The following is a 44,005-nucleotide window of genomic DNA, read 5'->3' on the forward strand; positions in this document are numbered from 1 at the left end:
CGCGTTGCGCCAGTGGCGGTCCAGATTAAACTCCTGCAGCGTGGCGCGGGTGCCAGCCAGCTCAAACAGTTTGTTACCGGCAAGCAGAGCGATCTCCGTCGTCAGCACTTTGGCCTCGGCGGTGGCCACGGTCGCGCGTGCCACGCTGGTCTCATCGGGCTGCGTCAGCGCGGCGTCAATCGCTGCACCGGCCTGCCACAGCAGCGCTTCGGCAGCGTGCAGGCGGATTTTCAAATCACCGACTGCCGCCAGCGTGAAGTGGTCATCGGCAGCGCGTGCCTGCCCACTGTCAATCCACGGCCGCGAGCGTTCGCGAACAAATTGCAGGGTGTCTTCAATGGTGCCGCGCGCAATACCGACATCCACCGCCGCCTGAATGATCTGTGAAATCGGCCCGGCAGCGGTTGGCCGCTCAAACGCCTGCCAGGTTGGAATAACGCGCGACAGCGGGGCGCGGACATTCTCCAGCAGTACGGTACCGGAGGCCGTCGTGCGCTGACCAAAGGCCGACCAGTTATTAATGACGCTGATGCCTGGCGTGTCGCGATCGAGCACAATCAGATGCGCCCGGTCCTGCTCGTCCAGCGCCACGGCATGGATTCGATGCGCCAGCAGCGCGCCAGTGGCATAAAATTTTTCCCCGTTAATCACGACCTCATCACCGTCACGCCGAAAGCGCGTCTGAAAATCGGCGACCGTGCGGCCATGCTTCTCCGAGAAGGCGTTACCCCAGCGCAGCCCGGCCAGTACCTCGCTCAGCAGTACCTGTTTTTGTGCTTCGCTACCGTCTTCCAGCAGATGGGCCACACCGGCCAGATGGTTTTGCGGCAGCTGACCGAGCGCCGGATCGGCAGCTGAAATGATGGCGATCACCCTGGCCACGGTGGTCCACGACACGCCCGCTCCGCCCCAGGCTTTGGGGATGGCCATTGCCCACAGGCCGCTTTGCGAGAACGCATCCAGCTCTTTGAGGGGCAGAATGCCCTCACGATCGCGCAGTGCCGCCTCGCGCGCGAAGCTGGCCGCCAACTGATGGGCTACGGCGATAGCTTCCGCATCGTCGCGAATGATATGCGCGGCGCCAGCCGGTAATGGCACCGGTGCTTCCGCCTGTTGCGTATTGACTTTACGCGGCAGCGCCGCGGAGTCGGCTAAGGTCAGCGACATAATGACTTCTCCGGTAGAAGAGGATAGAGGAGGGCATCATCGCATGCGCACGCGGAGGGCTTATATCTCAATAGCGGTTAAGCAAAGCGCAAAAAAGCCTTAGTGCTCGCACACTAAGGCCGGATTTACAGTCGGGGAGAGAACCGCTGGCTACGCCACTTTCACCACGGTTTTGCCGAAGTTTTTGCCTTTCAGCATGTCAATAAACGCCTGCGGCGCATGCTCCAGCCCTTCTACCATGTGTTCGCGGTACAACACTTTTTGTTGCTCGACCAGCGGCGTCATCGCCTGCAGGAATTCCGGATAGCGATCGCCATAATCCTGGAAGATGATGAAGCCCTGCATACGGATGCGGCGTTTCAGAATCCCGCCCATGATCAGCGGCGTGCGATCGGGGCCGGGTGGCAGTTCGCGACTGCTGTAGCCCGACACCAGGCCACACACCGGCACGCGCGCGGCGGTGTTGAGCAGCGGGAAGACGGCATCGAATACTTTGCCGCCGACGTTTTCAAAATAGATGTCGATACCGTCCGGGCAGGCGGCCGCCAGCTGTTCTGCGAAATCGTCACGATGATGATCGATACAGGCGGAAAAACCGAGGGTGTCAATCGCGTAGCGGCACTTCTCCTCACCGCCGGCCACGCCGACGACGCGGCAGCCATTCAGCTCACCGAGCTGACCGACCGTGGCACCCACCGGTCCGGTGGCGGCGGCGACAACCAGCGTTTCACCGGCTTTGGGCTGACCGATATCCATCAGGCCCATGTAGGCGGTAAAGCCCGGCATACCCAGAATACCCAGCGCCCAGGACGGATGGGGCAGATGACCGATTTTAGTCACGCCAGTGCCATCGGACAGGGCATAGCTCTGCCAGCCGCTGGCCGCCAGGACCCAGTCGCCGGCGCTGAAGTCCGGATGCTGCGATTCCGCCACCTGGCATACGGTGCCGCCGACCATCGGCTGGTCGAGTTGCGCCGGCGGCGCGTAGGATTTGCTGTCATCCATGCGGCCACGCATATATGGGTCGAGCGACAGATAGTGGGTGCGCAGCAGCATCTGTCCCGCCTGCACCTGCGGCAGCGGTTGTTCGACAAAGCGGAAGTTCTCTTTCACCGGCTCGCCGTCCGGGCGTGACGCCAGCAGCCAGGCGTGATTGAGTGAAGCGTGTTGAGTCATAGCATTTCCTTGTTTCTGCGCGGGTAAAACAGCAAGTGTAGCCAATGATTGGTAAGGAAATGGATGATTGATGCGGCTTGCGTCTACATAAGAATGATACCAAACCGCTTCAGCAACAGCGCCCAGAGGGCGAACAACACCACGGTAATTACGCAGGAGAGCAGTAGCGTGAGCCAGAAGCCGACGCGCTGGTAAAAAAACGGAAACAGGATAAACATCGGCAGTGTCGGCACCACATACCAGAACGTATACCATGCGTGAGCGGCAATCTTTTCCTGCGTTTGTCCTTCTATTTTCATCCAGATAAGCACCAGCAAGGTGACCAGCGGTAAAGCGGCGAGCAGGCCGCCCAGACGATCGCTGCGTTTCGCTGCTTCTGAGATCAGTACCACCATAAAGGCGGTTAACGCGTATTTTGAGATTAGCCAGAGCATCGTTATTCCCGATAATTATCATTAAGCCGGCTGCGTGCCTGAGGTTCTATTTCAGGTAAGAACGAATGACCGCCACGATCTCTTCCAGATCCTCACTTCGCGCCTGCGGCGTAGCCTCTGCGTTCATCAAATGTTCGCGTATATGGCCTTCAAGCAATTCGCTCATCAGGCCATTAATAGCGCCGCGCACTGCCGCGACCTGCTGCAGTACCTTGAGGCACTCTTCACCCGATTCGACGGCGGTTTCCAGCGACGCCGCCTGACCTTTTATACGTCGAATGCGGGTGAGTAAGCTTTTCTGATTTCTCAGGGTATGGGCCATTACTGTCTCCGGTTGATCATGTTCTATACTGGGGTATAGTATATAACCCACTTTACGGCGCTTTCGGGCCGCCTGCAACTGATTACCCCGACATCGACATCCAAATCCCAGGAGGCTGGATATGGCCGCAAAATCGCCGTGCATCGATCTCTGTGTGTTTGATACGAAAACCGGCTGGTGCGAAGGATGCGTACGCACCCGTGGGGAAACCCAAAGCTGGCGTAAGGTTTCGCCTTACCATCGCAAAGCGACAGAGCGGGCGCTTCCGGCGCGCCTGAAAGCGCTTAAAACCCGAGAGGCGTAGTCTTGTTTGTCAGGACGAGGCGACACATATTGAAGGTGACGCTACTACCAAAGATTGAAACCTGACGGTGTAGCAGGACATTTGTGATTAACATCTTACTTACATCATTAACATCCCCTTTTTGCTGGCTATCGGTTATGCGGTGAATCTATAGTCAATTTACTATGTAAAACTGTGTTTTATCTGGTGCAACTCATTGCTTCACCGATGAGGCACGCCAGCAGCGTTTCAGACCTGATTTAAATCAGGCAGTTAAGAGGGGATACTATGGAGATCGTTAACGCACCGCATCTGCCTGTCAGAGAGCACTGGCTGGCACTGCATCATGAACCCGCTTTGATGCCCGACCTGCCGATGGTCGATGCGCATCATCACTTATGGGACCGCCAGTCAGGGCGTTATCTGGCGCCTGAATTCAGCCACGATATCGAAACGTCCGGCCACCGGATACTCTCCACCGTCTACATTCAATGCCGTTCAATGCTGCGCCGTAACGGACCGGAGGCCTTCAAACCCGTCGGTGAGGTGGAGTTTGCCAGCGGCGTTGCGGCAATGTTTGACAGCGGCCATTACGGCGCGGCGGCAGGCTGTGAAGCGATTGTCGGCGGTGCCAGCCTGCTGGCTGGCGATGACCTGCTGCCGGTGATTGAAAGCATGACGGAACGTTCAGGGGGACGATTATGCGGGGTGCGTAATCCGCTGGCCTGGCACGATGACCCACGCGTGGTATCCAGTCCCGTGACGCCGCCCGCCGGTCTGGCGGCCAGTGCCGCATTCCGGCGCGGTGCGGCATGTCTGGCCCGCAAAGGACTGTCGCTGGATGTCTGGGTTTATCACACCCAACTCGATGAAATCGCTGAGCTGGCACGGGCGCTACCCGAACTGCACATTATTGTGGACCATTGCGGCGGGCCGATCGGTAGCGGGCCGTATGCCGACAAACGGGATGCCACCTTTCAGGAATGGAAAAAGGCCATCATTGCGCTGGCGGCGTTGCCAAACGTGAGCATCAAAATCAGCGGTTTCGGCATGACCGTCATGGGCTACTCCTTCGCCCAGCATGCCATGCCACCCGACTCTCTGACGCTTTCGCAGGCCTGGCGGCCGCAGTTTGAAACCCTGGTTGACGCGTTTGGCGTCGGGCGCTGTATGTTTGCCAGCAACTTCCCGGTCGACAAAGGGATGTTCAGCTACGGCGTATTCTGGAATGCCTGTAAAAGGCTGGCTGAGCACGCTTCGCCGACCGAAAGAGAACAGCTGTTCTGGCGCACCGCGGCTGCACGCTATCACTTATCCTCCCTGGAGAATATGGATGAATATCAAATCAACACTGCATGAAGCGCCTCCCCTGGCGCAGGATGAGTCCGCTGCAGCGATCTCGTATACATCGGCAGAAAAAAGGACGCTGGCGCTGGGCGGGTTAGGGTGGACGTTTGAAAGCTATGACTCGTTTTTGCTCTCGCTGTTACTACCGGTACTGGGCGTGGTATTTGATGTCAGCAAAACAGAACTTGGCGTGTTTATCAGCACCACGGCAGGCGGGCAGATTATTGGTGGCATTCTGTTTGGGCTGGTTGCCGATAAGATCGGACGCGTCAGAACCGCCTTCATCTGTATCGCCATCTATTCACTTTTCTCCGGACTGCTGGCGTTCTCCCACAATCCTCAGGCGTTTGCTGCGCTGCGATTCTGCGGTGCGCTGGGTATGGGCGGCATGTGGACGTCAGGAGCGGCACTGATCGCCGAAACATGGCGTCCGGAACGTCGTGCACGCGGTGGCGCGCTGATGCAAATGGGGTTACCGGTGGGGGCGATCCTGGCGATTGGCCTGACGGCGCTGGTGACGGCCCTGACCGGCGGGCTGGAAAACGGCGGCTGGCGCTACCTTTTCATGATTGGCGCACTGCCGGTGTTTATCATGATGGTCATTGCTTATATCACGCCTGAATCACCTGTCTGGCTGGCGCGCCAGCAGGAACGCGCTCACCGCCAGAACAAAACGGCAGGTACCGGCAAAATCAACCTCAAAGGATTGCTGCTGGCATTTACCTTTATCTTTTTCATTCAGTACCTGTTCTGGGGCGTATTCACCTGGACGCCAACCTATCTTCGTGAAGTTAAGCATCTCGATTTTCTTCACAGCCTGAAATTTGTGCTGGCACTGCAAACCGGTGCCATTGCTGGCTTCCTGGTGTTCTCACTGCTGGCCGATAAGTGGGGGCGCAGGCCGATGTTTCTGCTCTACCTGTTTATCGGTGCGGTGGCGGTCGGCATGTATCTGGCGACCACTCAGCCGCTGATTCTGATGGTCGCCATCTTTATGGCAGGTTTTGGCGTAAACGGTATTTTTGCCGGCTCCGGTCCTTTCCTCGCCGAGATCATTGGCGACACGCAGTCACGCGGCTTTTTGATGGGGCTGGCGTATAACGGCGGGCGCCTGGGCGGCTTTATCGCGCCGCTGCTGATTGGCTTTGTGGCCAGCGTTGGAGGATTCACCGCCGGGCTGGCCACCACGGTGATCGCCTTTCTTGCCGCGATGGTGGTGGTCTGGTTAGCGCCAGAAACCAAAGGCGTGAAGTTGCAGTAAGCTGTGCACCTGTCGCGCAATCGGCAGGTTAAAACCTGTGACACGGTTGAACACCTGACGCGCTGTCAGGTGTTCAGCCAGTTGTGTGGTATACCCACCGTAGCCAGAATCATCACCGCAAAATCCTGCACCACATCGCGGCCACGCCAGGTGAGCCCGCGCACAAACCTGGACAAAACATCAGGTTCGCCGGCGCGCTAATTGCCTGATTAGCCTGGCTTGCTGGAGAAGTGCCCAGGTGACGTCGGGCAATCTCACATAACAGGCGCGTGCTTTACTGCGTATAACCGGGTCTGATTACCCTCATCAAGGAGAACACCATGATAAACAGCCTGCGCACCGTTACGCTGCTGGCGGCAATGACGGTGAGCGCGCCACTGCTGGCGCAGACCTTTGTGTACGTATCCGCCGCCGACGACGGCACCATCGCGCGCTATACGCTGGACGCGCGCAGCGGCGCTTTGCAGCTGCTTGGCCACACTGAGGCCGGGGGTAAAGTGATGCCGATGGCGCTCAGTGCGGATCACAAAACGCTGTACGCGGCGATTCGCAGTAAACCGCTGCAACTGGCGAGCTGGCAGATTGACTCGCAGAGCGGCGAGCTGAACAACCGGCACACCGTGCCGGCTGCGGCCAGTTACCCCTACATCAGCACTGACCGTCAGGGACGCTTTCTGCTGGGGGCCTCATATGACGGCGACGTGGTGCAGGTTTACCGCCTGACAGCCAGCGGCACCATCGCTACGCCGCCGGTCGGCAGCTATAAAACCGGTCATGCGGCGCATTCGGTGATTGTCGATGCCAGCGGTCGTCACGCTTATGTGGGTAATCTTGGCACCGATCGCGTGCTGCAGCTCAGGCTGGGCGCAGACGGTACGTTGAGCGCCCTCGGCAAGGGGGAGGTAGCAACCGCCGCCGATAACGGTCCGCGCCATTCTGTGTTGTCGCCGGATAATCGCTATCTGTACAACATTGGTGAAATGGGCGGCATCATTACCCAGTTCCGGCGCGAAGCCAGCGGCGATCTGGTGAAAGTGGCGGAAACGCCCAACGCGGTGGCGGCGCAGTATCATCTGCAACATGGCCGTGAACGGCCGCCGGGTTACAGCGACAGCACGCCGCGCATCTGGTCAGCGGATATCCAACTGACGCCGGACGGGCGTTTTCTGTATGTCAGCGAGCGCACCAGCAGTACCGTGAGCGGTTATCGTGTTAATCAGCAGGATGGCAAACTGACGCTGATCGGCAGCTGGCCGGTGGAGAAACAGCCGCGCGGCATGGCGATCAGCCCCGATAGCCGCTGGCTGGTGGTGAGCGGTGAGAAGAGTGCGGTTATTGGCAGCTACGCGATTGAGGCGCGCAGCGGAGTGTTGCAGCGGGTCGGCGAGGCGCCAGCCGGCCGGGATGCGAACTGGGTGACCATCGTCAGCTATTAAAATGATCGGGCGCAGGAAACTGCGCCTTATTGCGCGAAATTATTTTATGGATAGCATCGTCTGGCAGTAAAGTGTGATCTGCGACACATTTCTGCCGCTGAAGGCAGATTGCTGCTTTCTGCGGCAGTGACAGCGCAGATATCCCGCCGGCGACCCGCCAGTCGCTGCGTTCGATTAGTTTCCTTAAAGCATTCTGTGCCTGATGTCAGGCGTGTATGAACACCGTTTTCGATTACGAAACAATTTGTCGTAGTTATCGGGATGAGTGCCCGCCAGATTCTGGCAGGATACGCCGCACTTAGCGCCTTCTGGTCTCCGTGACATGCAGTGGTTTTCGAAAAACGCCGTTTTTTTTGCCGTAAAAACCTGTCTGGCCGCCTTTCTGGCATTGTATCTGGCTCTTGAACTGAATGTTGATCGTCCCGCCTGGGCGCTGACCACGGTGTTTGTTGCATCGCAGCTTTATTCGGCCTCCACCATCTCCAAATCGCTGTTCCGCCTGCTCGGCACGCTGCTCGGTGGCGTCTTCATCTTTTTTATCTTTCCGCTCACCGTAGCGCATCCGCTGCTGTTCAGCCTGTGTATCTCACTGTGGGTGAGCCTGTGTCTCTATCTGTCGCTGCACGACCGCACGCCGAAAAGCTATGTTTTTATGCTGGCGGGCTACAGCGCCGCGATTATGGGTTTCCCGGAAGTGACGACGCCGCTCGGTATCACCAGCACCGTGCTGTCACGCATTGAGGAAATTACTTTAGGCATTGTCTGCAGCAGCCTGGTGCACGCGCTGTTGTTTCCGGTCTCGATGCGCAGTCTGCTGGAGCAGAGCGTCAGCCAGTGGTATCTCAACGGGCGCAAGCTGTGCCGCGATTTACTCTCTGGCATTTCCGCTGACCGATCGCCAGAACGCGACGAAATCCTGACCCGTATGGCCACTAATCCGCAGCAGGTCGAGATCCTGATTACCCATTGCGTGTACGAGGGCGACGCGGCCCGGCGGCTGATTCGCCTGGTCAGCACGCAGTATCAGCATCTTTCATACTTAATCCCCACGCTGACGGCGATTGAGATGCGGCTGCAGCGGCTGGCGGCGCGCCAGATTGCCTTTCCTGCCTGGGTTGAGCAGACCCTGCAGCAGTTCCTGCTGTGGCTGAATGACGGCGAAGCGGTGGGCGATGTCATTGGCATTCAGCTGGAACTGAGCCTTTGTCAGGATCGGCTGAATGCGGCGTGGCGCAACGGCGAATTGTCTACCGAACACTGTCTGCTGTTTACCGGCCTGCTGGAGCGGCTGGTGGATTTTGTGCGTATCGCCGGGGCTTACCAGAGCGTGGGCGGGCTGGTAAGCGATCTGTCAGGCGACACCACGCTGGCGCGCGGTAAACGCACGCATCGCTTTTTCGACAAAGGACTGATTCGGCTCTCGGCGCTGACGGCATTTTGCGCCACCTTTGGCTCCTGTCTGTTGTGGATGGCGACCGGCTGGCGCGACGGAGCATCAGCGCCAGTAATGGCCGCGATTCTCAGCTCCTTCTTCGCCAGCCTCGATACGCCGCTGACCTCAATGAAGCTGTTTATTCGTGGGGTGATCGTGGCGATCTTTATCAGCGTGATTTATGTCGCGCTGCTGCTGCCGCAGGCAACCTCGTTCGAGGCGCTGATCCTCTGTCTGGCTCCGGGTTTGCTGCTACTCGGGCTGATGATTGCGCGACCGGCCAGCAACATGATCGGTCTGAGCGTGGCGATTCAGATCCCCGGCTTTATCGGGCTCGGACATCATCTGAAACCCGATCTGGTGCTGCTGGTGAATAACGCGATTGCTTCGATGGCCGGCGTGCTGTTTGCGGTGATCCTGACCGCGCTGATGCGCAATAAGCGGCCATCGTGGACTGCGCGCCGCGCCGTGCGTCACGGCCTACGTGAACTGCTGCGCTTTATTAAGGAGATTGAGCGCAACGGCTCATCGCTGCTGGGACGCCAGCGTTTTATTGGCCTGATGCTGGATAAGGTCAACGTGGTGCTGCCACGCCTGCACCTTGATCCGCAGTCCGATATGGCGCCGGCGGGAATGCTGCTGACCGAGGTGTGGCTGGGGGTTAATAGCTTTGACTACTACGCGCGCCATCAGGCGCTGCTGAGCCGTTATCAGCTGGACAGCGGGCAGATGTTTCACGAGCTGGGACTGTTTCTTAAGCGCAGGCTGAAGTCGCTGCAGACGCCACCGCATGAGGATTTGCAGGAGGAGCTCGATGTGCTGCTGATGCAGCTGGAACAGCTGGCGCAACGTGACGAGGCGCTGCTGCTGCCGCTGTTTCATCTGTTCAGCATCCGGTTATACCTGTTTCCGCAACTTAGCTGGCCGGTGGCCACGCCGCGTCAGGCCGAACGCCTGCAGCAGCATCGTTACCGCCTGCAGGCTTAGCCATACCAGCTGTAACCTTTCGGCACGCGGGAAAAGCCGATGGCTTTCAGGGCCGGTAGCAGCGATGACTGGCTGGCCGGCTGATCGTCCACCCGTTCGAGAATGAAGCTGTGGGTCTTCTCCCGGCGTAAGGCCTGGCCCAGCGCCACGATCGCGGCCTGGCGTTGCTCCTCACTAATGTCGCCAAAAGTTAACAGCTCTTTACCACCTGGCGGCAGCCACAGCATAACGCGCCCATTGCCAATCACCACCAGTGCGCCGCTGCGGCGGGTAGGCCGCACGCCACCGACGCTGAGCGGCCACGCCAGCTGCACGCCAAAGGGATTGGCGGGATCCAGCACCGTCAGCGCCACCGGCGGATGCGTGGCCTGCGCGCTGCCGAGCTGGCGCAGCCGGTCGATGGCCGGATTTTCAGCAAACTGCGCGCCGCCCATGCCGGCAACAAAGCGGCCGCGCAGCAGCCGTCCGGCATCCTCCATGCCGCGCAAGAGCGGCTGCAGCGCCGGAAAGCCGCCGGGAATCTGCTCTGCCACGGCGGCACCGCGCGTGATCACGCCAAAGCGGTCGAGCATATTTTCAGTCAGCGCCAGGGCGCGTTCGGTATCGGCCAGCGGCTGCCGCACAATCAGCGACCAGCGTCCGGCCATGCTGTTGAGCGAGGGCTGCGCAGCAGCACTGCGGCTGGCCGCGAAACTGGCCCGACTGTGGCGACTGCGCGCAGGACGGGCCGGGCGTGGACGTGTCGTGTGGCTGGTGGTGCTGAGCTGGCGCAGCGCGGCCCAGGTATCCATAGTCAGATAGCCGCGCCATACCAGCTCCCACATCGCGGCAAAGACTTCGCTGGGGTCGACAGCATGTTCAGGCTGCGCCATCACGCGCGGCAGCAGCTCGCGGGCGAACCAGCCGCCGCCATCCTGTAACTGCGCCACAATCGCCTGCTGTAAAGGTGACAATGTCACATTATTACCTTCATCAGGCACCGGTAACGTTTCACTGGCAAACTCACTCAGGTGCAGGGAGACCAGTCCGTCCTGCGCGCCAGGTGCCCGCTGGCCACTCCAGATGACTTCACCGGAAGAGAGCAGCTCATCCAGCATCGCAGGCTGATAGTCACGCACCCGCGCCGGCAAAATCTGGCTTTCCCACAGCGAAACCGGCAGCGCCACGCCAGCCAGCTGTTCGATCACCCGCACCACGCCGTTGATACCGGCAAAGGCGCCCTGTGCCGTAGATGCCGCGACGTCGCTCAGCAATCCCTGACGCTCAAGCAGAAAAGCCACGTACGCCGGCGCTTCGACCGGTTGGGTGGCCTCACGCGCCGCCTGCAGCGATCGCACGCGCAAACGACGAAATACGCTTTCCGCTACCCACTGCGTTGACGCATCGACCGCAGGCGAGAGGAAATCGCCTTTCAGTACGCGTTGCTGCTGACGCAGCTCCTCCAGCGTGTCGTCGACCACGGCGCGGCCCAGACCAAAGCGGGCGGCGATTTGCAGACTGGTGGCGACAGCGTGGGTGCGCAGATAGCGATTAAGTAAGTCATGCAGCGGACGGGCCACCGGCGCGAGCAGCCCGGCGGGCAGATCAGCTGGCAGCGCCGTGCCCAGTGCGTCGCGCAGCCGCACGCCATCTTCGGCGACAGCCCAGCGCGTATCTGCCGCAATCGTAACCTGAATGATGCGTTGCCCCTGTTGCAGCGCGGTTAGCAGCGGCATCAGCGCCGCCTCGCCGTTGTAGCGCGCTGTGATTTCCGGCACAGTGAGCGGCCCCAGCTCGCGCAGCAGATCAACCACAGCTTCCTGAGTGCTGGCCTGATAATCGGGGACGGTGCGCTGAAGCTCCTGCTCAACGCGGGCCACCACCTCGGGTGCCAGCAGCTCGTGCATCTCAACCTGGCCCAGCAAATCGCTCAGCAGCGTGCTGTCGAGCGCCAGCATTGAGGCGCGCCGTTCCGCCTGCGGCGCATCGCTGGCATACATGAATTCGGCGACATAGCCAAACAGCAGCGGCGCAGCAAACGGCGAGGGCGTATCGGTGGTAACTTCAGTCAGCTTAACCTCGCCCTGTTGTATCCGTGCCATCAGCTGATGCAGTGCCGGCAGGTCATACACGTCTTGCAGACATTCACGCGCGGTTTCGATCAAAATTGGGAAATCGTCGAACTGCCGCGCCACTTCCAGCAGCTGCCCGGCACGCAGCCGCTGCTGCCACAGCGGAGAACGTTTACCGGGATTGCGGCGCGGCAGCAGCAGGGCGCGCGCGGCGCATTCGCGGAAGCGGGCGGCAAACAGCGCAGACTGTCCCACCGCAGCCGTCACCTGTCGCTGGAGTTCGTCCGGCGCAAACAAAAACAGTTCAGCGCCTGGCACCCGGCCTTCGCTGTCAGGGAAGCGCGCGACAATCCCATCATCGCTGGCGACCACGGCCGGATCGAGCCCCATCTGGCGGCCAATCCGCTCAGCGATGGCCAGCGCCCACGGCGCATGCACGCGCTGACCATAAGGGGAATGCAAAATCACGCGCCAGTCGCCGGTTTCATCGCGACAGCGCTCAATCAGCAAATTGCGATCGTCAGGCACCAGGCCTGTGGCGGCAAACTGTTCGTCGATGAGCGCACGAATGTTGTGTCGGGCATTGGCGTCAAGGTTGTCGCTGCCGGGCAACACTCCGCTGGCGGCATGTCGCAAATAGCGGCCAATGGCTTCGCCGAGTGTCGCCGAACGCCCGAGACTGTCGCCGTGCCAGAAGGGCAGGCGCGCCGAGCGACCGGGTGCCGGCACCACTACCACCTGATCGTGCGTAATTTGCTGGATGCGCCACGAGGTGGCGCCAAGCGTGATGATGTCGTTAATTCGCGACTCATACACCATCTCCTCATCCAGTTCGCCGACCCGGCGCGCACCGGACTGTTCTTCGCCCTCCGGCAGCATCACACTGAACATCCCGCGGTCCGGAATGGTGCCACCGCTGGTGACGGCCAGATGCTGCGCGCCCGGGCGACCGCTTAAGGTTTGCTGTTGTCGATCCCAGATGATGCGCGGACGCAGGTTAGCAAACTCGTCCGAAGGGTAGCGGCCAGACAGCATATCCAGCACCGCATCGAAGGCGTTACGTGGTAACGTTTTAAACGGATCGGCACGGCGTACCTGTTGATACCACGCCTCGACGGACAGGGTGTCCATGGCCGCCGCCGCCACCGTATGCTGGGCGAGAATATCGAGCGGATTGTGTGGCAAAGCGATAGCATCCAGTTCACCTGCCAGCATTGCGTCCACCGTCACGGCCGCATCAACCAGATCGCGGCGCGTGCGCGGCCAGATAATGCCTTTCGGCGTACCGCCGACCTGGTGACCGGCCCGGCCAATACGCTGCAGCGCGCTGGCCACCGAAGGCGGTGCCCCGACCTGAATCACCAGATCGATATCGCCCATGTCGATTCCCAGTTCAAGACTGGATGTCGCCACCACGCAGCGCAGTTCGCCGGCTTTCAGGGCGTTCTCAATCTCCAGCCGCTGCTCTTTCGACACCGAGCCATGATGCGAACGGGCAATATACGCTTCAGCAGGCGTGGCGCGTTTTTCGGTTCCACCGCTAAAAGAGCCATAGGCGAGGGCTGGCTCTGCTACGCCCTGTTCCGGCGCGGCGCGTCGCGCATACAGTTCATTGAGCCGTGCGGTGAGTTTTTCCGCCAGCCCACGCGAATTTGTAAACACCAGAGTCGCGCGATGGCGCAATACCTCATCCAGAATGCCGGCTTCAATATGTGGCCAGATGGAACCGGCGGCGAGGCTGCTCTCCTGCGCGGCGCGCGCATCGGGACGCTGTTGGATGTCCGTCATGTCCTCTACCGGCACAGTAATTGTCAGCTGCAGCGGCCGCTGCGCCGGCGGGTTGACGATGCGCGCAATACCCGCGCCACCGAGGAAAGCCGCCACCGCTTCTGGCGGTCGCACGGTGGCCGACAGGCCAATGCGCTGAGCAGGCTGCGCCAGCAATACATCGAGCCGTTCCAGGCTGAGCGCCAGATGGGCGCCGCGTTTACTTCCCGCCACCGCATGAACTTCGTCAATAATCACGGTCGAGATGCCACGCAGCGTTTCGCGGGCTTTTGACGTCAGCAGCAGGAAAAGCGATTCCGGGGTAGTAATCAGGATGTCCGGCGGCCGGCGCTGCAGCTTTGCCCGTTCGGCGCTGAGCGTGTCGCCGGAGCGCATGCCGACCTCCAGCGTGATTTCCGCCTCACCCAATTCCGCGCGCTCAGCGGCAACGCCCGCCAGCGGTAGCGCCAGGTTACGCTGCACGTCAGCCGCAAGCGCTTTAACCGGTGAAATATACAGAATGCGCGTCTTGTGACTGCGCGCTACGGGTTCGTCACGGCTGCGCTCGCGATACAGCGCGTCGATCGCATGCAGAAATGCCGCCAGCGTTTTGCCGGAGCCGGTTGGGGCAATCACCAGGCAGTGTTGTCCGCTGGCGATGGCGCGCCAGGCTTCCTGTTGTACGGGAGTCGCCGCCGGGAAAGTGCGGCGAAACCACTGTTGCGTGGCCGGGGTGAACAGTGAAAGCGCTGAGGCTGGCATCCATGACTCCTGCATTCTCGAAAGGGCGATCAGCAGTGTAGCGTGCCGCAGCGTTTACGGCATTATCAGGATATTGCCGATGAGGGCGGCGCGAAAACACGCGCCGCAGCACTAATATGTGACAACGTCACTGAGGATAAACAGAGTCGGCCAGTTTCCCGCGTCGATCAAAGCGACGTGCGGCCAGCCACAGCAATGCGGTAACAAACCAGCCGATGATCCATGACACATCGTTGCCGGCAAAAATCCACGTCAGGGAACCATGATGCAGCGGGTTATCAATGAACGGCAGCTGTACCAGCACTCCGAGGAAGTAAATAATAATGCCGGCCCAGTTCCAGCGACCATAGCGGCCATCCGGTTGCGACAGCGCGGGCACATCGACTTTCCCTTGGGTAATCAGATAAAAATCCGTCAGGCTGATGGCGCTCCACGGCACAAAAAAGGCCAGCAGGAACAGCAGGAAGTGGGTAAATGATTTGAGAAACGCCGGTTCGCTGAGCAGCGCAATGATGCAGGAGATCGTGACCATCAGCACCACAAACAGGATACGTCCGCCACGGCTGATCGCGGTTTGCTGGCGAAAACCGGAGACAATGGTGGTCAGCGACATAAAGCTGCCGTAGGCATTGAGCGTGGTGAAGGTGATTTTGCCAAAACAGATGGCGAAGTAGATAACCATCGCCATGGTGGCGCTGCTGCCCAGCCCGACGATGTAGCCCACTTCATTACCGGAGAACGCTTTACCCGCAATTGCAGCCACAATGACGCCGAGCGTCATGGATGCCTGCGTGCCCAGCACGGTGCCAAAAAACACCGAACTGAACAGCTTTTTCGCGGAGACATCCACCGGCAGATAGCGCGAGTAGTCCGACACATAAGGGCAAAACGCAATCTGCCATGACGAGGAGAGCGATACCGCCAGCAGAAAACTGGCAACGCTGAAGTGCTGATTTTGCCAGACGGCCGCTAAATCGTGGCTGGAGAGTAGGGTGATGAACAGGTAAACAAACGCCAGCACGCCGATGACGCTGGCCACTTTGCCGAGTTTATGAATCACCCGATAGCCGAGCACCGCAATCACGATGATGATGGCGCTGAAGATGATCATGCCGGCTGCATTGCTGACGTTGACCAGCTTCGCCAGCGCCTGGCCGGCCAGTACCGTGCCGCTGGCCGAGAAGCCCACATACATAATGCACACCAGCACCAGCGGGATCACCGCGCCAAACACGCCAAACTGCATACGGCTGGTGATCATCTGCGGCAGGCCAAGTCGCGGGCCCTGAATCGCGTGCAGCGACATGATGGCCGCGCCGACGATCTGTCCCACCAGTAGACCGACAATCGACCACACAACATCGCCACCCAGCACCACCGCCAGCGCACCGGTAACAATGGCGGTAATCTGCAAATTGCCACCAAACCACAACGTGAACTGGCTGAACGGATGCCCGTGACGCTCGCTGAGCGGGATGTAATCAATGGAACGTGTTTCTGACAGGCGCTGTTTCTCTGCACCTGAATAATCTGCGGCAGGTATCTGAGCGGACATAGTTTCCTCGCTGGAACGGCTAAAGGTGGTTAGTCATTGATTTTTCTTGTTAGTCAGTAGTAAATGTCACGAAACATACATGTATATACATGTAGCGATATTGTCACGAGGTTGATAAGGTTACAAGCTGGCCGGTCATTGGAAATTGTGATGACGCTGGCAATGTTGTCCGTTAATGTCAGGAGCCTGGCCGGTAACGGACGCGCACAAAGGCGATGATGCGCTAACTACAGACCCACTAACTGTGGCGATCAGGACAACCCGGGGAGGGAATCATGCAGGCAGTGATTGAAACAGAACGCTTACGACTGGAACCTTTTGCGCTAAGCCACCTCGCCGGCTTGCGCGCGATGGATGATGACCCGGAAATCATGCGTTATATCAATGAGGGACAGGTGAAGAGCGAGGACGAGACGCTGGCGACCATTGAGCGCGTGCAGCAACGCTGGCAGCGCTATGGTTTTTCCTGGTGGGCACTGCGCGAGAAGAGCAGCGATGACATCGTCGGGGCGGCTTGTCTGCAGCATCTGGCCCATCAGGAACAGGCGCCGCTGGAAATTGGCTGGCGACTGTTGCGCAGCAGTCAGGGGAAAGGGTATGCCACCGAAGCCGCTACGGCGATTGTGCAGTTTGCTACCGGGCAGATTGGCGTGGATTATCTGGTGGCGGTGGCACATCCGGAAAACCTTGCATCCCATCGGGTGATGCAGCGGCTGGGTATGCGCTATCGCGGTATCGAGCAGCATTACGACCAGCCCTGTGTGGTTTATGAACTGGATATGAAGAGTGCCCCAGCGCATTCGTGAGGCAGGGCGCGCACCTCTGGTAGCGGCGCGATTTATCACGCAATAAATTGCGCCGCTATCAAACATGCACCCGGTAAGGGTGCGCTCAATACCCTGGTACGTGCGCGGCTTTCATGATCAGATTTGCCACCGCCTGCGGCTGGGAAATCAGCGACACATGGCTGGCCTTGAGTTCGATGGTCTGCGCATGCATGCGTTTCGCCATAAAGCGCTGCAGATCCGGATTGATAGTGTGATCCTCCATCGACACCGCATACCAGCTCGGTTTGCTATGCCAGGCCGCCATGCTGGTTTTCGCCTGGGTAATGGCTTTACCCATCGGTTGCTGAACGGCGTAATAAGCCCGCGCTTCGCTTTCCGGCAGATCGCCGGCAAAGTCGTGGATAAACGCCTGTTCACTGAGCGCCCCGAAACCGTCGTCACGCCACTTCAGGCCAGCGGCAACCGGTGCTGCAGGGAACTTTTTGGTGAGCGCCGGATAATCTTCACCGGCCTCCGGCGCGCGCGCTGCGATGTACACCAGCCCCTTCACTTCAGGTTCATCGCCCGCCTGGCTGATAACCATGCCGCCATAAGAGTGCGCAACCAGAATCACCGGTCCGTTCTGCTGTGCCAGCGCGCGTTTCACCGCCGCCACGTCATCATTCAGCGACGTCGTTGGGTTTTGCACCGCGGTGACGTGCAGACCTTTCGCCTGCAACAGTGGGATGACTTTTCCCCAGCTGGATCCATCAGCGTACAGGCCATGGACCAGCACAATATTTTTTACTTCCTGCGGCGCGGCAGCGCTGTCGGCGTGCGCCAGTCCGGCACTCAGGGCAGAGATTACCAGCGCCGTCAGCGCCGTGATTTTGCGTAATGTCATGATCGGTCCTCATAATTAATCGGGTTCATGCACCACTGTAAGCGCCGGGGACCAACAATCCGCTGACGTGGAAATGACAAAAAAATGACAGCGACACGATGTGGCAGCGGAGGATTTAAAAGTAATAAAAGCAGAGGATTAGCCGTGACTCGGAGCATAGCCGCTATGCTTGATAAGGATGAGACCCGACCAACCCGAGAATCTCTCAAAGGAGTGCTGAATAGATTATGCTGTTGCGCAAGAAGAAAATCCGCTCTCACAGCGAAGACCGCCTGCTGGCGTTAACGCTGGCCACCACGGCCGGTATCCTCAACGCCATGGCGTTTGGCGCATTTGGTTTTTTTCCTTCCCATATGACCGGCAATACCTCGCAAATTTCGGCAGAGGTGAATGGTTCTGACCTACACGATCTGCTGTTTCTGGCCGTGCTGATTTTTGCTTTTGTCTGCGGTGCCATGCTGGCGCGTTTGACGGTAGCTTACGGCCTGAAGCGGAATCTACGCACCGTTTACTGTCTGGTGCTGCTGGCCGAGGGTATTTTCCTGCTGCTGACCTCCCTGGTAGAAATCCTGTGGTATTCCGAACGAAACAACGGCGAAATTCTGGTTACGCTGAGTTTGCTGATGGGCATCCACAACTCAACCTCGACCCAGCTTTCTTCCGGTCGTGTTCGCTCCACGCACGTGACCGGCACACTGACCGACGCCGGCATCGCGTTAGGCTCCTGGCTGCGCGCATCCTTCAGTCAAAGCGAGGCCGCCGATCGCGATGGCCATCGAACCGTGCTTTTTACTCATCTTGTTACGATCTTCTCATTTCTTTCCGGCTGCGTTGTCGGTTATCTGCTGTTCAGGCACCTTGGATTTGAAGCGATGGCGGGGTTGGGCATTGTGCTGGCGCTGATCGCCGTCGGTGGCATCGCCAGAACCCTGCATTTAACCGGCATGCGATTTTGGTAACACCGACGAAGATTTGTCCGATTTGAAGCAGGTGGATTAAGTGCACATAAATACCACTTTTTGCTGGTGTTCATGTGCACTTGAAAGTGCAGAGCTAATCATGTACACATGAATACTCTATAAATGTGGTTTTCCCGTAGACTTATATGAACAAAATGACGGCAATCGAGCGGCTTAACGCGTTTGACAGGCAGGGGCGCTATGTCTTTGCTGTGCGTGATTTAGCCAAAGTCTTTTATGACGACAGTGACAAGGCTTTCAATGCTGGCCTGAACCGTCTGGTGAAGGACGGCATCCTGCAGCGCGCCAGCCGTGGCGTCTATGTTTACGCCTATGCGAGAAGTAAAAACGCTTACACGCTGGAAAGAATCGTCCAGACGTTGCGCAGAGGAGAATACAGTTACCTGAGCCTGGAATCGGCGTTATCGGCTTACGGTGTAATTTCACAAATCCCGATGGGGCGTCTTACCGTTATGACCACGGGCCGTTCTGAAGAACACATTACGCCTTATGGCGTGATCGAATTCACGCATACCAAACGATCGCCTGAACAAATTTTGCAGGACACCATTTTGGGCGAGTCACCTTTGCGCCTGGCAACCAAAAAAGCCGCACTGCGCGATTTACGTCGGGTGGGACGTAATACGCATCTGATTGATGAGGCGGAAACGAACGATGAATCAGAAAGTCAGTTTCACTGAACTGGTCGCTAAGGCCATGGCTTCAGCGCAACTCGAGGGTATGCGTAACGTAGTGGAAAAAGAGCTTTTACACTACGACATCCTTTACTGTCTGGATAAAGCGGGTCTGCTGCAAAATCTGACGTTCCAGGGCGGTACCTCTTTGCGGCTATGTTATGACGGCAATCGGTTTAGCGAGGATCTGGATTTCGCCGGCGGCATCAACTTTTCCGGTGCAGATTTAAAAAACATGAAGGTCTGTATCGAAGACTATCTCGGCACGCGTTACGGTTTAGAAGTTACGGTCAAAGAGCCGGCAGAACTTCGCCGCCAGCCCGGCTATGAAGAGATTAGGGTCGATAAATGGCAGGTCTCCGTGACGACAGCACCCGAAAAACGCGATATGCCTAAGCAACCCATCAAAGTCGAAGTTGCTAATATTCCCGCTTACAGTCGCAAACCGTTGCCGCTGAGCCGCAATTATCCGGTGTTGCCGGATGGCTACAGCGATACGCTGGTGATGTGTGAAAGTCTCGACGAAATCATGAGTGATAAGCTTATTTCTCTGGTTGCGACCACCAAATATCTTCGTTATCGCGATGTCTGGGATTTACCGTGGCTGATGCAGCAAGGCGCTGCGTATGATGTGGGCTGGATTCGGCAAAAAATCGAGGATTACCGGATTCCTGACTATGAAAAGTTATTAAAACAACGACTGGCTGGTATCGAAAACATCGTCAAAGACGGACGTTTTTACAATGAAATGCGCCGTTTTATACCCCAGCAGGTATTTGCCAGAACGCTGGGACGTGCAGAATTTACCGATTACATCGCCGAACGTTTGACCTCGCTGTTGCAAAGATTGCAGCGAGATTTAGCAGGAAAACGACCAGATGACGCCTTCAGAATGTAACAACCACAGCTGGCCCGGAGTGCAGAGGAGATAAAAGAGCAGGGGACGGGTGCTGTCAAGCCGGCTGCACGCTCAGGAAGCGGATTTTTTTGTTAATTTGCCGTCTGGTTTTCTCACAGACGCTATAACTTACTATTCCTGCTTCAACAAACTGCTGATGAGGTGAACAATGGATAACACCATGATAACGGATGAATTTTCCAAAGATTTGTCTGCGTTTGTCGGGACGCATTTCGTTTATACCTATGATAATGGCTGGAAATATGAGTGGTACGCGCGCAACGCGACAACCTGTGATTATCGTATCCATCAGGGATTGGTTGGTGGCCGTTGGGTGACCAATCAAAGCATGAATGCGGTGCAGTTCGCACCGGGCATTTATAAAGTCGACTGGCACGAGCCGACCGGCACCTGCGTCAGTCTGCTGTTTGATATTAACCGCAAGGTGATTCACGGCACCATCTTTTTCCCGCAGTGGATTGCCGGCGAAGGACAGCATCCGGAAAAAACCATCTGCTATCAGAATGAATTTATCGAAGATATGCATCGTTTCCGTGATGAAGGGCCAGCGTATCCGTACGTAGTGATTCCTGAGTTTGCCAAAGTGACCTACATGAAGAATGAAGGTCCGGATAATGATGCCGTAATCAACATGCCGCCGGGACAAATGCCGGAAGATTATTTTAAAGATAAATGAGGGTGGCAATCCGCTGACGGCGCCGGGTTCGGTCGCCATGAATGGCGACCCTGCGATTGTGCAGTGCGGAGTGGCATTGCAGGGTTCGCATTGATGCGCACCAGAGTTACTCGTGAGTGGTATCCAGCAAACAGACCGATCGCGCTACGTGAAATCTGACAAAAGCGCTGAGGGATAACCGGGAAGTTTTCGCGTAGCGTTGTCATGCTGGATGAGCTAAAGACATGGAAAGCCACCGGGCGAAGCTAACCGGGTATTCAGTTGTAGGGTGCGCATTGATGCGCACCAGGATATCGCCATGGTGTCGCGTGATTCGTTGTCATTGTGGATGAGCGAAAGAGATAGCTGAAGCTAGCCGGGCAGTCTGTTGTAGGGTGCGCATTGATGCGCACCAGGATATCGCCGTGGTGTCCATCAAACAGACCGGTGGGATAGGTGGAATGCGTTGTGGGCCTGGTAAGAGGCGTGAAGGGCGAAACGAAGGATTGCGCTACCTGACGGGATACCATATTTAACATAATATACATTATGCGCCATTTGATTACAGGGGCAAAGCTGACCTGATCGCTGTGAGCTAAGCTGACCAGGCCGCTTAGGCTACCTGCTGAAAATCCTGAAATACCTGTATAAATTCTGCAAACATTGCCGTGAGTTCATGCTTCAAACTTTGCTTCCCTGAGCGTGTGTCGGCTCCACTGAACATACTCTGATCACCTGCAATAAGATTCCATTTGAAAGCGGCAATGATAGATTCATACGCTCAACGCTATGACACGTCGCGTAATTAATCCGGCAATGCGCAGAGATCAGCAATATTTGTTGGATAAACGACGTCGCGAGTGTTTCGCAGCTCAGTAAGATCCCACCAGTGATAACTATCAATGACTGACTTTTCATTTTCAGTCCAACCACTGGTACGGATATCTTCATCTCCAACTTTAATTAAATAAAATCGTTCATTTGCCAAAACCACCTCACCGCTGGGAAGCGTCATTTCAAAAATGCGCTCAGTTAACGGCTGACCCACATCATCGACATAAAAGCCTGTTTCTTCTCTGAGCTCTCTGATAGCTGCCTGTTCAAAAGTCTCTCCCGGATCAACGCCTCCGCCGGGTGTGGCCCAGTATTCTCTGCCTGACAGGGCATTATTTTTATGCTTAAACCAGAATAATAAAACCTGATTAAGAGGATTTATAATAAGCAAACGAGCCGAATCGCGGGTGCGCACTTTATAATTCCTTTATGATTTTTAATACAAATCAGCATAACTGATCATGGTCAGAAAACGAAACGCCACAGGCTGTAGGAACAGGACGACAGGATAGACATCCCTCCCCGGCTCGCTATATAGTAAGCGCGCATCTCACTTCTGACTTGCCGTAGGCGTTACCGTCATCCAACGCGCCCTGAACCGGAATGGGCCTCTGCGCAGAGGAAAACCGGAACAGCGCCACGGCATCATTCACTCTTCATACGCATCCTGTCTCACCGGGATCGATTGCAGTGCGTCACTGCGCGTGGCCTTTCATTCTTTGACTGATAAGGCACCACCATGAAACTGACCAACAACACCCTGCTCATCACCGGCGCTACCAGCGGTATTGGCCGTCGTCTGGCCGAGGCTTTTCACGATCGCGGTAACCGCGTCATTATCACTGGCAGACGTCAGGCGCTGCTCGATGAAATCACCGCCCAGCGTCCGGCCATTACCGGCTTTGCTCTGGACGTTAACGACGCCACCGCCCTCGCCCGCTGTTCCGCGGCGATTCACGCGCAGTTCCCGCATATCAACGTGCTAATCGCCAACGCCGGTATCTCGCAACCGGAAACGGTGACAGCGGACGAATGGACCAGTGATATTGCTGAGCAAATCGTGATGACCAACATCCTCGGTGTGATTCGCGTCACCGCCGCGTTTTTGCCGCTGCTGCGCCGTCAGCCGCAGGCCACGCTGATGGCAACCAGTTCCGCGCTGGCCTTCATGCCGCTGGCCAGTTTTCCCACCTACTGCGCCAGCAAAGCCTTTCTGCATTCCTGGCTGGTTTCGCTGCGTCATCAGCTGCGTAATACCCCGGTTGAGGTGCTGGAAATGCTGCCGCCATATCTACAGACGGCGCTGACCGGTGATCACCAGCTCAGCGATCCCCGTGCCATGCCGCTGGAAGACTATATCGCGCAGATTCTGCAGATGCTGGAAAATGGTCCGGTCGCGCGCGGCGAACTGCTGCTGGAGCGCGACTATACGCGGCGCTGGGCCGAACGCGACGGCAATTTTGACGCCATATTTGACATGATGAACCCGCGCTAATCTGCTTTGAACCGGTGCGCCCGGCAGCGTACCGGATCTATCACGAAGTACGCAAAGGCGCGCCCTGGCTGAAGTGCGCCAGCAGCCGTTCTACCGCCGGATTGGCCTGCGCCTGAACCGCATAGCAAATGCCGACACGCCGCATCAGCGGCTGACCGGGTAAAGCGCGCCAGGCCAGGCGATGCCGCGCGGCAACCAGCGGCGCCGGCGCAATGGTGACGCCAAAGCCGGCTTCCGCCAGATCCAGCGCCAGCGCGTAGCTGCCGGCGTTGGCCGCTGCCGCACCCGCACCGTAAAAAGGCAGCAGCCGCTGATGTGACTCATCAGTCGGCACCATCACCCACGGCAGCGGATGCAACTGGTCATGGGTCAGCGTTTCCAGCTGATTTAGCGCATGACTGGCGGGATACGCCAGCACGTAATGCTCTTCAAACAGCGGCATAAACAGCTCGTCTTCGCAGCGCAGGCTTTCACACGCCATCCGGATATCGCCCACGCAGCCGGGCTCGACGCTAAGCAGCACCGTGGGAAAATGTTGCCGGATGGCCGTCAGCAGTTGCGCCAGCTGGGCGGGGGCGACATCCCCTTCAACGCCAATCTTCAACGGCAGACAATCCGACGGCTGCCGAAAGCGTGTCACCAGCGCCTGCATATCGCTGAGCATCTTGCGCGCCTGCGGATAAAGGACGCGAGCGTCCTCCGTGACCTCCACGCCGCGCGGCCTGCGGATAAAAAGCGTGGTGGCCAGCTCCTCTTCCAGCAGTTTGATCGTGGCCGAGAGCGCGGGCTGCGTCAGATTGAGTAACTGTGCGGCGCGCGTGATGTTGCGCTCCTCAAACACGCAGATAAAAGCTTTTAGCTGTCGCTTATCCATAGAAAATAATTATATCGGCGAAAGAAATAAACCATTTTTCACTAATTTCTGCGCGATTTAAAGTGCACGCCTCAGCTTCGCCATTAATTTTATCTATGAGGAAGTCATTATGACCCAGAATGTTAAACCTTTAATCGTCATCACCGGTGCCAGCTCCGGTATCGGTCTTGCCACGGCAAAGCTGCTTTCGGCGCGTGGACATGCCCTGCTGCTGCTGGCTCGCCGTATCGATCGTATGACGGCACTGAACCTGCCCAATACCCTGTGCCGCGCGGTTGATGTGACCGATCGCCACGCATTTACCGCCGCAGTGCAGGATGCTGAGCAGCAGTTTGGCCCGGTCGATGCGCTGATTAACAATGCGGGCGTGATGCTGCTCGGCGCGATTGAACAACAGGATGCCGGCGAATGGGATAAGATGTTCGACGTCAACGTGAAAGGCCTGCTCAATGGCGTGCAGGCGGTCACCGCAGGCATGATTGACCGTAAAAGTGGCACGATCATTAATATCAGCTCAGTGGCCGGACGGAAGACGTTTCCTAATCACGCAGTGTATGTTGGCACTAAATTCGCTGTACATGGCATGTCAGAGAACCTGCGCGAAGAGCTGTCGCCGCACAATGTACGCGTGATCGTCATCGCACCCGGCGCTGTTGAAACTGAACTGTTGAGCCACACCACCAGCGAAGCAATTAAGGACAGTTATCACGCGTGGAAAGCCGAAATGGGCGGCAAGGTGCTCAGCGCAGACGATGTGGCCAGCGCCATCGATTACGCCTATTCACAGTTGCAGTCGGTCTGCGTGCGGGAAATCGTGCTGGCGGCCACCCGCCAGGGCGCATAAACCTCAGTGACCCGGCAGCGCTGCGCCGGGTTCCATCTCTTCGGCTAAGGCCGTCAGCGCCGCGCGGTTACCGATCGCATAACCCCCCTGCTGCTTACGCAGCACCCCTTCTGCGCTGAACTGCGCAAACACATACAGCAGGTGGCGATAGGTCACGCCAAGGTACTCCGCCACCTGCGTATGCTTCTCTTTATATACACCATCATGCTGGGTCAGCAGGATAAAGGCCGCCAGTCGGTTAACCAGTGGAAACGCCTGATTGCGCGTTGAGGTGACAATATTGCGGTAATTCTTTTTCACCAGGCCGAGACAGGCGTGGCGCAGGAACTGCGCATCATTTAACAACAGCGTGCGGCAGGTTTTCACCGGCAGCGCCAGGCACCAGCAGGCTTCAATCGCCTGCACCGCGCGTGAAGCATGCGTTTCATCCAGCACTTCAATCTCGCCAATAAAACAGGGCGCATTAAAGAAATCCACCAGCGAAATACGGCCATTGGCCAGCGTGACATACAGTTTGGTGCGACCGCGCGCCAGATAAAACATATACGCCGGCAGAGAACCCTCGCGCACAATATAGTCTCCGGCAAGAATATGAAATAAATGTGTGTGCGGGATCACATCGGCTGAAAATTTATCGCAATAGCCGGACGCCATTATTAACTGCTGCTTCAGCGCGTCATTATTTATTTCTTTCATCATTCGATGTCCACTATGAGATTTCTCATACTCTGGCGTGTCACGCCGCTGCTAAGGTGAAGGCCTCTACCCTACCGAACCGGAAAATTTCTGCAATGAAATTAAGGTGATAAATAAAGAAGCTGAGGAGTAAACCATGACAGCACGTAAAATTATTCTGGACTGTGATCCCGGTCATGATGATGCCATCGCCATCATGCTGGCCGCGAAACATCCTTCGATTGAACTGCTCGGTATCAGTATCGTGGCGGGCAATCAAATTCTGGACAAAACGCTGGTCAACGGCCTGAACGTTTGCCAGATGCTGAATATTGACACGCCAGTTTATGCCGGCATGCCGCAGCCGATTATGCGCCAGCAGATCGTCGCCGATAATATTCACGGCGAAACCGGTCTTGACGGCCCGGTGTTCGGCCCGCTGACGCGTAAGGCGGAAACAAAGCACGCGGTGAACTTTATTATCGATACGCTGATGAACAGCGACGGGGATATCACGCTGGTGCCGGTCGGCCCGCTCACTAATATTGCAGTAGCGATGCGCATGCAGCCGAAAATCATTCCTAAAATCCGTGAAATTGTGCTGATGGGCGGCGCTTACGGCACCGGTAATTTTACCCCGTCGGCGGAGTTTAATATTTTTGCCGACCCGGAAGCCGCGCGCGTGGTATTTACCGCCGGCGCCCCGCTGGTGATGATGGGGCTCGACTTAACGCACCAGACGGTGTGCACGCCGGACATCATTACCCGCATGGAAAAGGCCGGCGGCCCGGCCGGAAAGCTGTTCAGCGACATGATGAATTTTACGCTGAAAACCCAGCACGATAATTACGGTCTGGCGGGCGGCCCGGTGCATGACGCCACCTGTGTCGCCTATCTAATCAATCCGGATGCCTTCAACGTTCAGCCGATGTTTGTCGAAATCGATGTCAACAGCGGTCCCTGCTATGGCCGCACGGTGTGTGATGCGCTGGGCGTGCTGGGGAAACCGGCAAACACCAAAGTGGGCATCACGCTGGATACCGCATGGTTCTGGGATTTAGTCGAAGACTGCGTGCGCAGGTACCGCTAATCATTTAACCCCACAATATGGGCAGAAAGTGGTCGCCCATACCGCTATGCAACCTCACCAGGCTGACATCAGGAAATATCATGATGGATATAATGAGAAGTGTTCTGGGTATGGTGGTATTACTGGCGATCGCGTTTCTGCTGTCAGTAAATAAAAAGCACATCAGTCTGCGCACCACCGGTGCCGCGTTACTGATTCAGATTGCCCTCGGCGGCGCGATCCTCTATTTGCCGCCGGGCAAATGGCTGGCGGAAAAAGTCGCCAGCGGCGTGCATCAGGCGCTGGCTTACAGTGATGCGGGCAGCGCGTTTCTGTTTGGCGCGCTGGCCGGACCGCAAATGGACAAGGTGTTTAACGGCGCCGGCTTTGTATTCGCTTTTCACGTTCTGCCGGCCATCATCTTTATCACCGCGCTGGTTAGCGTGCTCTACTATATTGGCGTGATGGGCGCCATCATTCGGCTGCTGGGCGGCATCTTTCAGCGCGCGCTCAACATCAGTAAGATCGAATCCTTCGTGGCGGTCACCACCATTTTCCTCGGGCAGAATGAGATCCCGGCCATCGTCAAACCCTTCGTCAACCGTCTCAATCGCAACGAACTGTTCACCGCCATCTGCAGCGGCATGGCTTCAATAGCCGGTTCCACTATGCTCGGCTATGCCGGGCTGGGGGTACCGATTGAATATCTGCTGGCCGCCTCGCTGATGGCCATTCCTGGCGGCATTCTGTTCGCCCGGCTGCTCAGTCCGGCAACGGAAGCATCGCAGGTGACTTTTACCAACCTGTCGTTTAGCGACACGCCGGCACGCAGCCTGATTGAAGCCGCCGCCAGCGGAGCGATTACCGGGATGAAAATAGCCGCCGGTCTGGCGACGGTGGTGATGGCGTTTGTCGGTATCATCGCGATGCTCAACGGCATACTTGGCGGCATCGGCGGCTGGTTTGGTCACGGCGACATCAGCCTGCAGGGAATACTCGGCTTCGCGCTGGCCCCGCTGGCGTGGCTGATGGGCGTGGCGTGGCACGATGCGGCGCTGGCGGGCAGTCTGATAGGTCAGAAACTGGTGGTGAACGAGTTTGTTGCCTACATCAGCTTTTCACCTTATCTGCATCAGACGGGCGCGCTCGACGGCAAAACCATCGCCATCGTCTCGTTCGCCCTGTGCGGCTTTGCTAACTTTGGTTCGATTGGCGTGGTGGTCGGCGCCTTTTCTGCCGTCGCACCAGAGCGCACCCCGGAAATCGCGCGGCTGGGCCTGCGCGCGCTGATCGCCGCAACGCTCTCCAATCTGATGAGCGCCACCATCGCCGGCTTCTTCATCGGCCTTGGCTAAGGCGCAAACCGGGCATTACGCCTCTGTGCGTCCCTGCCCGGTTTTCATCGGTGCCACCACCACATTCACCCCCAGCTCCTGCAGGCGACGTAGCACCGGCACCGGCGTGCCCTGATTGACGATCACCACATCAAACTCGCTCAGGTGGGCAAAGCGATGCAGCGCGCGCCGCTCAAACTTGGTGTTATCCATCATCAGGATGCGCTTCTGCGCCGCCTCGAACATCGCGCGCTTAGTCTCCACCGTCTCGGCCGACTGATGAAACACCGCATCATCGATAATCGCCGACATGCTGACAAAAAACACATCGGCGCGCAGGCTGGCGATTTCGTCACGCGTCATGCGCCCCATAAAGGCGTTACACCAGTGATGAAACTGGCCGCCGAGCCCCATCAAAGTGATATCGCGTCCGTTACGTAATTCATTCATTAACGTCAGCGAGTTGGTGATCACCGTGAGCGGCGCTTTGGCCGGCAGCAGCCGCGCCATCTGCAGCACGGTGGTGGAATCATCAAGAAACAGCGCCTGGCCGGGTTCAAGGTAGCCAGCGGCCACTTCGGCAATCGCCTGTTTCTCTTCCAGCTGGCGCGTGGCACGATAGAGATCGCTGGATTCCACCAGGCTGGTTGGTGTGGCAGAGACCACGCCGCGTGATTTATGCAGCAGCCCCCGCTCAACCATCTCATCAATATCGCGATGGGCGGTCATCAGGCTGATCCCGAAGCGCTCAGTAATATCTTCGATACGCACCGCGCCTTCGGCCATCACGGCTTCGGCTATGAGCTGGCGTCGTGCCAGCTGACGCGCCTGACGGCTGTCGCCCGGTAAGGTTTCATTCAGGAAGTGACCAGCGGAGGTCTCTTGCGGGTTATGCGCCATGTTTCGTCCGGAAAGTGAAGCGGAAATGCAGTTTCGGCTTTGATTACAGCGCGTAAACGTTTCTTTTGCAAATCAGGCGCGCAGCAGGCAACCGATGACGGCCAGAATGCCGCCATCGGTAATCTGACTTACTGCTTCAGGACAAACGGCGAAACGAAATCACCGGCGTTGTCTTTGGTGATCAGGATACAGTCAAACAGCTGCTTCTCCTGTGCTACCCCGGTTTTGCCGGTTTTGAGGAAGGTGTCCGCCTGCTCTACCGCCTTCTGCGCAAACTGCGCTACCGGCTGCATCACGGTATAGGCCAGCGTACCGGCTTTAACCGCGTCGACCGCATCCGGTGAACCGTCAAACCCACCCACTTTCACCTGACTGAGTTTGCCGGCTTCCTTCAGGGCGGCGATAGCACCCAGCGCCATCTCATCGTTACCGCTGATCACCCCTTTGATGTTCGGATTAGCCTGCAGCAGCGACTGCATTTTGTTAAAGCCCTGGGTGCGATCCCAGTTCGCCACTTCCTGGCCGACTTTCTTCAGCGTCGGGTACTGAGACAGCACGGTATCGAAACCGTTGGCGCGCGTGGCGGCGTTGTTATCCGACGGCGGTCCCACCAGCTCGACATAGCTGGCGCTGTCACCCACCTGCTTCACCCACTCCATCGCGCCTACTGCCGCGCCCTGAGCGTTATTCGACACCAACTGCGCTTTAGCCAGCCCGCTCTGGTTCAGTTCGGCATTGATCACGAACACCGGAATATTGGCGGCGATGGCTTTCTTTACCGAGCCAATCGAGCCGTCGGCGTTAGCCGGATCGAGAATGATCGCCTTCGATTTATTGGTGATCGCCGTATCAATCAGCTGGCTTTCGGTGTTGGTATCCCCTTTGTGCGCGCTGACTTTGGCACTGTAGCCCAGCTTCTCCGCCGCCTTCTGCGCGACCTGGCCCTCAGTCAGCCAGTAAGGGTTGGAGGGATCGTTGACGATGATGGTCATCAGGCCGTTGTTGGCCCAGCTGGGTAAGGCAAAGGTGGAGATGGCCATCGCGGCGGCGGCGATAAACAGACGTTTAGTGAACATAGGTGCTCCGTTATTATTAGGGTACAGGTTTGTTTTACGGTTACTCGCGCGCCAGCCGGCCAGCGCGCACAGGGTTAGCGACCGCGCCGGCCGTATTGCAGGGTGTTGAGCAATACCGCCAGCACAATCACGGCGCCAGTGAACACCGTCTGCCAGTAGGCAGAAACGCCGATAATCACCAGGCCATCAGAGAGAAAGCCAATCACGAACGCGCCCAGCAGCGTGCCGCGCACGTTACCGCGTCCTCCGGTCAGCGCCGCACCGCCAATCACTACCGCTGCAATGGCGGTCAGCTCGTAGGTGGTGCCCGCGGTCGGACCGGCGGAGGTCAGCTGCGAAGAGAGCACCAGCCCGGCCATCGCCGCACAGATACCCGACAGCACGTAGACGCTGATTTTGATGCGTTTCACCGGCACGCCGGAAAGATCGGCGGCGCGCTCGTTACCGCCCGAGGCATACAGCCAGCGGCCAAACGCCGAGCGACTCAACAGGAAACCGCAGGCCAGCGCCACTGCGCCGAGCACCAGCACGCCGACCGGGATGTTGAACAGGCGGTTAAAACCGAGCCAGTCGAAACCGGTATTGCCCAGCGCTTCGCTGCCGGATAGTTTGTTGTAGGTCAGACCGTTGGTGATCAGCAGCGCGATACCGCGCGCCACATACATGGTGCCGAGCGTGGCGACAAACGCCGGGACGCGAAAAATCGCAATCAGCACGCCGTTGACCAGCCCTACCAGCGCGCCCAGCACCAGCGTCAGAATTGCCACCGCCCACACTGGCAGATAGAGCACCACGCCAAGCGCTTCAAGGTTAATGCCCTGCATCATAAAGCCGGCCATCACGCCGGCCAGTCCCAGCGTCGAGCCGACTGACAAATCAATCCCGCCGTTAAGGATCACCAGCAGCATGCCGATCGCCGGCAAACCGAAGATGGCCACATGCGACGCCATGGTGAGGAAGTTCGCGCCGGTAAAGTAGTTGGGCGATAGCAGGGAGAAAGTGGCGATAATCACCAGCAGCGCGATAAAGGCACGCCCTTCCAGCAGCAGCCGCGCCAGGTTGAGGCGCTTGCCGCTGGCCGGTTTCGCCACACGCGGTGCGCTATCCAGCGTTTGGGTTCTGTCAGTCATACCGTTTGCTCCGTTTTTCATGTCATGCCACCAGAGACTCGCCCGAAGCGGCCATAATGCGTTCTTTACTCACGCTGGCGTCGAAGATGGCCGAGATGCGCCCTTTGCTCATCACCACGATGCGGTGCGCGATACTCAGGCACTCGCCCACTTCTGAGGTGGTGTAAACCACCGCCAGCCCTTTGCTGGCATTCTCCGCCAGCAGACGAAACACCTCGGCTTTGGCACCGATATCGATGCCGCGGCTCGGTTCATCCAGCAGAATCACTTTGGGTCGGGTGGCGAGCATTTTGCCAATCACCACCTTTTGCTGATTGCCGCCGGACAGGGAACCGATAGCCGCCTCACCGCCGGCAGTCTTGACCGTCACGTTACGAATGCTGTCACTAATCAGCTGTTTCTCCCGTCGCGTTGACAGCACCAGCCCGCGCACAAACTCGCTGATGCTGGCCAGCGACAGGTTTTCGCCCACCGTCATGGTCTGCACCAGCCCGTCGCGCTGGCGATCCTCCGGCACCAGCGCCAGCCCCATTTTGATGCGCTGCGACAGCGACAGCGCGGAGATCTCGGTATCCTGCAGCAGGATGTGCCCGCTGCTCTGCTTCAGCCGTCCGGCGAGACACTCCAGCAGCTCGGTGCGCCCCGCGCCCATCAGGCCATAAATGCAGACAATCTCGCCGGCCTGCACCGTCAGCGACAGCTGATCCACCAGCCGGATGCCGGTTTTGCTTTTTACGGTTAACGCCTGCACCGTCAGCGCGTCACCGCCGAAGGCATAGCCGCCGGGCGGTGAACCGAGGTCGAAGTGCTCTCCCACCATGTTGCGCACGATCCATTCGAGGTCGATCTCGTCGCGCCGGGCGTAGGCGGTCATCACGCCGTCACGCAGCACCACTGCGCGATCGGTGATCTCCAGAGCTTCCTCCAGATGGTGTGAGATATACACAATCGCCACGCCCTGACTGGTCAGATCGCGAATGACCTGAAACAGCACCGCCACTTCCGCTGCGCTAAGCGCCGAGGTCGGTTCATCCATGATCAGGATTTGTGAATTCACCGACAGCGCGCGGGCGATTTCCACAATCTGCTGCTGCCCGAGACGCAGGTTCTCCACCGGCGTCAGCGGATCAATATCCTCCTCCAGCGCCGCCATCAGATGGCGGGTCAGCCGCGCCTCTTCGGCGTAATCCACCCCGCCGGGCCGCATGATTTCCCGCCCCATAAAAATGTTGTCGCGCACGTTCATGTTGGGCGCGAGATTCAGCTCCTGATGAATAATCGAGATACCACAGTCGCGCGCCTCGGTGGCCGAACGGAACACCTTTGCTTCGCCGTTTAACAGAATTTCCCCGGATGTTGGCGTAATCACGCCAGAAAGAATTTTCATCAGCGTCGATTTACCGGCGCCGTTTTCACCAAACAGCGTGGTAACTTCGCCGCGGCGGATTTCAAAATTGACGCCTTTCAGCGCATGGGTGGAGCCATATACTTTGCTGACGTTGCGCGCCTGCAGAATCACTTCTCCTTTCAGCAGCGCCGGATTGACGTTGAACGGTTTCATTGCACCTCCACGCGCACCGGCGTAATCAGCCAGTTGGTCGGACTGAGCAGGCGGAACACGCCGACCACCTGCACGGTTTTGCCCGGCAGCGCCTCGCGGTCCAGTTTCTCCAGCACCGCCGCTTTCATGGCACGGTTAATCGCCGCCCCGGCGTTCTGGTATTCGATCTGATTAGTAAAATCACCAAACTGAATTTTGCCGCTGGCATCACGCAAATCGGTGCCGGTGATCGCCGGGCCGGTTTGCAACCGCAGCTGCGTGCCCGCCGGCAGACCGGCGACCTGTAACGGGAAAACACCCATTTGCCCCGGCTGCACCACGCCCTGCAGTTTGACCGGCAGCACCGGCAGCGGCGAGCCGACACCGTATCTGGCCACCGCCTGCTGCCGATCGCTGTTCAGTGCGGCCGCCAGCGTGGCGGCATCCACCGCGCGCGCTTCGACATCCTGCTGGATGCCGGGAAAGGTTTTCTGCCCGTAGCTGTCTGCGGAGAAGCCCTGCTGACGCGCGTCGTCTGCCGAACCGATGCGCACCACTTTGGTATCCAGCGCCATGGCAGCCACCAGCGCCACGATCACCACACCGCTGAACGTGTAGCGCCGCCGACGTTTGCGTGCCAGCTGCTGCGTTAAGATTGAGACCTCGGACATAACGTGACCTCTCAGGATGCACAGCGACGATGTTCATCGCCCTGCAATGTTATAAATGTGATAACTTGTGTGATGAGAATTGTGCTGTTGTGACTAAATTGTCAACAGGTGGCGCGCAATTTTTCGCACAGCGCGATCTGGATCGCTTATTTGCCTGCAATCACCCCAAATCCGTTTAAAAACCCCTTTAATACAATCATTAAAAACCTTTCACAGTGTCCAGGTGCATCCGCAATCCCTGCTGATTTTGTGATCGAACTCGCCATCCGGTGTGAAATTTATTCTTTTTTTAGAAAAATAATACATCAGATATGTTATCTCCATGAGAAGTGGTGTAAGACAGTATTTAGCAAAATCATCACAGCTCATTAACAAGGCTGCGGATAAACCAAACAGGGGTTCCCGCACCGGGAGCAGCGAACGGAGGTGTATGTGGAGAGTGGCGATATCATTCTGGGTCTGGATTCCGGCACCTCGGTGGTTAAAGCGGTGGCGTTTGATCTGGAAGGTAACCAGCTGGCGTGCGCGTCGGCGCGCAATCGCTATTACCGCAGCGCAGGCGGTGCCGCCCAGCAGTCAATGACGCAAACCTGGCAGGATGCGGTCAGTGCGATTCACAAGCTCGGCAATCGGGTGGAGAATCTGGCGGCGCGCGTGGTGGCCGTAGCGGTGACCGCCCAGGGCGACGGCAGCTGGCTGGTCGGTGTTGATAATCAGCCGGTGGATGATGCGTGGATCTGGCTGGATGCCCGCGCCGCCGCCACGGTGGAAAAACTCAATCAGCAGCCGCTGGCCGCCGCACGCTTTCAGGCCACCGGTACCGGTCTTAACACCTGCCAGCAGGGTGCGCAGCTGGCGCACATGGACCAGCACTATCCCGAACTGCTGGCGCGCGCCGAAGTGGCGCTGCACTGCAAGGACTGGCTCTATCTCAATCTGACCGGCGTGCGCGCCACCGACCCGTCTGAAGCCAGCTTTACCTTTGGCAACTATCGCCACCAGCGCTACGACGATACGGTGATTGACGCGCTGGGGCTTAACCACCGGCGCCACCTGCTGCCGGAGATTATCGACGGCACGCAAATCACCCATGGCCTGACCGCTGACGCCGCCCGGCAAACCGGCCTGCTGGCTGGCACGCCGGTGTGTCTCGGCTATGTCGATATGGCGATGACCGCGCTCGGTGCCGGGGTGCACACCGGTGAAGCCAATACCGCCTGTTCGATTGTCGGCTCAACCGGCGTGCATCTGCGCAGCGTCACCATTGACGAGGTATGGCTCAACCCGGCGCAAACCGGCTACGTGATCCCGCTGCCGTGGCCAGGTTATGTCACTCAGGTACAAACCAACATGGCCTCCACGCTCAATCTCGACTGGTTGCTGAACGTGGCCAGCGATCTGCTGAGCAGCTTTGGCTGTGAAACCGATCATGCGCGGCTGGTGCAGCAGATCGATCGCTGGCTCAACGACGCGCAGCCAGGCACCCTGCTGTTCCATCCTTACATTTCGCTGGCCGGTGAACGCGGACCGTTCGTCAACGCCGACGCGCGCGCCAGTTTCACCGGCCTCAACTACCAGCACAACTTTGGCGACCTGGTGCGCGGCGTGATTGAAGGCATCGGCATGGCAGCTCGCGACTGTTATCAGGCGATGGGCGCCACGCTGCCGGGAGAAATTCGCCTTACCGGCGGTGCGGTGCGATCGCAGCCGCTCAGACAAATCCTTGCTGCCTGCATCGGCGCGCCGGTGCGCATCAGCCAGCGTGAGGAAGCCGGCGCAGCGGGTGCGGCCATGATGGCGGCGGTGGCGATTGGCGCGTATCCGGACATGGCGCACTGTGTTGAACGCTGGGTGCGCCCGCTGCTGGACGACGCCGAAGCGCCGTCGCCTGCGCTGATGCAGCGCTACCAGCAGCTGTTCCCTCAATATCAGCAGATCCGCCGCGATCTTCCTGCCGCCTGGCAGGCATTAAACAGTTTTAAGGAGTAACGCATGAGTGACAACACGTTGGATCTGTTTGTGATCGGCGGTGGCATTAACGGTGCCGGTATCGCGCGCGATGCCGCCGGGCGCGGGCTGTCGGTGATGATGTGTGAAAAAGACGATCTTGCCGCAGGCACCTCCTCACGCTCCGGTAAACTGGTGCACGGCGGCCTGCGCTATCTGGAGTACTACGAATTCCGCCTGGTGCGCGAGGCGCTGATTGAACGCGAGGTGCTGCTGAACGCGGCGCCGCACATTATCTGGCCGATGCGCTTTGTGCTGCCGCACAGCCCGTCCGATCGCCCGGCGTGGCTGGTGCGGCTGGGGCTGTTTCTGTATGACCACCTTGGCGGACGCAAAAAACTGCCGGGCACGCGCGTGCTCGATCTGACGCGCGATCCTGAAGGCGCACCGCTGCTGGACAGCTACCAGAAAGGCTTTGAGTACTCCGATTGCTGGGTGGACGATGCCCGGCTGGTGACACTCAATGCGCTGGATGCCGCCGAGCGCGGCGCCACCATTCTGCCGCGCACCCGCTGCGTGGCAGCACAGCGTCTGCCGGGCAAATGGCAGATTACCCTGCAGGATCAGGCCAGCGGCGCGCAGCGCACGGTGTTCGCCCGTGCGCTGGTGAATGCCGCCGGGCCGTGGGTGCTGGATATCGTCAATCAGGTTAGCCACACGCAAAGCCAGCGCAGCGTGCGGCTGGTGAAAGGCTCGCACCTCATCGTGCCGAAATTCTGGGAGGGCCAGCAGGCCTATCTGGTGCAAAACACCGACAAGCGGGTGATTTTTATCAATCCTTATGAGGGTGATAAAGCGTTAATCGGCACCACCGACATTCCCTGGCAGGGCAAAGCGGAAGATGTCAGTGCGGATGATAGTGAGCAGCAGTACCTGATCGACGTGGTGAATCGCTACTTCAAGGTTAAGCTGCGCGCCAGCGATGTGATTACCCGCTTCTCCGGCGTACGGCCGCTGTTTGACGACGGTAAAGGCAATCCCTCGGCGGTGACGCGGGATTATGTGTTCGACCTCGATAATCAACAGGATGCCCCGCTGCTGCACGTGTTCGGCGGCAAAATTACCACGTTCCGCAAGCTGGCCGAGCATGCGCTGCAGCAGCTGGCGCCGTTTTTCCCCAACATGGGCGCGGACTGGACGCGCAGCGCCACGCTGCCGGGCGGCGAGATCGCCAATGCCGATTTTGACAGCTTCCTGGAGGAGATCAAAACGCGCTGGCCGTGGCTGCCGCAGCCGCTGCGCAAGCACTATGCGCGACTGTACGGTGCGCGTATGAGCACGCTGCTGGGCACCGCCAGTTCGCTGAGCGATCTCGGTGAGCATTTTGGCGGCCAGCTGTACGAGGCCGAGGTGCGTTATCTGGTGCAGTACGAATGGGCGCAGCAGCCGGAAGACATTCTCTGGCGTCGCACCAAACATCAGCTGCACCTCAGCGCTGCACAGCGCACCGCGTTCAGCCAGTGGTTCGAACAGACTTTCCACCCTGCCGCGCCGCTGCGCGCCCACGCTGGCTGAGAGGTGCCGCATGCCATTAACGCTTTCGCTGAATACCAATCCGCTGGTGAACCGCTTCGCCGATCCCGGCGATTTAATTCACACCGTGGCGCAGCAGATCCGCATCCGCGATCTGCAGCTGACGCATGAATTTATCAATCCCGGCTGGCCCGCTGCCACCCTCACCCACATGACGCGCCGCATGCAGCAGGCGCTGCGTGCCACCGGCGTGCGCGTCACCTCCGGCATGACCGGGCCGTATGGCCGCCTCAACCATTTTGGTCATCCGGATGCGGCGGTACGTCGCTACTACATTGACTGGTTCAAGACCTTTGCCGACATCACCGCGGAACTGGGCGGCGTCGCGGTGGGCTCGCAGTTTGCCATCTTCACCCAGCGGGATTTTAACGATGCAGCGCGGCGTGAAGCGCTGATTGCCATCGCCATTGACTGCTGGGCGGAAGTGGCGGAACACGCCAAAGCGGCCGGTCTGCGTTACCTGTTCTGGGAACCGATGAGCGTCGGACGCGAATTTGGCGAAACCATTCCCGCCTGTATGGCGCTGCAACAGCGGCTGAGCGCGGCACAGTTTGCCCTGCCAATGTGGATGATGGCGGATATCGATCATGGCGATGTCACCTCTGACGATCCGCGTGACTACGATCCTTACGCGTGGGCTGAAGCGGTGCCGCGCGTTTCGCCCATCATCCATATAAAGCAGAGCATGATGGATAAAGGCGGGCACAGGCCCTTTACATTGCAGTACAATGCCGGCGGTCGCATTCAGCCGCAGCCGCTGCTCGAGGCGCTGGCGCGCGGCGGCGCGCAGGATAACGAGATTTGCCTCGAGCTAAGCTTCAAAGAGCGCGAACCCACCGACAGCAATGTGGTGGCGGAGATTGCCGAAAGCGTGGCGTTCTGGGCCGACCATATTGATACCGGGGTGCAGGATTTGCATCTCGCGTGAGCATGCCGTGCTGAGGGCTTTCGTCAGCCCGCAGCATCCCTCAACCTGACAGGGACAATCCGATGAAATCCGCACCGACTTCCGCTGAACGCGATGACTCCCTTGCCCTGCGCGCGGCCTGGCTGCACTATGTCGGCGGCCTGACGCAGGCTGAAGTGGCCAAACGGCTCGGCCTGCCGTCGGTGAAAACCCATCGGCTGATTGCGCGCATGGTGGCCGAAGGCGCGGTGAAAGTCACCATCGACGGCGCGATTGTCGCCTGCGTGACGCTGGAAGAGCAGTTGCGCAGCCGCTACGGCCTGAACTTTTGTCAGGTGGCACCCGATCTCGGTGAAGAAGGCCTGCCGGTGCGCGCGCTGGGCATGGCCGGTGCCGACTATTTGCGTAATCTGCTGGCCTCCACGCCGGCAATCACGCTGGGTCTCGGCCATGGCCGGACGCTGTCGGCAGCGATTCACCAGCTGGCACGTATCGACGCGCCGCACCTGCGCTTTGTCTCCCTGCTCGGCTGTCTGACGCGCAACTACGCGCTCAATCCGCATGACGTGATGCATCGCATCGCCGAAAAAACCGGTGCGCAGGCCTACATGATGCCGGTACCGTTTTTTGCCAACACCGAAGAGGATCGCGATGTGCTGCTGGCGCAGCGTGGTGTCAGCGAAGTATTTAGCATGGCCGCGCACAGTGAAGTGAAGCTGGTGGGCATTGGCACCGTGGAACCAGCCGCCCAGCTGGTGGAAGCCGGGATGATCGATGCAGCCGAGATCCGCGCCCTGTCGGAAGCCGGTGCGGTGGGCGAACTGCTGGGGCACTTTTTCGCTGCCGACGGGCAGATGATTCACAACTCGCTGACGGCACGCACGCTGTCGGTGCCGCTGGATCTGGCGCAGCGCGCAGAGATCGTGGCGCTGACCGGCGGACCGAGCAAAGTGGCGGCGATCCGCGCGGTGCTGGCCAGCGGACTCGTCACCGGTTTGATCACCGACGAGCTGACCGCGCAGGCGCTACTCAGCGCATGAATCAGGTTAAACCAGACTGAGCTGCAGCGACTGCGCACGCAGCTGCTGCTGCCAGCCTGCGGCGAGTTCCGCGTCGGTGATCACCTGCTTAAACGGCTGTAGCGGCGCCAGCGCATAGGGATGAATCTGACCAAATTTGGAGGAGTCGGTGAGCGCGACGGTGTGCGTCGGTTTTTCCATGATGGCGTTCACCACATCGCAGCGCAGCATGTCGCGGCTGGTGAAACCGGTCGCCTCATCCCAGCCGTCAATGCCAATAAACGCCTTATGGAAGTTGAGGTGCTGAATGCACAGCCGCGTTAACGGCCCGACTACCGACTCACTGCTTTTCTGAAACAGCCCGCCGAGGATAATCACATCGCCGCCCTGCTCACGCAGCAGTCCGGCGATGTAATGGCTGACGGTGATGATGGTGATGTCCTGCCGATGGCTGAGCTCTCGCGCCAGCAGCGCATTGGTGCTGCCGCCTTCAATAAACACCGTTTCGCCGGGGTTAACCAGCCCGGCGGCGTACTCCGCCAGGCGTTTTTTCACCGCAAAGCGGGTTTGCATGCGCGCGCCTACGTCATCACTTTCCGGTACCACGGCGGAACCGTGCACGCGGCGCAGAAAGCCGCCCTTCTCCAGCAGGTTCAAATCCTGACGCACCGTCACCTCCGAAACGCCGGTGGTTTGCGCCAGTTCATTGACGCTGACGCTGCCGCGCTCGCTGACCAGTTGAATAATGTGCTGATGACGTGCGTTCATAGAGCCTGCTGTAAAAAAGTTTTTGCCCAGCTTAGCAGAAATCACGCTAATCCCAGACTGCGCCGGCCGTTTTCATTCAGATCCTGCGGCGTAAAACGGCCGCGCCAGCTGGCTTCGTAATCCTCTTTGGGGAAATCGCCCGGCGAGACACCGGTCGCCAGCGCCTGCGCCACCTGCTGCGCATAGTCGGCGTTTTTATCGCACATCGGCGCGGCAGGAATGTACATCACGTTGCCCCAGCCCTGCTGATTTTCTACCGGTGCCACCGCATGAATCACATCGCAGTGCCACCACACCGAATCGCCCGCCTGCAGCGCCGGGATCGAACACAGGCCGGCAATTAATTCCGGATGCCAGCGCTCCGATACCGGCAGCACTTTGCCCGGCGCCACGCCGCACAGTTCCTCTTCCGGCACATCCTTCAGTAACGGACGCAGCAGCAGATAAGCCATGGCTTCCGGCACCGGCACCACGTGCAGCAGTCCCTGACCGGGCTGCATATCAGAGAGTGCGGTCCAGCCCTGGAAAGTGCGGAACACCGAACATTTGGTGGTGGTGCCAGACTGATACTCCTGCACGGCCGTGCGGTGCGCCGCATCCCACGGATCGTACTGATCGAACTGGTTAGAAAAGATCTTGCTGAACACCTGCTGATAGGCCGGCAACAGCCAGCGCTCCAGCGCGCCGGAATCGGTGTGCGCGCCCAGCCCTTTTGAGGTGGTACCCGGCAGCCGGCGCCGGATGCGATCCGGATAGATGATGCTCACGTCCGGATCAAACCAGCGCGTACCGGCGGATTCGAATTTCCACAGGCGATTGAGGAACGCCTGGGTTTGCGCCATGGCCTCGCTCTGGCGGGCTGACATCTGCGCATCGCTCCAGTAAATGGGGTAGATCTCCGGCCGCGAGGCGTCGAGGTTGCCAAAGAAGTTGTCACCCGGCCCCTGATAGACGCGGTCAAAATCATTGTCGTCGAGGTAGTTGAGCATGTCAGCATCCCACGCCAGCGCCTGCTCGCGGCTAAAGGTTTGCTTCACCACCACGCAGCCGCGGCGGCGGATATGATCTTTGGTCTGTTCGCTGATGCGACCGGCGGCCAGATCCGCGAAGCTGACCTGCGGCCACGCCGTTCCGTGCTGCTTCTCTTCGGCGCGCGCGGCTGCGATTTCACTGACAATCTTACTTCTGACCTGCTCAAACAGGCCTTCGACATCGCCAATCTGTGCTCTGAGCGCCTGCTTCATCAGGCGCACATGCTGTTTAAAATCGTTGGGTTGTTGTTCTGAGGTAAAAGTGGTGTTCATCTCGCACTCCGTCTGTTTACGCTTTAGTTTCATTCGAAACACATCACATATTCATTCATAACATCGAGCGAACAAAAAGACAGCACGCAGGCAGAAAATAGCGAACATGATCACAGTTATTTATCTGTGGGGTTTTCGTTTGAAAGTATCCAGGGAGCGACACGATGGGATGAATAACGCAAGCGCGCCTTGATCCGGCACGCGGGGGCCGTCCTCCATGACAGCCCGGGAAAATTATGGCTGATCGAATAAATGACGGTACTGCACAAAGTCGGTTTGTTGCGCCAGCCGATCGTACAGCGCCCGGGCGTGGCTATTAGACGCCTGCGTCAGCCAGTAAACGCGCGAACAGCCGAGTTTCTCCGCCTGTTCATAGACCGCCAGAATCAGCGCCTTGCTGGCACCCAGACCGCGCGCGGCTTCGCTGACGTAGAGGTCCTGCAAATAGCAGTAGTCGCCCTGAGTCCAGGTTGAGCGATGGGTAAGAAAATGCACCAGCCCGACCATCGCGCCGTCCTGCTCGGCCACCAGACAGTGCATGGGTTCCGCGCGGGACAGCAAGCGGCGAAAGCTCTCGCCGGTGGTGTTATCGTCAATGGTAGTCTGATAAAAGCGCTGATAGCCCTGCCACAGCGCCAGCCACGGCATAAAGTCTTCTGCGCGCAGCGCTCTGATGGTGATCATTCGCCCTTCCCGATGTTGCTGATGATTTTTTCCGCAGCCACCACCCGATCGTCATTCGGGAACCACTTATTTGCCAGCATAATCAGCGCAACCCGCTGCGACGGAATAAAGACCGCGTAGGTGGCGAATCCGTTGGTGGAGCCGGTTTTGTTGTACCACGCCTGCTGCGGCGCAGCCTGCGGCGGCGTAATCCGCGTGGCTTTCATGCCCTTCATGATGCGCGCGCCGCTGTTGCCGTCCACCAGCTGCTGCGTGGTCACCGGCAGCGGGTAATATTCCCACATCATCGCCTGAGTAAAAGCGGCCTCGGTGTGGTAATAGCCCTGATGCGTCGCGGCCACCGCCTGTTGCCATGCGGGCGCGACTGGCTGCTGCTGCAGCTGAATGGCCAGCCAGCGAATCAGATCGGCAGAGGTGGATTTCAGGCCATAGGATTCCGCATCCAGCGGGCCTGGCGTGACCCGCACCGGGCGATCCTGCTTGTTATAACCCTGGGCGTAGCGCCCCATCTGTGATGCAGGTACCTGCACATAGCTGTGCGTCATGCCCATCGCCGGCAGCAGCTGCTTTTCCATCGCGCTGATGAACGGCTGATGCAGACTTTTAGCCGCAATCATGCCGAGCATACCGATACCGAGGTTGGAATAAACCCGCACCGTGCCCGGCTGGGCCTCTGGCTGCCACTGTTTGTACCAGCGCATCAGCTCGCGGGTATTGGTCACGTCATCCGGTACGAACAGCGGCGTGCCGCTGGTGTGCGTCGCCAGATTCAGCAGCGAGACGCGATCAAAAGCGCTGCCTTTCAGTTCCGGCAGCCACTGGCTGGCCGCGTCGCTGAATTTCAGTTTGTTCTGCTGCGCCGCATAGCTGGCTAAGGTGGCGGTAAACGTTTTACTCAGCGAGCCAATTTCAAACAGCGTCTGCTCGTTGATCGGCTGTCCGCTCTCTTTCGATGCCACGCCGTAGTTATAAAATTCGGTTTTGCCGTCGTGCAGAATCGCCACCGCCATACCGGGGATCTGATACTGCTGCATCAGCGGTTTGATGATGCTGTCTGGTGATGTCGTTGCCAGCGCACTGCCGCTGACCAGCAGCGCGAGTGCGCTTAATCGAGCCCATGAAAACATGAAAATTCCTTTTCCTGCAGGTTAACCATGATGTCTGACCGGCAGTATATCGTTACCCCTGCCAGGCTTCCCGACAATTCTCATTGGTAGTGAACAAAATCACATCCTGTATGACCTGATTTGCCGTTTGCTGCGCCCGCTCCTATACCTTTGACAAGTAAGCGTTCATCGCAAGGAGCTGACAATGGAACAGGTTTTGACCCGCGAACAACGGCTTAGCCGCCTGCGCGCGCGCAGTTCGCTGCCGGTGCTGATCGTCGGCGGCGGCATCAACGGCATCAGTACTTTTCGTGAGCTGGCATTACAGGGCATTCCTGCGGTGCTGGTGGAGAAAGGTGACTGGTGCCAGGCGGCCAGCGGCGCGCTGTCGCGCATGATCCACGGCGGCCTGCGCTATCTGGAGACCGGCGAGTTTGGCCTGGTGAAGGAGTCGGTGATGGAGCGCGATCGCCTGCTGAAAAACGCCGCGCACTATGTGTTTCCGCTGCGCACCACCGTACCGATCGATAATCTCGGCGGTGGACTGGTTAACGCCACGCGACGTTTCCTGCGCCTGAGTGATAAGCCCACCCGGCGCGGCGCGCTGCTGATCAAAACCGGTCTGAGCCTGTACGACCTCTACACGCGACAGTACGGCGCTATGCCGCGCCACCAGCTGCGTAACGAAGCCGCCACGCGCGATCGCTGGCCTGGCTTCGCGCCCTGGGTGAAATACAGCGCCAGCTACTACGATGCGTGGATCAGCGCGCCGGAGCGACTCGGGTTTGAGCTGATTGAAGATGCGGAACGCGCCTGCCCGGAGGCGCTGGCGCTCAATTATCTGCGGGTGGTCAGCGCCAGCGACGAGACGGTGCTGCTGGAAGATACGCTGAGCGGTAAGCGCTTTAGCCTGCAGCCGCACGTGCTGGTGAATGCCGGCGGCGCGTGGATCGACCAGCTGAATCAGCAGCTGGCCGTGCATTCGCAGCCGACCAGACTGATAGGCGGCACCAAAGGGTCGCATCTGATCCTCGATCATCCCCAGCTGTTACAGATGCTGGACGGTGAAATGGTCTATTTCGAAAATCAGGAAGGCCGGGTGTGCATTATGTTTCCCTGGTTCGGCAAAGTGCTGGTGGGCTCCACCGATATCCGCGTTGATGACCCTGAGGGCGTGGTGTGCGAAGCCGAAGAGCAGGCTTACATTCTTGAGTCGCTGCGCTTTGTATTTCCTGACATCGTGGTTCCAGCATCCGCGGTGGTTTATACCTTCTGCGGCGTGCGCCCGCTGCCGGCCAGCGAGGCTAAAGTGAATGGTCAGATTTCGCGTAACCATTCGCTGGTGCTGCTGCCGCC

The 44,005-nt window shown here is 58.5% G+C and carries 38 protein-coding genes; 19 read left to right on the forward strand and 19 right to left on the reverse strand.

Annotated features, from left to right (window positions below):
* The 4 genes from ERD80_RS02645 to ERD80_RS02660 all read right to left on the reverse strand — a co-directional run.
* Positions 1–1,167, reverse strand: a 1,167-nt coding sequence (locus tag ERD80_RS02645) for an SfnB family sulfur acquisition oxidoreductase (RefSeq protein ID WP_136545664.1), incomplete at its 3' end; no start/stop codon positions are given.
* A gap of 150 nt (positions 1,168–1,317) precedes the next feature.
* Positions 1,318–2,343, reverse strand: a complete 1,026-nt coding sequence (locus ERD80_RS02650) for an NADP-dependent oxidoreductase (protein WP_136545665.1) — start codon at positions 2,341–2,343, stop codon at positions 1,318–1,320.
* Positions 2,344–2,426: 83 nt separating this feature from the next.
* A complete protein-coding gene (locus ERD80_RS02655; RefSeq protein WP_132462501.1) occupies positions 2,427–2,777 on the reverse strand; it encodes a DUF3147 family protein in 351 nt (116 codons plus the stop codon).
* Between the two features lie 46 nt (positions 2,778–2,823).
* Positions 2,824–3,099, reverse strand: coding sequence for a metal/formaldehyde-sensitive transcriptional repressor (locus ERD80_RS02660; RefSeq protein WP_058769814.1), 276 nt, complete (start codon positions 3,097–3,099; stop codon positions 2,824–2,826).
* Positions 3,100–3,220: 121 nt separating this feature from the next.
* On the opposite strand from ERD80_RS02660, the gene ERD80_RS02665 reads away from it, so the two are divergent.
* From ERD80_RS02665 to ERD80_RS02685, 5 genes are all read left to right on the forward strand, one after another.
* Positions 3,221–3,403: a DUF1289 domain-containing protein gene (locus tag ERD80_RS02665; RefSeq protein WP_136545666.1), complete on the forward strand. Its 183-nt coding sequence runs from the start codon at positions 3,221–3,223 to the stop codon at positions 3,401–3,403.
* 267 nt (positions 3,404–3,670) lie between these two features.
* Positions 3,671–4,741: an amidohydrolase family protein gene (locus tag ERD80_RS02670; protein WP_136545667.1), complete on the forward strand. Its 1,071-nt coding sequence runs from the start codon at positions 3,671–3,673 to the stop codon at positions 4,739–4,741.
* Positions 4,716–5,990, forward strand: a complete 1,275-nt coding sequence (locus ERD80_RS02675; protein WP_136545668.1) for an MFS transporter — start codon at positions 4,716–4,718, stop codon at positions 5,988–5,990. The genes ERD80_RS02670 and ERD80_RS02675 overlap by 26 nt, the downstream gene beginning before the upstream one ends.
* Positions 5,991–6,310: 320 nt before the next feature.
* Complete coding sequence (locus ERD80_RS02680; RefSeq protein WP_136545669.1) at positions 6,311–7,426, forward strand: beta-propeller fold lactonase family protein; 1,116 nt, start codon at positions 6,311–6,313, stop codon at positions 7,424–7,426.
* A 322-nt stretch (positions 7,427–7,748) separates the two neighbouring features.
* Positions 7,749–9,845, forward strand: a complete 2,097-nt coding sequence (locus ERD80_RS02685; protein ID WP_058774673.1) for an FUSC family protein — start codon at positions 7,749–7,751, stop codon at positions 9,843–9,845.
* Here the strand turns inward: ERD80_RS02685 and ERD80_RS02690 are convergent.
* Positions 9,842–14,440, reverse strand: a complete 4,599-nt coding sequence (locus ERD80_RS02690; RefSeq protein ID WP_211145558.1) for an ATP-dependent helicase — start codon at positions 14,438–14,440, stop codon at positions 9,842–9,844. The two genes, ERD80_RS02685 and ERD80_RS02690, sit on opposite strands and share 4 nt — an antisense overlap.
* Positions 14,441–14,552: 112 nt before the next feature.
* A complete protein-coding gene (locus ERD80_RS02695; protein WP_136545671.1) occupies positions 14,553–15,980 on the reverse strand; it encodes a cytosine permease in 1,428 nt (475 codons plus the stop codon).
* Between the two features lie 275 nt (positions 15,981–16,255).
* Between ERD80_RS02695 and ERD80_RS02700 the strand changes: the two genes are divergently transcribed.
* Positions 16,256–16,786: a GNAT family N-acetyltransferase gene (locus tag ERD80_RS02700; RefSeq protein WP_058769804.1), complete on the forward strand. Its 531-nt coding sequence runs from the start codon at positions 16,256–16,258 to the stop codon at positions 16,784–16,786.
* A gap of 85 nt (positions 16,787–16,871) precedes the next feature.
* Here the strand turns inward: ERD80_RS02700 and ERD80_RS02705 are convergent, their stop codons facing one another.
* Complete coding sequence (locus ERD80_RS02705; RefSeq protein WP_136545672.1) at positions 16,872–17,651, reverse strand: alpha/beta hydrolase; 780 nt, start codon at positions 17,649–17,651, stop codon at positions 16,872–16,874.
* A 227-nt stretch (positions 17,652–17,878) separates the two neighbouring features.
* On the opposite strand from ERD80_RS02705, the gene ERD80_RS02710 reads away from it, so the two are divergent.
* The 4 genes from ERD80_RS02710 to ERD80_RS02725 all read left to right on the forward strand — a co-directional run bounded on the left by ERD80_RS02710 (position 17,879) and on the right by ERD80_RS02725 (position 20,900).
* Positions 17,879–18,610: a YoaK family protein gene (locus tag ERD80_RS02710; protein ID WP_058758557.1), complete on the forward strand. Its 732-nt coding sequence runs from the start codon at positions 17,879–17,881 to the stop codon at positions 18,608–18,610.
* A 146-nt stretch (positions 18,611–18,756) separates the two neighbouring features.
* Positions 18,757–19,311 carry a hypothetical protein gene (locus ERD80_RS02715; protein ID WP_136545673.1) on the forward strand — a complete coding sequence of 185 codons (555 nt, stop codon included), beginning with the start codon at positions 18,757–18,759 and terminating at the stop codon, positions 19,309–19,311.
* A complete protein-coding gene (locus ERD80_RS02720; protein WP_058769802.1) occupies positions 19,286–20,203 on the forward strand; it encodes a nucleotidyl transferase AbiEii/AbiGii toxin family protein in 918 nt (305 codons plus the stop codon). Before ERD80_RS02715 ends, ERD80_RS02720 begins: the two co-directional genes overlap by 26 nt.
* 181 nt (positions 20,204–20,384) lie before the next feature.
* Entirely contained in the window at positions 20,385–20,900 is a 516-nt protein-coding gene (locus ERD80_RS02725; protein ID WP_058758650.1) for a phenolic acid decarboxylase, read from the forward strand.
* 784 nt (positions 20,901–21,684) lie between these two features.
* Here the strand turns inward: ERD80_RS02725 and ERD80_RS02730 are convergent.
* A complete protein-coding gene (locus ERD80_RS02730; RefSeq protein WP_136545674.1) occupies positions 21,685–22,128 on the reverse strand; it encodes an NUDIX domain-containing protein in 444 nt (147 codons plus the stop codon).
* A 324-nt stretch (positions 22,129–22,452) separates the two neighbouring features.
* On the opposite strand from ERD80_RS02730, the gene ERD80_RS02735 reads away from it, so the two are divergent.
* Positions 22,453–23,208 carry an SDR family NAD(P)-dependent oxidoreductase gene (locus ERD80_RS02735; RefSeq protein WP_136545675.1) on the forward strand — a complete coding sequence of 252 codons (756 nt, stop codon included), beginning with the start codon at positions 22,453–22,455 and terminating at the stop codon, positions 23,206–23,208.
* 40 nt (positions 23,209–23,248) lie between these two features.
* On the opposite strand, the gene ERD80_RS02740 is transcribed toward ERD80_RS02735, so the two are convergent.
* Complete coding sequence (locus ERD80_RS02740) at positions 23,249–24,082, reverse strand: LysR family transcriptional regulator (RefSeq protein WP_136545676.1); 834 nt, start codon at positions 24,080–24,082, stop codon at positions 23,249–23,251.
* A gap of 109 nt (positions 24,083–24,191) precedes the next feature.
* Between ERD80_RS02740 and ERD80_RS02745 the strand changes: the two genes are divergently transcribed.
* Entirely contained in the window at positions 24,192–24,926 is a 735-nt protein-coding gene (locus ERD80_RS02745; RefSeq protein ID WP_136545677.1) for an SDR family oxidoreductase, read from the forward strand.
* A 3-nt stretch (positions 24,927–24,929) separates the two neighbouring features.
* On the opposite strand, the gene yeiL is transcribed toward ERD80_RS02745, so the two are convergent.
* Entirely contained in the window at positions 24,930–25,622 is a 693-nt protein-coding gene (gene yeiL / locus ERD80_RS02750) for a transcriptional regulator YeiL (protein ID WP_058769863.1), read from the reverse strand.
* A 136-nt stretch (positions 25,623–25,758) separates the two neighbouring features.
* Here yeiL and rihB point away from each other — a divergent pair, with 136 nt between their 5' ends.
* Complete coding sequence (gene rihB / locus ERD80_RS02755; RefSeq protein ID WP_058769797.1) at positions 25,759–26,691, forward strand: ribosylpyrimidine nucleosidase; 933 nt, start codon at positions 25,759–25,761, stop codon at positions 26,689–26,691.
* 83 nt (positions 26,692–26,774) lie between these two features.
* Positions 26,775–28,025 carry a NupC/NupG family nucleoside CNT transporter gene (locus ERD80_RS02760; RefSeq protein WP_058774759.1) on the forward strand — a complete coding sequence of 417 codons (1,251 nt, stop codon included), beginning with the start codon at positions 26,775–26,777 and terminating at the stop codon, positions 28,023–28,025.
* A gap of 15 nt (positions 28,026–28,040) precedes the next feature.
* Here the strand turns inward: ERD80_RS02760 and ERD80_RS02765 are convergent, their stop codons facing one another.
* From ERD80_RS02765 to ERD80_RS02785, 5 genes are all read right to left on the reverse strand, one after another.
* Entirely contained in the window at positions 28,041–28,904 is an 864-nt protein-coding gene (locus ERD80_RS02765) for a DeoR/GlpR family DNA-binding transcription regulator (RefSeq protein ID WP_021506045.1), read from the reverse strand.
* A gap of 128 nt (positions 28,905–29,032) precedes the next feature.
* Complete coding sequence (locus ERD80_RS02770; RefSeq protein WP_058758551.1) at positions 29,033–29,980, reverse strand: D-ribose ABC transporter substrate-binding protein; 948 nt, start codon at positions 29,978–29,980, stop codon at positions 29,033–29,035.
* Between the two features lie 74 nt (positions 29,981–30,054).
* Complete coding sequence (locus ERD80_RS02775; protein ID WP_058758647.1) at positions 30,055–31,110, reverse strand: ABC transporter permease; 1,056 nt, start codon at positions 31,108–31,110, stop codon at positions 30,055–30,057.
* 22 nt (positions 31,111–31,132) lie between these two features.
* Positions 31,133–32,671, reverse strand: coding sequence for a sugar ABC transporter ATP-binding protein (locus tag ERD80_RS02780; RefSeq protein WP_058780568.1), 1,539 nt, complete (start codon positions 32,669–32,671; stop codon positions 31,133–31,135).
* The gene (locus ERD80_RS02785) at positions 32,668–33,321 is read right to left on the reverse strand and encodes a DUF2291 domain-containing protein (RefSeq protein ID WP_136545678.1); all 654 of its coding nucleotides are present in this window, start codon (positions 33,319–33,321) and stop codon (positions 32,668–32,670) included. The genes ERD80_RS02780 and ERD80_RS02785 overlap by 4 nt, the downstream gene beginning before the upstream one ends.
* A gap of 432 nt (positions 33,322–33,753) precedes the next feature.
* Between ERD80_RS02785 and ERD80_RS02790 the strand changes: the two genes are divergently transcribed.
* The 4 genes from ERD80_RS02790 (at position 33,754) to ERD80_RS02805 (ending at position 38,808) form a co-directional block, all read left to right on the forward strand.
* The gene (locus ERD80_RS02790; protein WP_136545679.1) at positions 33,754–35,310 is read left to right on the forward strand and encodes an FGGY-family carbohydrate kinase; all 1,557 of its coding nucleotides are present in this window, start codon (positions 33,754–33,756) and stop codon (positions 35,308–35,310) included.
* 3 nt (positions 35,311–35,313) lie between these two features.
* The gene (locus ERD80_RS02795) at positions 35,314–36,843 is read left to right on the forward strand and encodes a glycerol-3-phosphate dehydrogenase (protein WP_059008817.1); all 1,530 of its coding nucleotides are present in this window, start codon (positions 35,314–35,316) and stop codon (positions 36,841–36,843) included.
* Positions 36,844–36,853: 10 nt separating this feature from the next.
* Positions 36,854–37,789 carry a TIM barrel protein gene (locus ERD80_RS02800; protein WP_058780570.1) on the forward strand — a complete coding sequence of 312 codons (936 nt, stop codon included), beginning with the start codon at positions 36,854–36,856 and terminating at the stop codon, positions 37,787–37,789.
* 62 nt (positions 37,790–37,851) lie between these two features.
* A complete protein-coding gene (locus tag ERD80_RS02805; protein ID WP_059008814.1) occupies positions 37,852–38,808 on the forward strand; it encodes a sugar-binding transcriptional regulator in 957 nt (318 codons plus the stop codon).
* Positions 38,809–38,814: 6 nt separating this feature from the next.
* On the opposite strand, the gene ERD80_RS02810 is transcribed toward ERD80_RS02805, so the two are convergent.
* The 4 genes from ERD80_RS02810 to ampC form a co-directional block, all read right to left on the reverse strand.
* Positions 38,815–39,555 carry a DNA-binding transcriptional regulator YciT gene (locus ERD80_RS02810; RefSeq protein WP_136545680.1) on the reverse strand — a complete coding sequence of 247 codons (741 nt, stop codon included), beginning with the start codon at positions 39,553–39,555 and terminating at the stop codon, positions 38,815–38,817.
* A gap of 41 nt (positions 39,556–39,596) precedes the next feature.
* Entirely contained in the window at positions 39,597–40,859 is a 1,263-nt protein-coding gene (locus ERD80_RS02815; protein ID WP_136545681.1) for a DUF1479 domain-containing protein, read from the reverse strand.
* 234 nt (positions 40,860–41,093) lie between these two features.
* Positions 41,094–41,543, reverse strand: a complete 450-nt coding sequence (locus tag ERD80_RS02820; protein WP_248295815.1) for a GNAT family N-acetyltransferase — start codon at positions 41,541–41,543, stop codon at positions 41,094–41,096.
* The gene (gene ampC / locus ERD80_RS02825; RefSeq protein ID WP_136545682.1) at positions 41,540–42,670 is read right to left on the reverse strand and encodes a class C beta-lactamase; all 1,131 of its coding nucleotides are present in this window, start codon (positions 42,668–42,670) and stop codon (positions 41,540–41,542) included. Before ampC ends, ERD80_RS02820 begins: the two co-directional genes overlap by 4 nt.
* Positions 42,671–42,854: 184 nt before the next feature.
* Between ampC and ERD80_RS02830 the strand changes: the two genes are divergently transcribed.
* A partial coding sequence (locus ERD80_RS02830) for a glycerol-3-phosphate dehydrogenase/oxidase (RefSeq protein ID WP_136545683.1) occupies positions 42,855–44,005 on the forward strand: 1,151 nt, incomplete at its 3' end.

The sequence above is a fragment of the Pantoea sp. R102 genome (assembly GCF_004916815.1).
GTDB lineage: Bacteria > Pseudomonadota > Gammaproteobacteria > Enterobacterales > Enterobacteriaceae > Pantoea > Pantoea dispersa.

Excerpts from the sequence above, each read along its gene's own strand:
- ERD80_RS02650 (WP_136545665.1), bottom strand. The coding sequence starts at position 2,343 with ATGACTCAACACGCTTCACTCAATCACGCCTGGCTGCTGGCGTCACGC.
- ERD80_RS02655 (WP_132462501.1), bottom strand. The coding sequence starts at position 2,777 with ATGCTCTGGCTAATCTCAAAATACGCGTTAACCGCCTTTATGGTGGTA.
- ERD80_RS02660 (WP_058769814.1), bottom strand. The coding sequence starts at position 3,099 with ATGGCCCATACCCTGAGAAATCAGAAAAGCTTACTCACCCGCATTCGA.
- ERD80_RS02665 (WP_136545666.1), top strand. The coding sequence starts at position 3,221 with ATGGCCGCAAAATCGCCGTGCATCGATCTCTGTGTGTTTGATACGAAA.
- ERD80_RS02670 (WP_136545667.1), top strand. The coding sequence starts at position 3,671 with ATGGAGATCGTTAACGCACCGCATCTGCCTGTCAGAGAGCACTGGCTG.
- ERD80_RS02675 (WP_136545668.1), top strand. The coding sequence starts at position 4,716 with ATGAATATCAAATCAACACTGCATGAAGCGCCTCCCCTGGCGCAGGAT.
- ERD80_RS02680 (WP_136545669.1), top strand. The coding sequence starts at position 6,311 with ATGATAAACAGCCTGCGCACCGTTACGCTGCTGGCGGCAATGACGGTG.
- ERD80_RS02685 (WP_058774673.1), top strand. The coding sequence starts at position 7,749 with ATGCAGTGGTTTTCGAAAAACGCCGTTTTTTTTGCCGTAAAAACCTGT.
- ERD80_RS02690 (WP_211145558.1), bottom strand. The coding sequence starts at position 14,440 with ATGCAGGAGTCATGGATGCCAGCCTCAGCGCTTTCACTGTTCACCCCG.
- ERD80_RS02695 (WP_136545671.1), bottom strand. The coding sequence starts at position 15,980 with ATGTCCGCTCAGATACCTGCCGCAGATTATTCAGGTGCAGAGAAACAG.
- ERD80_RS02700 (WP_058769804.1), top strand. The coding sequence starts at position 16,256 with ATGCAGGCAGTGATTGAAACAGAACGCTTACGACTGGAACCTTTTGCG.
- ERD80_RS02705 (WP_136545672.1), bottom strand. The coding sequence starts at position 17,651 with ATGACATTACGCAAAATCACGGCGCTGACGGCGCTGGTAATCTCTGCC.
- ERD80_RS02710 (WP_058758557.1), top strand. The coding sequence starts at position 17,879 with ATGCTGTTGCGCAAGAAGAAAATCCGCTCTCACAGCGAAGACCGCCTG.
- ERD80_RS02715 (WP_136545673.1), top strand. The coding sequence starts at position 18,757 with ATGAACAAAATGACGGCAATCGAGCGGCTTAACGCGTTTGACAGGCAG.
- ERD80_RS02720 (WP_058769802.1), top strand. The coding sequence starts at position 19,286 with ATGAATCAGAAAGTCAGTTTCACTGAACTGGTCGCTAAGGCCATGGCT.
- ERD80_RS02725 (WP_058758650.1), top strand. The coding sequence starts at position 20,385 with ATGATAACGGATGAATTTTCCAAAGATTTGTCTGCGTTTGTCGGGACG.
- ERD80_RS02735 (WP_136545675.1), top strand. The coding sequence starts at position 22,453 with ATGAAACTGACCAACAACACCCTGCTCATCACCGGCGCTACCAGCGGT.
- ERD80_RS02740 (WP_136545676.1), bottom strand. The coding sequence starts at position 24,082 with ATGGATAAGCGACAGCTAAAAGCTTTTATCTGCGTGTTTGAGGAGCGC.
- ERD80_RS02745 (WP_136545677.1), top strand. The coding sequence starts at position 24,192 with ATGACCCAGAATGTTAAACCTTTAATCGTCATCACCGGTGCCAGCTCC.
- yeiL (WP_058769863.1), bottom strand. The coding sequence starts at position 25,622 with ATGAAAGAAATAAATAATGACGCGCTGAAGCAGCAGTTAATAATGGCG.
- rihB (WP_058769797.1), top strand. The coding sequence starts at position 25,759 with ATGACAGCACGTAAAATTATTCTGGACTGTGATCCCGGTCATGATGAT.
- ERD80_RS02760 (WP_058774759.1), top strand. The coding sequence starts at position 26,775 with ATGGATATAATGAGAAGTGTTCTGGGTATGGTGGTATTACTGGCGATC.
- ERD80_RS02765 (WP_021506045.1), bottom strand. The coding sequence starts at position 28,904 with ATGGCGCATAACCCGCAAGAGACCTCCGCTGGTCACTTCCTGAATGAA.
- ERD80_RS02770 (WP_058758551.1), bottom strand. The coding sequence starts at position 29,980 with ATGTTCACTAAACGTCTGTTTATCGCCGCCGCCGCGATGGCCATCTCC.
- ERD80_RS02775 (WP_058758647.1), bottom strand. The coding sequence starts at position 31,110 with ATGACTGACAGAACCCAAACGCTGGATAGCGCACCGCGTGTGGCGAAA.
- ERD80_RS02780 (WP_058780568.1), bottom strand. The coding sequence starts at position 32,671 with ATGAAACCGTTCAACGTCAATCCGGCGCTGCTGAAAGGAGAAGTGATT.
- ERD80_RS02785 (WP_136545678.1), bottom strand. The coding sequence starts at position 33,321 with ATGTCCGAGGTCTCAATCTTAACGCAGCAGCTGGCACGCAAACGTCGG.
- ERD80_RS02795 (WP_059008817.1), top strand. The coding sequence starts at position 35,314 with ATGAGTGACAACACGTTGGATCTGTTTGTGATCGGCGGTGGCATTAAC.
- ERD80_RS02800 (WP_058780570.1), top strand. The coding sequence starts at position 36,854 with ATGCCATTAACGCTTTCGCTGAATACCAATCCGCTGGTGAACCGCTTC.
- ERD80_RS02805 (WP_059008814.1), top strand. The coding sequence starts at position 37,852 with ATGAAATCCGCACCGACTTCCGCTGAACGCGATGACTCCCTTGCCCTG.
- ERD80_RS02810 (WP_136545680.1), bottom strand. The coding sequence starts at position 39,555 with ATGAACGCACGTCATCAGCACATTATTCAACTGGTCAGCGAGCGCGGC.
- ERD80_RS02815 (WP_136545681.1), bottom strand. The coding sequence starts at position 40,859 with ATGAACACCACTTTTACCTCAGAACAACAACCCAACGATTTTAAACAG.
- ERD80_RS02820 (WP_248295815.1), bottom strand. The coding sequence starts at position 41,543 with ATGATCACCATCAGAGCGCTGCGCGCAGAAGACTTTATGCCGTGGCTG.
- ampC (WP_136545682.1), bottom strand. The coding sequence starts at position 42,670 with ATGTTTTCATGGGCTCGATTAAGCGCACTCGCGCTGCTGGTCAGCGGC.